52 protein-coding genes (1 of these 52 cut by a window edge) are annotated in these 56818 nt (G+C 67.8%); 18 read left to right on the top strand and 34 right to left on the bottom strand.

Annotation, left to right across the window (positions count from 1 at the left end; all coding sequences use genetic code 11):
• Positions 1-1467, top strand: partial view of a hypothetical protein gene (locus ACFTSF_RS36710; RefSeq protein WP_380159638.1) — the 3' portion only. It extends 381 nt beyond the left edge of the window; only the last 1467 of its 1848 coding nucleotides appear in the window; its start codon lies off the left edge, out of view; the stop codon is at positions 1465-1467.
• On the opposite strand, the gene ACFTSF_RS36705 is transcribed toward ACFTSF_RS36710, so the two are convergent.
• A complete protein-coding gene (locus tag ACFTSF_RS36705; RefSeq protein ID WP_380159636.1) occupies positions 1464-2618 on the bottom strand; it encodes an N-acetylglucosamine-6-phosphate deacetylase in 1155 nt (384 codons plus the stop codon). The two genes, ACFTSF_RS36710 and ACFTSF_RS36705, sit on opposite strands and share 4 nt — an antisense overlap.
• The gene (locus ACFTSF_RS36700) at positions 2615-3352 is read right to left on the bottom strand and encodes a 6-phosphogluconolactonase (protein WP_380159634.1); all 738 of its coding nucleotides are present in this window, start codon (positions 3350-3352) and stop codon (positions 2615-2617) included. The genes ACFTSF_RS36705 and ACFTSF_RS36700 overlap by 4 nt, the downstream gene beginning before the upstream one ends.
• Positions 3353-3398: 46 nt before the next feature.
• On the opposite strand from ACFTSF_RS36700, the gene ACFTSF_RS36695 reads away from it, so the two are divergent.
• The 4 genes from ACFTSF_RS36695 to ACFTSF_RS36680 are packed head-to-tail and all read left to right on the top strand — an operon-like array spanning position 3399 to position 6595.
• Positions 3399-4382, top strand: a complete 984-nt coding sequence (locus ACFTSF_RS36695) for a LacI family DNA-binding transcriptional regulator (protein WP_380159632.1) — start codon at positions 3399-3401, stop codon at positions 4380-4382.
• A 42-nt stretch (positions 4383-4424) separates the two neighbouring features.
• Positions 4425-5075: a DedA family protein gene (locus ACFTSF_RS36690; protein ID WP_380159631.1), complete on the top strand. Its 651-nt coding sequence runs from the start codon at positions 4425-4427 to the stop codon at positions 5073-5075.
• A 58-nt stretch (positions 5076-5133) separates the two neighbouring features.
• Entirely contained in the window at positions 5134-5748 is a 615-nt protein-coding gene (locus ACFTSF_RS36685; RefSeq protein WP_380159629.1) for an NADPH-dependent FMN reductase, read from the top strand.
• A gap of 55 nt (positions 5749-5803) precedes the next feature.
• The gene (locus tag ACFTSF_RS36680) at positions 5804-6595 is read left to right on the top strand and encodes a class I SAM-dependent methyltransferase (protein WP_380159627.1); all 792 of its coding nucleotides are present in this window, start codon (positions 5804-5806) and stop codon (positions 6593-6595) included.
• Positions 6596-6979: 384 nt separating this feature from the next.
• On the opposite strand, the gene ACFTSF_RS36675 is transcribed toward ACFTSF_RS36680, so the two are convergent.
• The 12 genes from ACFTSF_RS36675 to ACFTSF_RS36620 all read right to left on the bottom strand — a co-directional run bounded on the left by ACFTSF_RS36675 (position 6980) and on the right by ACFTSF_RS36620 (position 19965).
• Positions 6980-7936 (bottom strand): hypothetical protein, encoded by a 957-nt coding sequence (locus ACFTSF_RS36675; protein WP_380159625.1) that lies wholly within the window; start codon positions 7934-7936, stop codon positions 6980-6982.
• A gap of 52 nt (positions 7937-7988) precedes the next feature.
• Positions 7989-10466, bottom strand: a complete 2478-nt coding sequence (locus ACFTSF_RS36670; RefSeq protein ID WP_380159623.1) for an ABC transporter permease — start codon at positions 10464-10466, stop codon at positions 7989-7991.
• Complete coding sequence (locus tag ACFTSF_RS36665; RefSeq protein WP_344144028.1) at positions 10466-11245, bottom strand: ABC transporter ATP-binding protein; 780 nt, start codon at positions 11243-11245, stop codon at positions 10466-10468. The genes ACFTSF_RS36670 and ACFTSF_RS36665 overlap by 1 nt, the downstream gene beginning before the upstream one ends.
• Positions 11246-11320: 75 nt before the next feature.
• Positions 11321-12451: a condensation domain-containing protein gene (locus ACFTSF_RS36660; protein ID WP_380159621.1), complete on the bottom strand. Its 1131-nt coding sequence runs from the start codon at positions 12449-12451 to the stop codon at positions 11321-11323.
• A complete protein-coding gene (locus ACFTSF_RS36655; protein WP_380159619.1) occupies positions 12448-13473 on the bottom strand; it encodes a hypothetical protein in 1026 nt (341 codons plus the stop codon). Before ACFTSF_RS36655 ends, ACFTSF_RS36660 begins: the two co-directional genes overlap by 4 nt.
• Positions 13470-14369, bottom strand: coding sequence for a phosphotransferase family protein (locus ACFTSF_RS36650; RefSeq protein WP_380159617.1), 900 nt, complete (start codon positions 14367-14369; stop codon positions 13470-13472). The genes ACFTSF_RS36655 and ACFTSF_RS36650 overlap by 4 nt, the downstream gene beginning before the upstream one ends.
• On the bottom strand, positions 14366-15337 hold the full coding sequence (locus ACFTSF_RS36645; protein ID WP_380159615.1) for a Gfo/Idh/MocA family oxidoreductase: 972 nt from the start codon (positions 15335-15337) through the stop codon (positions 14366-14368). The genes ACFTSF_RS36650 and ACFTSF_RS36645 overlap by 4 nt, the downstream gene beginning before the upstream one ends.
• Positions 15327-16511 carry a hypothetical protein gene (locus ACFTSF_RS36640; protein WP_380159613.1) on the bottom strand — a complete coding sequence of 395 codons (1185 nt, stop codon included), beginning with the start codon at positions 16509-16511 and terminating at the stop codon, positions 15327-15329. The genes ACFTSF_RS36645 and ACFTSF_RS36640 overlap by 11 nt, the downstream gene beginning before the upstream one ends.
• Positions 16508-16762 carry an acyl carrier protein gene (locus ACFTSF_RS36635; protein ID WP_344144043.1) on the bottom strand — a complete coding sequence of 85 codons (255 nt, stop codon included), beginning with the start codon at positions 16760-16762 and terminating at the stop codon, positions 16508-16510. Before ACFTSF_RS36635 ends, ACFTSF_RS36640 begins: the two co-directional genes overlap by 4 nt.
• Before the next feature lies 1 nt (position 16763).
• On the bottom strand, positions 16764-17939 hold the full coding sequence (locus ACFTSF_RS36630) for a radical SAM protein (protein WP_380159611.1): 1176 nt from the start codon (positions 17937-17939) through the stop codon (positions 16764-16766).
• Entirely contained in the window at positions 17939-19174 is a 1236-nt protein-coding gene (locus ACFTSF_RS36625; RefSeq protein ID WP_380159609.1) for an MFS transporter, read from the bottom strand. The genes ACFTSF_RS36630 and ACFTSF_RS36625 overlap by 1 nt, the downstream gene beginning before the upstream one ends.
• A 197-nt stretch (positions 19175-19371) precedes the next feature.
• A complete protein-coding gene (locus ACFTSF_RS36620; protein ID WP_380159607.1) occupies positions 19372-19965 on the bottom strand; it encodes a TetR/AcrR family transcriptional regulator in 594 nt (197 codons plus the stop codon).
• 111 nt (positions 19966-20076) lie between these two features.
• On the opposite strand from ACFTSF_RS36620, the gene ACFTSF_RS36615 reads away from it, so the two are divergent.
• The 6 genes from ACFTSF_RS36615 to rfbB all read left to right on the top strand — a co-directional run bounded on the left by ACFTSF_RS36615 (position 20077) and on the right by rfbB (position 26661).
• The gene (locus ACFTSF_RS36615) at positions 20077-21072 is read left to right on the top strand and encodes a hypothetical protein (RefSeq protein ID WP_380159605.1); all 996 of its coding nucleotides are present in this window, start codon (positions 20077-20079) and stop codon (positions 21070-21072) included.
• A 182-nt stretch (positions 21073-21254) separates the two neighbouring features.
• Positions 21255-22646, top strand: a complete 1392-nt coding sequence (locus ACFTSF_RS36610; protein ID WP_344144055.1) for an extracellular solute-binding protein — start codon at positions 21255-21257, stop codon at positions 22644-22646.
• A gap of 24 nt (positions 22647-22670) precedes the next feature.
• Positions 22671-23597, top strand: a complete 927-nt coding sequence (locus tag ACFTSF_RS36605) for a sugar ABC transporter permease (RefSeq protein ID WP_344144057.1) — start codon at positions 22671-22673, stop codon at positions 23595-23597.
• The gene (locus ACFTSF_RS36600) at positions 23594-24421 is read left to right on the top strand and encodes a carbohydrate ABC transporter permease (RefSeq protein ID WP_344144058.1); all 828 of its coding nucleotides are present in this window, start codon (positions 23594-23596) and stop codon (positions 24419-24421) included. Before ACFTSF_RS36605 ends, ACFTSF_RS36600 begins: the two co-directional genes overlap by 4 nt.
• A gap of 356 nt (positions 24422-24777) precedes the next feature.
• Positions 24778-25650: a glucose-1-phosphate thymidylyltransferase RfbA gene (gene rfbA / locus ACFTSF_RS36595; protein WP_380159602.1), complete on the top strand. Its 873-nt coding sequence runs from the start codon at positions 24778-24780 to the stop codon at positions 25648-25650.
• On the top strand, positions 25651-26661 hold the full coding sequence (rfbB, locus tag ACFTSF_RS36590; protein ID WP_380159600.1) for a dTDP-glucose 4,6-dehydratase: 1011 nt from the start codon (positions 25651-25653) through the stop codon (positions 26659-26661).
• Positions 26662-26776: 115 nt separating this feature from the next.
• Here rfbB and ACFTSF_RS36585 read toward each other — a convergent pair whose 3' ends face one another.
• From ACFTSF_RS36585 to ACFTSF_RS36570, 4 genes are all read right to left on the bottom strand, one after another.
• Positions 26777-27469: a hypothetical protein gene (locus ACFTSF_RS36585; RefSeq protein WP_380159598.1), complete on the bottom strand. Its 693-nt coding sequence runs from the start codon at positions 27467-27469 to the stop codon at positions 26777-26779.
• Positions 27466-28695, bottom strand: coding sequence for an MFS transporter (locus ACFTSF_RS36580; protein ID WP_380159596.1), 1230 nt, complete (start codon positions 28693-28695; stop codon positions 27466-27468). Before ACFTSF_RS36580 ends, ACFTSF_RS36585 begins: the two co-directional genes overlap by 4 nt.
• Before the next feature lie 174 nt (positions 28696-28869).
• Positions 28870-29514: a response regulator transcription factor gene (locus ACFTSF_RS36575; protein ID WP_380159594.1), complete on the bottom strand. Its 645-nt coding sequence runs from the start codon at positions 29512-29514 to the stop codon at positions 28870-28872.
• Positions 29502-31415, bottom strand: coding sequence for an ATP-binding protein (locus tag ACFTSF_RS36570; RefSeq protein ID WP_380159592.1), 1914 nt, complete (start codon positions 31413-31415; stop codon positions 29502-29504). Before ACFTSF_RS36570 ends, ACFTSF_RS36575 begins: the two co-directional genes overlap by 13 nt.
• Before the next feature lie 130 nt (positions 31416-31545).
• Here ACFTSF_RS36570 and ACFTSF_RS36565 point away from each other — a divergent pair, with 130 nt between their 5' ends.
• From ACFTSF_RS36565 to ACFTSF_RS36555, 3 genes are all read left to right on the top strand, one after another.
• Positions 31546-32190, top strand: coding sequence for a DUF4386 family protein (locus ACFTSF_RS36565; RefSeq protein WP_380159590.1), 645 nt, complete (start codon positions 31546-31548; stop codon positions 32188-32190).
• A gap of 121 nt (positions 32191-32311) precedes the next feature.
• The gene (locus ACFTSF_RS36560; RefSeq protein WP_344144070.1) at positions 32312-32737 is read left to right on the top strand and encodes a CBS domain-containing protein; all 426 of its coding nucleotides are present in this window, start codon (positions 32312-32314) and stop codon (positions 32735-32737) included.
• Positions 32738-32793: 56 nt separating this feature from the next.
• Complete coding sequence (locus ACFTSF_RS36555) at positions 32794-33567, top strand: DUF4190 domain-containing protein (RefSeq protein ID WP_380159588.1); 774 nt, start codon at positions 32794-32796, stop codon at positions 33565-33567.
• A gap of 1 nt (position 33568) precedes the next feature.
• On the opposite strand, the gene ACFTSF_RS36550 is transcribed toward ACFTSF_RS36555, so the two are convergent.
• Genes ACFTSF_RS36550 through hisN form a run of 4 tightly spaced genes read right to left on the bottom strand, consistent with a single transcriptional unit; the run spans position 33569 to position 37347 of the window.
• On the bottom strand, positions 33569-33907 hold the full coding sequence (locus tag ACFTSF_RS36550) for a DUF4190 domain-containing protein (RefSeq protein ID WP_380159586.1): 339 nt from the start codon (positions 33905-33907) through the stop codon (positions 33569-33571).
• 10 nt (positions 33908-33917) lie between these two features.
• Positions 33918-35267, bottom strand: coding sequence for a M16 family metallopeptidase (locus ACFTSF_RS36545; protein WP_380159584.1), 1350 nt, complete (start codon positions 35265-35267; stop codon positions 33918-33920).
• Positions 35264-36550, bottom strand: a complete 1287-nt coding sequence (locus tag ACFTSF_RS36540; RefSeq protein WP_344144078.1) for a pitrilysin family protein — start codon at positions 36548-36550, stop codon at positions 35264-35266. The genes ACFTSF_RS36545 and ACFTSF_RS36540 overlap by 4 nt, the downstream gene beginning before the upstream one ends.
• 17 nt (positions 36551-36567) lie before the next feature.
• Positions 36568-37347, bottom strand: a complete 780-nt coding sequence (gene hisN / locus ACFTSF_RS36535) for a histidinol-phosphatase (protein ID WP_380159582.1) — start codon at positions 37345-37347, stop codon at positions 36568-36570.
• A 93-nt stretch (positions 37348-37440) separates the two neighbouring features.
• Here hisN and ACFTSF_RS36530 point away from each other — a divergent pair, with 93 nt between their 5' ends.
• Positions 37441-37932: a DUF2231 domain-containing protein gene (locus tag ACFTSF_RS36530; RefSeq protein WP_380159580.1), complete on the top strand. Its 492-nt coding sequence runs from the start codon at positions 37441-37443 to the stop codon at positions 37930-37932.
• Here the strand turns inward: ACFTSF_RS36530 and rsgA are convergent.
• Genes rsgA through ACFTSF_RS36505 form a run of 5 tightly spaced genes read right to left on the bottom strand, consistent with a single transcriptional unit; the run spans position 37925 to position 42850 of the window.
• The gene (gene rsgA, locus ACFTSF_RS36525) at positions 37925-38923 is read right to left on the bottom strand and encodes a ribosome small subunit-dependent GTPase A (protein ID WP_380159578.1); all 999 of its coding nucleotides are present in this window, start codon (positions 38921-38923) and stop codon (positions 37925-37927) included. The genes ACFTSF_RS36530 and rsgA overlap by 8 nt on opposite strands.
• Positions 38923-40194, bottom strand: a complete 1272-nt coding sequence (gene aroA, locus ACFTSF_RS36520) for a 3-phosphoshikimate 1-carboxyvinyltransferase (RefSeq protein ID WP_380159576.1) — start codon at positions 40192-40194, stop codon at positions 38923-38925. Before aroA ends, rsgA begins: the two co-directional genes overlap by 1 nt.
• Before the next feature lie 49 nt (positions 40195-40243).
• Positions 40244-41488 carry a hypothetical protein gene (locus ACFTSF_RS36515; protein WP_380159574.1) on the bottom strand — a complete coding sequence of 415 codons (1245 nt, stop codon included), beginning with the start codon at positions 41486-41488 and terminating at the stop codon, positions 40244-40246.
• A 26-nt stretch (positions 41489-41514) separates the two neighbouring features.
• Positions 41515-42093: a DoxX family protein gene (locus ACFTSF_RS36510; protein WP_344144091.1), complete on the bottom strand. Its 579-nt coding sequence runs from the start codon at positions 42091-42093 to the stop codon at positions 41515-41517.
• 52 nt (positions 42094-42145) lie between these two features.
• Complete coding sequence (locus tag ACFTSF_RS36505; RefSeq protein WP_380159572.1) at positions 42146-42850, bottom strand: DsbA family protein; 705 nt, start codon at positions 42848-42850, stop codon at positions 42146-42148.
• A 58-nt stretch (positions 42851-42908) separates the two neighbouring features.
• On the opposite strand from ACFTSF_RS36505, the gene ACFTSF_RS36500 reads away from it, so the two are divergent.
• The gene (locus ACFTSF_RS36500) at positions 42909-43772 is read left to right on the top strand and encodes an aminoglycoside phosphotransferase family protein (protein ID WP_380159570.1); all 864 of its coding nucleotides are present in this window, start codon (positions 42909-42911) and stop codon (positions 43770-43772) included.
• Between the two features lie 24 nt (positions 43773-43796).
• Here ACFTSF_RS36500 and ACFTSF_RS36495 read toward each other — a convergent pair whose 3' ends face one another.
• The 7 genes from ACFTSF_RS36495 to ACFTSF_RS36465 form a co-directional block, all read right to left on the bottom strand.
• Positions 43797-44576 carry an alpha/beta fold hydrolase gene (locus tag ACFTSF_RS36495; protein WP_380159568.1) on the bottom strand — a complete coding sequence of 260 codons (780 nt, stop codon included), beginning with the start codon at positions 44574-44576 and terminating at the stop codon, positions 43797-43799.
• Complete coding sequence (locus ACFTSF_RS36490; RefSeq protein ID WP_380159567.1) at positions 44576-45292, bottom strand: alpha/beta hydrolase; 717 nt, start codon at positions 45290-45292, stop codon at positions 44576-44578. Before ACFTSF_RS36490 ends, ACFTSF_RS36495 begins: the two co-directional genes overlap by 1 nt.
• A gap of 137 nt (positions 45293-45429) precedes the next feature.
• Positions 45430-48156 carry an ATP-binding protein gene (locus tag ACFTSF_RS36485; protein WP_380159565.1) on the bottom strand — a complete coding sequence of 909 codons (2727 nt, stop codon included), beginning with the start codon at positions 48154-48156 and terminating at the stop codon, positions 45430-45432.
• Positions 48157-48172: 16 nt separating this feature from the next.
• Complete coding sequence (locus ACFTSF_RS36480; protein WP_380159563.1) at positions 48173-49429, bottom strand: ArgE/DapE family deacylase; 1257 nt, start codon at positions 49427-49429, stop codon at positions 48173-48175.
• A 7-nt stretch (positions 49430-49436) separates the two neighbouring features.
• The gene (locus ACFTSF_RS36475) at positions 49437-50297 is read right to left on the bottom strand and encodes a phosphotransferase family protein (RefSeq protein ID WP_380159561.1); all 861 of its coding nucleotides are present in this window, start codon (positions 50295-50297) and stop codon (positions 49437-49439) included.
• Positions 50298-51587, bottom strand: a complete 1290-nt coding sequence (gene aspS / locus ACFTSF_RS36470) for an aspartate--tRNA(Asn) ligase (RefSeq protein WP_344144112.1) — start codon at positions 51585-51587, stop codon at positions 50298-50300. It abuts the gene before it with no gap.
• Between the two features lie 250 nt (positions 51588-51837).
• On the bottom strand, positions 51838-54057 hold the full coding sequence (locus ACFTSF_RS36465) for a sigma-70 family RNA polymerase sigma factor (RefSeq protein ID WP_380159559.1): 2220 nt from the start codon (positions 54055-54057) through the stop codon (positions 51838-51840).
• 519 nt (positions 54058-54576) lie between these two features.
• Between ACFTSF_RS36465 and ACFTSF_RS36460 the strand changes: the two genes are divergently transcribed.
• Both ACFTSF_RS36460 and ACFTSF_RS36455 read left to right on the top strand, forming a co-directional pair.
• On the top strand, positions 54577-55185 hold the full coding sequence (locus ACFTSF_RS36460; RefSeq protein WP_380159557.1) for a hypothetical protein: 609 nt from the start codon (positions 54577-54579) through the stop codon (positions 55183-55185).
• A 130-nt stretch (positions 55186-55315) separates the two neighbouring features.
• On the top strand, positions 55316-56107 hold the full coding sequence (locus tag ACFTSF_RS36455; RefSeq protein WP_344144120.1) for an SOS response-associated peptidase: 792 nt from the start codon (positions 55316-55318) through the stop codon (positions 56105-56107).
• The last annotated feature ends 711 nt before the right edge of the window (positions 56108-56818 follow it).

The following is a 56818-nucleotide window of genomic DNA, read 5'->3' as shown; positions in this document are numbered from 1 at the left end:
TGGCTCAAGTACCTGCGCAACCACCCGAACCTGCTGGTGCGTGGGTTCCGGAACGAGTACATCAAGAAGTACCCGATCGCGTTGCCGGATCCTGGCAAGGCCGCGGATGCGGCGCGGGTGGCGCACCCCGAGGTGTGGGCGCAGATGCAGGCGGTCGCCGGACGCGCGGTCGACGGCTACAAGCTGTATCGCTTCCTCAAGGGTGGCGGTAAGGCGTGGCAGAACATCGACGGCGTCACCTTCCTGACCAAGCCGGCATTGGAGACCCTCGGGAACGCCCTGATGGCGTGGTTCGACGAGCTCCTGGAGCAGCCGGTCGGGGTCGATGCGGCCCATCCGAACGGCAACAGTGCTTGGGATGCGGGGCGGCTGGAGCACAACTTCTCGATCGCGGCCCGGGCCGGCGGGACTGGCGAGAAGGTACTGACGGCACAGGAGTATCCGGGCGGCACCCTGGACTGGCATGCCTTCTCGGTCGACACCCGCGCGCCACTCGGCGGGACGGTGGACAAGGCCGGCCGTCGGATCCGGACCACGTTCCCGGCGCCGGTGCGGTTCTCCGGTATGCCGCTGCCGCGCTGGTGGGCGGTTGAGGACGGCAAGACGAACTTCGCCGCCGTCAAGCCGGACAGCACCGATCTGGCTCGGCTGATCTTCCTGGAGTACGCGCTGGTCTACAGCAACGACTGGTTCCAGGTGCCGTGCGAGTTGCCGGTCGGGACCATCGCTGACGTCGAAGGGCTGGTGGTGACCGATGTCTTCGGTACTCGCCAGTGGATCAGTGCCGCCGGCACCGGACGCGAGGAGAACTGGCAGCGCTGGTCGATGTACGGCATGGACACGATCGGCACGGCAGACGTTGCCGCCGACACCAGTCTGTTCCTACCAGCCAGCGTTCCGAAGATCGCCGAGGGTCCGCCGCTCGAGGATGTCCTGCTGATTCGCGACGAGATGGCCAACATGGTCTGGGGAATCGAGCAGACGATCCCGCTTGTCACCGGCAAGAGTCGCCGTGGTGCCGAGGTGGTCGCGGAAGAGCTCGCGTACCGCCAGAGCCTGCCTGCGACCACTCCGCCTGGCGTAGTCCGGAAGGCACCGGAGTACTACGAGGTGATGTCGAGCGTCCCGGAGAACTGGATCCCGTTCATCGCAGTCCGGGAGCCGGGGTCCGAACGGCGGATCCGCCTGCAACGCGCGAGCATGCCGAGCGTCGTCGACGGCTCACCGGTCAAGCCCCGCACCGACCTGCTGCGGGAGAACCTGGACGGTGTCGGCCCGAAGACCTACTTCATCGCCGAAGAGGAGGTCCCGGCGTCCGGTACCAGACTCACCGTCGCCTACAACCGGACGCGCTGGCGTAATGGCCGGGCCGTGACGTGGCTCAGCGCGAAACGCACCAGCGGCCGCGGCGAGGGGTCCAGCGGCCTGGCCTTCGATCACCTGGTCGATACGCCACCCGCGCCTTAGCCACGGTGGGTCCAGATGCCGGCTCGCATGGTGGCGCCGACCGTCAGATCGGGGGCCAGGACGGCCAGGTCGGCGTCGTACGACGGGGCCAGGCGGCCTTTGCGGTGGGCGAGGTTGAGGACTCGCGCGGGGCGGGTGCTGGTGGCGGCTACGGCTTCGGGGAGGGGCCAGTTGAGGGTGCGGTGCAGGTGGGCGAGCATGCCGTCCAGTGGGGTGGTGCTGCCACCGAAGGCGTCGGCGCCGACGACCATGCCGACGCCGGAGGCCACCTCGCAGTCGATGATGCCGAGGCGGTAGCGGTAGCCCTCGGGCATGCCGGCGCCGGCGGTGGCGTCGGAGACGGCGACCAGGCGGTCGCCTAGGCAGCGGCGGGCGATCTCGATCAGGGTGGGTGGGAGATGGTGGCCGTCGGCAATGATTTCGCCGATCAGGTGGTTCGAGGCGAGGGACTCTTCGAGTAGACCGGGGAGCCGCCAGGGGCCTTGGCGGATCAGGGTGGATTGGCAGCTCCAGAGGTGGGTCAGGTGGGTTAGACCGCTGTCGACTGCTGCTGCGAGTTCGGGGGCGCGGGCGTCGCTGTGGCCTGCGGCAACGACTACGCCGGCCGCGGTGAGGCGGCGGGTGAACTCCGGTACGCCGGGCAGTTCCGGGGCGACGGTGACCATCGTGATGAGGCCGTTGCGGGCGAGGAGGCGGTCGGCCTCGTCGGCGGTGGGCGAGCGGAGGGCGGTTGGGTCGTGCGCACCACATTGGGAGGTGGCGAGATACGGGCCCTCGAGATGTACGCCGTACAGCATGCTGTTGGTGGCTGTCGTCTCGGCGAGTGCGTCGAGTTGGCGGTCGAGATCAGCGGGGTGGGCGGAGACGAGCGAGGCCTGCATCGTGGTGACGCCATGTCGGGCGTGGAAGTCGAGCACCTGCTGGTGAGCGGCCGGGTCGGGGTCGTCGAAGGAGTGTCCGCCACCGCCGTGGACATGCAGGTCGATGAGGCCGGGAATGATCGTGCACCCGGACAGGTCGTGGACCTCGGCAGTCGCCGGTACGTCGGCCGCTGCGACGACCGCTTCGATCCGGCCCTCGTGGATGATCAGCGCTTGGTCGTCGACGAGGGTGTCGTCGACGACGAGGGTTGCTCCGGTGAGCGCGATCAACGGGGATCCGATTCCACGTCGAGGAAGAGACGGACTCGCGGGTGCGTGCGGAGCGCCGTACCGGGGTGGTCTGGGCCGATCGGGCGGGTGAGGGTGTCTTGGACGGCTTGGCGTTTGGGGGCGCCGGGGACGGAGGCGATTATGTCGCGGGTGTTGAGGAGGCGGGGGATGGTGACGGTGACGGCGTGCGTCGGTACGTCGGACAGTCGGGCGAAGTGGCCTTCGTCGACCTGCTGGCGGCGGCTGGTTTCGTCGAGCGTGACGACCTTGGCGGAACGTGGGTCATCGAGGTCGGCGGGCGGGTCGTTGAAGGCGAGGTGGCCGTTGACGCCGAGACCGAGCAGGACGACGTCGAACGGCTCATCACCCATCACCTGCTCGTAGTGCGTGGCGGCGGATTCGGGGTCGATCCGATGGAAGGTTGCCTGGGGCACCTTGTCGAGGAAGTTCTGGCGCAACCAGGTGCCGAACGCCTGGGGTGCTTCCGGCGCGAGACCGACGTACTCGTCCATGTGGAAGAATTCGACGCGGCTCCAGTCGAGGTCTGGTTCTGTCGCGAGGGCGGTCAGGGTTGCGGCCTGGCTGGGGGCGGCGGCCAGCATGACGCGTGCGTTGGACGTCCGCTCGATTGCCTGCCGGATCCGCTCCGCCGCGCAGGTCGCCGCCGCCTGCCCGAGGGCGGCGCGGGTCGGGTGGGTGCTGATCTGCGGGGCTTGGTCGATGCCGAGGGTCATGCAGGCCAGTGTGTCAAAGGTTTGCACTGGTAACCTCTCCGCCGACATGACACCAAGAACTAAGCCCGCAACTCTCAAAGACGTTGCCAAGGTCGCCGGAGTCTCGATCTCCACGGTCTCCCGGGTGTTCTCCAGCCCCGGCCGCATCTCGGCGGAAACGTCGGATCGGGTTCGTGAGGTCGCGCAGCGGCTGCGGTTCACGCCGAACGTGATGGCGCGTTCGTTGATCACCGGTACGTCGCCCAATATCGGGCTGGTCGTCCCGGACATCTCGAATCCGTACATGACCACCCTGCTGAAGGCCGCTCAGAAGGTGTCGCGCGGTCACCAGACCGGCATCTTCGTCGCGGACACCGACGACAACGCGGAGATCGAGCGGGAGGTGTGCGAGCAGTTCGCCCAGCAGAGCCGCGGGGTGATCCTGTGCGCGCCGCGGATGAGCGCCGTACACATCCGTGAGATCAGTGGGATCGTTCCGCTGGTTCTGGTCAACCGGATCGTCGAAGGCATCCCGAGCGTCTACACCGACTCCCGGTCGGCGCTGCGCGAGTTGCTGGACGAGCTGGTCGAGCAAGGGCATCGCCGTGTCGGATATCTGCCGGGACCGGCTGGGTCGTGGTCGAACAAGCAGCGTGCACGTACGGTGGCCGACCGGGCCCGGGCGCTCGACGTCGAGCTGGTGCGACTTGATCCGACCGACGGTACGTACGCGGACGGCGTACTGGCTGCGGATCAGGTGATCGAGCTGGGGATCACCGCGGTGATGGCGTTCGACGACGTACTGGCTGCTGGTTTGGTCGAGGGACTGCGTCGGCGGGGCAAGGCCGTGCCTGAGGACGTCAGTGTGACCGGGCACGACGACATCCTCTCCGAGCTCGTGCATCCCGGGCTCACCACTGTCACCGGGCAGAGCGCCCAGGTCGGTGAGCTGGCGATCTCACGGCTGCTCGACACCTCGGGGCCGGAATCCGTTGGTGTGAAGGCGACGGTCGTCCGCCGGCACTCGACCGCCGTACCGCGGGTGCGTTAAGAACGCAGACTCAGGGTTGTCCCTGATGGGTACCTTGGCCGCATGACTGCTCTCCAAGCGGCCGAGGAACCGACGGGTATCGCAGGCTGGGCCATCGATCTGATGGAGAAGCTGGGTGCGCCCGGTGCTGGTTTGGCGGTCGCCGCGGAGAACCTCTTTCCACCACTGCCCAGTGAAGTGATCCTGCCGCTGGCCGGGTTCGCGGCCAGCCGGGGCGACCTCGGATTGGTTGCCGCGATCATCTTCACCACGCTCGGTTCGGTGGTCGGCGCCCTCGCCCTGTACGGCGTCGGCGCGGGCCTCGGCCGTCATCGGACCCGCGCGCTCGCCGCGAAACTGCCGCTGGTGAAGGTGGACGACGTCGACAAGGCCGAGGAGTGGTTCAACCGGCACGGCGCGAAGGCGGTGCTGATCGGGCGATTGGTCCCGGTCGTGCGAAGCCTGATCTCGGTACCGGCCGGGGTGGAGCGGTTGTCGGTGCCGCTGTTCGTGCTGCTGACCACGATCGGGAGCGGGATCTGGAACACCTTGCTGATCGTGGCCGGGTACCAGCTGGGCGAGCGCTGGCACGTGGTGGAGTCGTCGATCGGAGTCTTTCAGTGGGTCGTGCTGGGCGGCGCGATCGCCGCGGTCGCCTGGTTCGTGATTGTCAAGCTGCGGGCCCGAAGCTCAGTATCTGAGAAAGTCAAGTAGCGGGCTGGACTTTGATTACGCTCGATCCATCACTGCCGATGGTCAGGAGCTGGGTCAGATGCCCTCAACCGCGTTCGAACCGAAGATCGTCCCGGATCCACCGGTCTGGCCGCAGTCCGTGGTCACCGTCGTCGGCAACCCCAAGGCCGGCTCCCGTACGGCGGCCGCCGCGGCCTCGGTCGCCGAACTACTCGCCTCCGAGCTAGGAACGCCGTACCGGATCGACGAGCTGGTCGACCTGGTCACGATCGCCCCGGCGATCTTCCAGGGCGAGACCGCGACCGAGGCGGATCGGACCGCCCTCGACAGCGCGATCGAGCTCGCCGCGTCGGCGTCGGTGCTCGTGATCGCGACGCCCGTCTACAAGGGGAGCTACACCGGGCTGCTGAAGAGCTTCCTGGACGTGCTCCCACCGCAGGCGCTCGCCGGAGCGGTCGTCGTACCGGTGACCGTGTCAGCCGCGCCCAGTCACAAGCTGCTCGCCGATCAGCATCTGCGCCCGGTCCTGGCTGAGCTTGGCGCGAGTGTGCCGGTGCCCGGCGTGATCCTGGAGGAGCGCGACCTCGAAGACCTCCAGGTCGTCCTCGCCAGCTGGCTCCGCACCAACGCCGGCATCATCCAAGCCACCACCATCGCCCTCCAACCCGTCGCCGAACCAACCCCGCTGCGCTGACCCTTTGGGGCAATTCCCGTCGCGCGCGGTGCCGGCGGGACCTAGCGTGGCCGGTATGGATGAGCGGGTGGAGGGGAACCGGGCCGGCTGGGACCTGCGGGCTCTTGCGCATGCTGGTGGCGCCAGCCTGTACGACGTGGACGGTTTCCGCGCCGGCGGGAGTTCGCTGCGACCGTTCGAACTGGAGGCGCTCGGCGACGTACGCGGTAAGCGGCTCCTGCATCTGATGTGCCACTTCGGTCTCGACACGTTGTCGTGGGCCCGACTCGGCGCTGAGGTGACCGGGTTGGACTTCTCGGCCGCCGCGATCTCGGCGGCTCGTGAGTTGGCGGACGAGGTCGGGTTGGCGGCGCGGTTTGTGCAGGCGGACGTGTACGACGCGGCCGACGTGCTGGAGGAGCAGTACGACATCGTGATCGCGACGTACGGCGTACTGATGTGGTTACCCGATCTACCGGAATGGGCGCGTGTGGTCGCGCGGTTGCTGCGCCCAGGCGGTGTGCTGTTCGTCGGCGAGTTCCACCCGCAACAGGGGCAGATCGACGACGACCTCCGCATCACGTCGTCGTACTTCCGCACCCAACCCCGAGAAGTCCAGGTCACCGCCAGCTACACCGGCCAAGAACTCCCCACCCACACCCAAACCACCTGGCCCTGGACCATCAGCGGTCTGCTTAACGCGCTCATCGACGCCGGCCTCCACATCAACCGCCTAGACGAACACCCAGTAGACCTCCGCCAACGCCGCCCCACCATGGTCCCCACTCCCGACGGCCTCTGGCACCTCCCCGGCGACCCCATCCCCCTGCTGCTAACCTGCCGCGCCACGCGCCCACTCGACCGCTAAAGCGGCCGACAAAGCAAGATGGCGGGCAGGTCTGTGGCTGAGCCGGATGGCGAGGTTGCGACCGACTTCCCCTCGCCTGGGCTTCCGGGCTGTGGCTGAGCCACAGGATGTAGCGCTAATCGGTAGATTTTCGGGTCGTGGCGCCGAAAATGTTCCGACTAACTGCGCTGCCCGGAGAGCAACCCAAGCCCGTCAGCCACAGGCAACGTCGCGCCTCGGTCGCGGCCTCGCCATCCAGCCCAGCCACCGGATCGCCCAGCCACCCTTTCCTTTTAGTCGGCCGGTGCGGCGAGCAACCACCCACGCACGTCGTCGGCCGAGTCCGTTGCCCGGCCAAGCCGTTGGTCGGAGCATTTTCGGGTCGTGGCGCCGAAAATGTTCCGACTAACGCACTGGGCAGCCGGGGGAGCACGGGCTGGCGGTGAGGGCGGGGTTTGTGCGGCGGAGGACGGCGAGGACTTGTACGGCGGCCGCGCATGGTCTGCTGGTGATGTCGAACCAGCCGTAGCGCAAGGTGGTTTCGGAGCGGAGGGTGGCGCGGTTGTCGCGGTCCAGGTCTCGCCAGCGCTGGTGCGGGACGAGGTGGAATCGGCCGTCTAGTTCTACGTCGAGGCCGAAGCCGGTGTAGTGGACGTCGGTGAACTCGCGGTCGATGGCGCGTTGGCGGTGGCCGGTGGGGAGCTTGTGACGGCGTTCGACGTCGCGGTGGTATCGGAGTTCGAGCAGGGAGTGTGAGCCGGCGGCGACGTCCGCGAGGATGGGGCGCAGGGAGCCGCCGTGGCGGAGGCGGCCTCGGGTGGTGAGTGCGGTGGCGATGTCGGTGGGGTGTACCCGGCCGCTTTGGCACGCTTCGGCGATGATCGCGGCTGCCTGGTCGAGGGTTCGGGTGATGCCGACGATGTCGAGGACTGCTTGGGCCGGGGTACGGCGGGGTGGGACGGCTCGCGCTAGCCGGTCGGCCCAGTGGACGTCGCGATGGATGAGGAGGCCGGGGCGTTGGTGCACCCGGCGGTGGTCGGGGATGGTGACGTAGACCGGTCGATCGGGAGAGGGCCTGAGGAGGCCGAGTTGTTCGGCTGCGGTGTAGTGGCTCCACGCGGCGTCCGGGCCGGCGTACAGGAGGGCGGCCAGCAGACGCTCGTCGTACCCGATGGGGCCGGTGTGGGTGGCGTAGACGCCGGGGTGGACGGTTTGCCACCGGTGGTTGCGGACCGGCTGGCGGATGCGGTCGGTTGACCAGCCGGCGGTGAGTAGCTGGAGTCGGGAGACGATCCGGTCTTGGGACCGGATCAGCTCCTGGATTCCTTCGTTGGCTAGTTGTTGGTGCCACCACCATTCCATCCACCCCAGCATGAGCCAGTTGGCGTACCTGTGCAGGACAGCCTGTGGATAACTAGTCGGCGTGGGTGGGTTGGGTGGGGGAGTGACGGAGGGAGGTGAGGGCGGGGACGAGGGTGGAGGTGAAGGTGAGGAGGGCGGCGGTGCCGATGATTACCAGGTAGATCCAGAGGGGGCCGGTGGGGAGGTCGTTGGCGACCTTGGCTGAGAAGGGGAGTAGGCAGGCCAGGGCAACGAGGGTGCCTAGGGTGATGCCGGAGAGGGTGATGAGCGTGCCTTCGGCGGTCAGCATGCGGAGGACTTGGGAGCGGGTGGAGCCGGTGAGGCGTTGGAGGGCGAACTCTCGGCGCCGGCGCAGGGTGGTGGAGACGAGGGTGTTGACTACCGAGACTGCGGTGTAGGCGATGAGCATGCCGACGAGCATGTAGTTCACCCAGGCTTGGGTTTTCTGGTCTTCGGCGTTGGCGCTGACCAGAGCCTCACGATCAGCGACCTGTACGCCGGGATGCGCGGCCGCGAGTTTTGTCAGGGCCGGGCGGGCGCCGGGGTCGGTGCGGACGAGGATCTGGCGGACGAGGCCGTCGGTGGTGTGGGCGGTGACGAGGGCTGCGGGGAGGACGATGCTTTCGTAGCCGCGTTCGGCGGCGAACGTCGCGACCACTCGGAGCTTCACGGAGGTGCCGTCGCCCATGGTCACAGTGATGGTCGATCCAACGCCCCGGTTGATCTTCTGCGCGACGTATTCGGGGAGAGCGACGGTTGAGCCGGTCAGGGCGGTGAGCGAGCCGGCGGTGAGGCGGACCGGGGCCGGGCCGTTCGCGTCTTGAGCGTCGACGCCGACGAGTGGGGCGCCGTCGTCGTCGAAGGGGGCGTTGCGGGGTTCGTCGATGACGCCGGTACTGCGGACGTACGCCGACGCACCGGAGACACCTGGTACGGCGCGGATCTGCTGCACGAGTTGCGGTGACATGCCGGTCGCCGAGGTGAGGACGACGTCGGCGTTGAGGTCGCGGGTGAAGGCTTTGGAGGCGGCGTCGACCTGGGTGGTCTGCATGTAGAGGTTGGCGGTCGAGATGCCGACGGCAAGCATCACCGGCATCACCGCGGCCGACATCGCGACCGAGCGGACCGAGACGTTGCGGATCGCCAGCCGGCCGTTGACCCGGCTGAACAGCTGAACCGGCCAACGCCAGAGCAGCAGCACGGCCTTGGTCCAGAACGGACCGAGCAGCGCAACACCGATCGCCCAGCACAACACCGACGGTCCAGCGGTCGCACCAGCCAGCGGACCAACCATCACGGTTGCGGTCACGATCAGTAGTGCGAGACCGCCGCCGAGGAACAGCAGTCCGGCGATCAATCGCACCCAGCTGAACCACTTGCGCTGCAGCGAAGACTCCATCAATGCCTGGACAGGCTTGATCTTGGCCGACTTGCGGGCCGCGATCAGCGCGGCACCGATGACGGCCAGGATCGCTCCACCGGCACCGGCCGCGAACGGAATCAGCCCTTGGTAGAACGAGATCACCGACGAGGCGACACCATGCTCAGCGAGCTGGTCGAACAGGAACCGGCCGAGCGCCATCCCGGGCAGGACGCCGACGACAACGGCCGGGAGGGCGACGAGCAGGCCTTCGCCGAGAATCATCCGCCGTACCTGACCGGGCGTCGTACCGATGCCGCGTAGCAGGGCGAACTCGCGCTCGCGGTGCTGGGCGGACAACGCCAGCGTGGACGCGACCACGAACATCATCGTCATCACCGCGATCCCGCCGAACGAACCGGCGATCGCGATCAGCGCCTCCCGCTGGCCGGTGGTTCCCGGGTGCTCGGCGAGACCGCGGTCGACACCGGACGATGCGGTCAGATTCCCGAGCGCCTCGATCCGGTCCTTGACCGCGTCGATATCGGTGCCGGGGGCAACCAGTACGCCGACGTCGGCGTACCGGTCGGGCATCCGGCTGAGCCGGGCGGCGTCGGTCTCGCTGAAGAACGTGTGACCGGCCGGCGCCGCGGCGATACCACTGACTGTGAAGCGCTCCGGCACGCCGTTCACCAGCACGCTCACTCGAGAACCCAAGCGGCCGGTCGTGCTGACAACCTCGCCGGCGCGAGGCGCGCGGCCGCTGACCAGCTTGTACGGCGCCAACGCAGCGCTCGCCCAGTTGTGGCCTTCGGCAACGACTGGCCCGGATGGCGTGACCAGCGGTGCGGTGAAGCTGCGGTCGCCGATCACTCCCGTGACCCCTTCGACCGCGCGCAGCTTGGTCATCAGGTCAACCGGCACACCGACCAGCTCGGTCAGTACGAACGCGTCGGTGTCCTCGTCGGCGCCCGGCGGTTTGTGTGACTGCTGGCCGGTGACCACGATCGGGGCCGCGGCCAGGCGCTGGGGTTCGACGTTCGAGCGGATCCCGGTCTCCATCAGACCGCCGCAGGCCATCACGATCGCCGTACCGAAGACGACCGCGATGAAGGTGGCGATGAACCCGCCCTTGCGGAAGCGCAAGGTGCGGATGGCGAGCCGCATCATCAGGCCACCGCCAGGTTCCCGCGCGCACCGAGGTGCGTCATCCGGTCGGCGACCTGCTCGGCGGTCGGGGCGATCAGGCTGCCGGCCAGGCGGCCGTCAGCGAGGAAGACGACCTGGTCGGCGTACGACGCGGCGACCGGATCGTGGGTGACCATCACGACGGTCTGGCCCTGGGTGCGAACCGGTTCGCGGAGCAGTTCGAGGACGTCGGCAGCGGTCTGGGTGTCGAGGGCGCCGGTCGGCTCGTCGGCGAAGATCACCGCCGGGCGGGCGACCAGGGCGCGGGCGATCGCCACGCGCTGCTGCTGACCACCGGACAGTTCGCCGGGCCGGTTCCGCTGCTTGTCGCTGAGGCCGACCCGCTCGAGCACCTCGCGCACCGCGGCCTTGTTCGGGCGACGACCGTCCAGCTCCTGCGGGAGGACGACGTTCTGCCAGACCGTCAGCGCCGGCAGCAGGTTGAACGACTGGAACACGAACCCGATCCGCTCGCGGCGCAGCTCCGTCAGCTGGTACTCCTTCATCCCAGCCAACGGCAGTCCGTCGATCAGGACCGAACCCGACGTCGGCCGGTCCAGACCGGCGGCGCAGTGCAGGAACGTGCTCTTACCGGATCCCGACGGCCCCATCACCGCGGTGAACGTGCCGCGACCGAATCCGATGCTGACCCCGTCGAGCGCGGTGACGGTATTGCCACCGCGGCCGTAGACCCGTCGTACGTCCTGGAGAACCACAGAGTGCTCGCTCGGGAGCACGGCATCCTGCCGCTTCTTCGTCATGCTCAGGACGCTACGGATCCGCCGCGCCCCGCCCCAGGGTGCTGAGCCGTGGTCGATGGTGGTGCAAACCCCACCTCAGGACAGCAAGTGGTTGCGCAGACCGGCGCAGACCTGGGACACCAGGGGCTCGGTCCAGTCGGTGCCGTCGCCGCTGAAGTGGCCGGTGAGGGTGTTGTCGGTGGTGGGGCGGAGGCGGATGCCGAGGATGTCGGCCAGGCCGGTGTCTTTGGGCCCGGCCACGGCGGCGACCGAGGCGTGGATGGGGCCGAAGTCGTAACCGGACGGCCAGTTCTGGGGCACGTATTCGAAGAAGGGGGACCGGGGCGGCACGTCGGCTTCGAGGATGGGGAAGCGGGCGTAGCGGCTGCAGCCGACGACAGCTTCGCGTACGGCGGCGATGTCGCCGTCGCGGGGGATTGCGAGGACCGACGGCACGATGCATGGGCCGAGAACGCGCTGCCACTGCGGACGGTCGCGTTTGCTGAACAGGGTGGCGAAGACGAGGGTCTCACCAGCTCCGACGTACGGCGTCATTCCGGCGGCCAGTGCGGCGAGCAGGGTGACGAGCGGCGTACTGCGTTGTTGCAGGGTCCGCTGGTCGATGGCGGCTAGCTCGGTCGTGGTGAGGAGCTGTTCGCGGTAGGCGAATGGCTTGGCTGGTTGGACTGGTGGTTGCGGGCACGGCTTGGCGTCGGTGATGCGGGTCTGCCACCAGTCAGTCGCTGGACCGCGTTGGCGGTCGACTAGTGCGGCCTCGTTGAGCGTGTAGTCGGCGTACTGCGCGGCAGGCTGCGGTACGGCGGCACCTGTCAGCTGGGCGGAGTAGAGGGTCGCCAGCTCGTCCAAGGCGGTCCAGAGTGTCACCGGGTCGGCGACCATGTGGTGCAGGTGGAGTGCTAGCCGGTTTCCGGCCAACCGCAGCCGGACTGGTGCTGCGAGCGGTACCTCGGCGTGGGTCTCGACCGCATCCACCAGCTCCAGCTCGGCAGTTGGCGCGGAGTGGATCAGCTGGGTGTGGTCGACGATCTGGGTGCGCAGTACGTCGTGCCGGCGCTGAAGCTCGTCGAAGGCTGCTGCGAGGGCGCTGTGATCCAGTTCGCCGTCCAGCTCGAGTACGGCGTTCATGGTGAACCACGGTCCTCGGGCGAACCCCGGTCGCTTGTCGTCGAGATGCAGTGCGAACGTCTGCCACAGCGAGGTCTTCACAGCAGCTCCTCCGAGTAGTCAGACACCTCCGCCTTGAGCAGGGTCTCGTGGAGCTCTTGCAGTACGTCGACTGCGAAGTCCTTACGTGCCCAGTCCTCGAAGGAGATGCCGTAGCCGAGTGAGATCCACAGGTCGGCGTTGCGCTGTTCGTGGGCGCCGAAGGGTTCCAGGAGGACGAGTGGGGTTGCCGACCAGAGCGAGTCGAGCAGAGTGCCGCCGCCGGGCTTGCTCACGGTGGCCAAGGCCTGTCGGCACAGGTCGAACGAGCCATGGTGGCCAGTGCGCTGCTCGAACGCCTCACCGGCTAGTCCGAACGGCGGATAGCCGTCATCGAGCCAGGGATGCCAGTCCGGGTCGATCATGAAGTAGCGAACGCCGTCTGAGGTCAGGTCCTGCTTCTCGTAGGCGACCACGTCCAGGGCGAAACCCACGGCGCCTAGCTCGGCGGCGTACTCGCGGTAGGTGCCCATGCCCCAGCCACCGCCGTGTACCAGCAGCCGGTGGTCGCGGTCGGTCCAAGCGAGCGGTGCGTCGCGGCTGACCGGGATGCTGCAGGGAATCGTGCCTGCGTCCGCATCTGCGAGCTTGACGTGGCGGACTGGGTACGGCGGGGTGCCCACCTTCTGGAATGAGGGGGAGATGACGGAGTCCACATGGCAGATGTCTACGTCGACCCGACCGTGGTGTTCGAGGTAGTCGGTGAGGAGGGTGAGCCAGAAGCCGGAGAAGACGATGAACCGGGTCACTCCGTGGGACTGCCAGTCTTTGAAGAGCTTCTCGACAGCTGCAGGGTCTGCCGCGCGGGAGGCGTTGCCGGCGAGCTTCTGGCCGGCCATGGCGACTCGGAAGTCGCGGTGGAACGCTAGCTTGGACTGGGCTGTGGTTTCGAGGGTCTTGGCCGGCATGAGGCGTTCCAGGACCGAGACGGAGACTTGGCCGCCTTGTTCGCGGATGCGGTCGGCTAGCAGGAGACCTGGGACGTGGACTCCTAGCGCGACGCCGGAGGTGAGGATCTCGATCACAGCGCTGCCAGCTCTTTGGCGAGGTGCCGCTCTACCAGTTTGACCAGGCCTTCGTGGTCGGGGCCGGTGTAACCGCGCGGGGTGCCTTCAATGAGCATGATCAGGTAGAGGTAGACGCGGTAGAGCGACAGGCGTTCGCGGTTGATGTCGGCGCCGTACCCGGTGATGAGGTCAGTGTCCACGTCGCTGAAGAGGGTCAGCGAGACGAACTCCGCAACCGGGTCGCCCCAGAACGCACGCTCGCCGTCGATGAGGCCGCTGACGCGGCCGTCCTCGACCAGGATGTTGCCGTCCCAGAGGTCGAAGTGGATCAGCCTGGGGACTCGGACCGAGTCGAGCAGGGCGGTGCGGTCGGTGACGAGTTGGCGGGACACCTTGGGTGGGAGCGCGACGTCGTACCGGACGGCGTCGGCCAAGATGTCGTCGAACATGCCTAGGAACGCTTTGCTCCACGAGTCTTTGAGGCCGCGTTGCGGATAGCCGAAGCCGTCGGTGCCGGTGACTTCGTGGAGGGTGGAGACGATGCCGCCGAGTTCACGCCGGTACTGCGCTCGTTCGCCGGAGACGCTGTTGAGGGTGACGCCGGGGAGGGCGGTCATCAGCAGGAAGTCGGTTCCGGAGTGCACGACTTCGGGGACTGGTGCTTTGCCCTGTGCTGCTCGGTAGAAGATGGCCTCGGTCTGGATGAGGTCCTGCTCGTGCGTGAGCCCGGGGCCGGTTGGTGCGATCTTCAGCACGAGGTCACCGTCGGCATGGTTGAGCAGGTAGACGCTGTTGTAGGTGCCGTCGGCGAGCTCCGTGACCGCGGTGAGGGCCGCAGGGTTTCGGCCTGCATTGGTGAGCAAGGTGGTGACGTAGGCGGGGTCGAGAGGGCGCGGCGCGGGGCGGCGGCTCATGAGGTGGCCCTTCGGCGGGCGTCGTTGTAGATGGCGTCCATTAGTTCTATGCGGGGGATGGCTTCGGCCAGGTCTGAGGTGCCGTTGACGAAGTTGGTGAGTTGGCGTTCGTAGTAGGCGACGGGGGCGAAGCTGATGACTTCGCGGTTGCCGTTGGTGGGGGTGATGACCAGGTTGAGGGGGACAGCGCCTAGGACCGGGCGGAGGAAGTTGCGGAGTTTGACCGTGGCTTCCTCGAACTCGAAGAGGTGTTCGCTGAGGTGGTTGGGCCCGGTTTCGCAATGCAGGGTGGCGGTTGCGCCGTCGGGCCAGTGGAGGGAGGCGACGAAGGATCGGTCGACTCCGTTGGGGCCGTCGAACGCGGACTCGCCGGTTACCTCGACGGCGTCGGTTTCGGAATCGAGGCCGACGGTGGCTTGGATCGCTTGGAGCCAATAGCTGGCGCAGTCGTAGAAGATGCCGCCGCCGAGTTCGGGCTGATCGCGGTAGCCGCCGGGCACCGGTTCGGCGAACGTCATCCGCGTGCGGACGGAACGCAGTACGCCGTACCGGCTGTCGTCGATGAATGAGCGAACCACCTGCTGCCACTCGTGGTTGGCGGTCGCGACGGCTTCGGTCACCTGGACGGTGCCGTTGGCGGCGAACTCCAGCTCGGCGACCTGGTCGGCGGTGAGGCACAGCGGTTTCTCGACGATCACATGCTTGCCGGCGACGGCCGCGCGGACTGCCCAGCGGTGGTGTGCCGAGTTGTGCAGCGAGATATAGACGGCCTCGACAGCCGGGTCGGCGAGCAGGGCCGCGTAGTTCTCGTGCACGACCTCGATCCCGTGCTGATTGGCGAACTCCTTGGCCCGTACGGCGTCACTGGCGGCGACTGCCCGGACATGGGCGTTCGCGGTGGTGGCCGGTGCCAGCATGGTGCGGGCAGCGATCCCGGTGGCTCCGATCAGCCCGATCTCAAGCGGCATCGGTCATCCCTCGTGGTGTCAGGCCGGCGGCGTCGACCGCGGCCGTCAGGCGGTGTTGCCAGGAACCGAGCTCCTCGGTGTGGCAGAAGATCGCGAAGTAGACACGGCCACCGGGCGCGGCGAGGGTGCTGCCGTTCAGCACCAGTACGCCGGGCCGATCGCCGGTCGTGAGCAGACCGTCAAAGGCGGTCAGCACGTCGGTAATTCCCTTGCCTGGAGCAACATTCAGTTCGAGCTGCCACAGGTGGGCAGTCAGTTCGGTCCGCCGATCCAGATGCAGAGTGAGCAGACCGAGGGATTGCCGGGCGTTGATCTCGAGGACCGGTACGACGGTTCCGTCGGCGAGCAGCATCGCATCGACGCCGACCGGTCCCCAGTACCCCGCCTTCGCGAGTGCATCGGTGACACCGGCCAGCGATTCGGCGTACCAGCCCTCGTCCACCAGGGCCGGCGGCGGTCGGTGCGAGCCGAGATGGCGGAAGCCCTTGTTGGTCATCTGCTGCAGGCCGAGGAACTCCGCCGTACCGTCGCGATGCAGTTGGAAGTGGCCCGAGAAGTCATGCAGTTTGGGCAGCTTCTCCTGGACGAGCAGCTCGACCCGGCGGTCCTGTTTGCGCAGTACACGCTCGACCGCGCGCAGCACGCCGGGCGTGGAAATCTGGAGCAGCGCACGACCGGAAACGCCGTACGGGTCCTTCACCAAGGCTCGGAAGTCGAGCTCGGTGACGGCGGTGACGAGTTCCTCCGGTGAGCGGACGACGCGGCCCGCGCCGGGGAGGCCGAGCTCGATCACCAGGTCGTTGGACCAGGTCTTGGAGTTGACCAGGGCAACGACCTCGCTCGACGGCAGGCTCGCGCCGACCAGGCGGGCGGTATCCGGCAGGACGGCGTACGGCGCAACGTCGGCGCCGTGCACGAGCTCCGGATCGATGAACCGCTCGACCGGGCCGGGATCGGGGTCGGCCACTGACAGACTCCGCACCGAATGACCGGCCAGGACGTCCGGGTGGATCGGATACCGAGTGATCAGCAGGTCGTCCGGCGCGCAGAAGCCCAGCAGCAGCTCGTCCATCGCGCCGACGGCCGGATCGCCACCGCCGACCGACGGCAGCTCGGCCAGGTCAGGCGGCCGCCACCAGGTCTCGGCGTCGAAGGTCCCGAAGCGGACTGTCATTGCACGGGAGTCGCCAGCCGCTCCACGAAGGTGCTGAACTGCCGCACCGATCGCAGATCGTCAAGCTGCAGGTTGGGGTAGTCGAGCTCGAGGTCGAACTCGTCCTCGATCGCCAGCAGGAACGTGATCGTCTGCAGCGAGTCCAGACCGTACTCCTCGACCAGGTCGGCGCCGGAGCCGATCTCCTCGGCGGTCGTGCCGTTGTCGAGCACCTTGGCGAGCACCAGCTTCACGCGGTCTTCGATGGTCACCTCAGACTCCGTTCAGGTAGAGAAGGATGCACTTCGAGCAGACCGGCATCATTCCGTTCTCGGACATGATCCGGCGGACCTCACGGAACGACTGGCTCTGCCAGAGGTCGTTGACCGACTGGTCGTAGAGGTTGCCGACGACGAACTCCGGGAAGAACTTGCAGGAGCTCACTGCGCCGTCGGCGTGCACCTCCATCCGGTTCGAGACGGCGAGGCACTTGCTGCGGTGCTGCGCCGGGCGCGACGTACCGAGGATGAAGTCGGTGACCTCGTCGTCCTCGAGCTGCGGCTGGTAGCGCAGCCGCACGTTCCAGGCGCGGGACGCCAGACGGGCCATCGACTCGCGCAGCGCGGGCAGCTCTTCTTCCGGCAGCTGGTACGTGTACGAGTGCCAGGTGGGCTTCTTGGTACCGGTGTTCGGCTGCAGCCAGGCGAACGACTGCTCGTAGAGCCGGTCCATTGCCTCAGCCACAGACGGGCTGATGTACCACGGGAACTGGAAGTACACCGTGTTGACGCCCAGCTCCTCGGCCCACTCCATGAACTCGTACATCTTGTGCACGGTGACGTGGGAGACCATGCAGGACAGCGAAAGCTCGCCGTCCCACTTTCCCTCGCGTTTGAGGTCCAGCATCATCTGGATGTTCTCCATGGTCCGCTTGAACGTGCCGCGGCCACGCAGTGCCTCGTGGTCCTCGCCCAGACCGTCCAGGCTGACCAGGAGGTTGAGGTTCTCACCGATCCGGAGCAGGTCGTCGACCTTGCGCTTGAACAGCAGTCCGTTGGTGCACATGTTCACGGTCCGCGGGTACTGCTCCAGCAGCTTCGCCACCTCGTCGAACTTCGTGTGCATCAACGGTTCGCCGCCCCACAGGAACAGCTTGGACCGTACGTCGGCCGTCGTACGGAGCACGTCCTCGATGACGGACAGGTCCAGCTCGGTGCGCTGACGCTCGGAGCTGAAGTCGCGGAAGAACCCCTGCTCGTTCCACTGGTAGCAGTGGGTGCAGCGCAGGTTGCAGCGGTAGGTCAGTTGCAGACTGACCTCCTGCGGCAGCGGAGCGGCGTACTCGGGGTCGGTCAGCAGGTTCTTGCGAGCCTTGGACCGGATCGAGACGGTGTGCAGGATGTCGGCGAACTCTTTGGTGTTCAGGGTGCGGGTCGTGGTGGGGCGCATCAGACCTCCCGTGGTTCGGTGGCAACGAGTAGGGCACTGCTTCCGGCGATCACACCTCCCGTCGCCAGGACGAGGACGAGACCGGTCGCGGCCCCGAGGTGAGAGCTCAGTACGCCGCCGGCGAAGCCGCCGGTGAGCGCCCCGAGCGGAACGGTCGACGAGGTGAGCGTGCGGGCGGTTGCGTGCACTGTGCTCTGCAGTGCGGCCGGAGTGACCTGCTGACGGACGCTGGTCGTCACGACGTTCCACACCGGCAGCCAACCGCCCGCGAGTACGCGGATCAGCACCAGGGCGATCGCAGGTGTTGTCACGAGGCAGAGTGGAATCGCCAACCAGCACAGGGCTTCCATACTCGTCAGCACTAGCACTCGGCGGGTACCGAGCTTGCTGGCGAGACGGTTGGCCACGAAAGCGCCGAGTAGGCCGCCGACCGAGCCTGCGGCGATCAGCAGGCCGCCAGCGAGGCTGGAGAGCCCGAGAACGCGGTACGCGAACAGGAGCAGTACGGCGTCGACCATGCCGGAGCCAAAGCTTCGAACCGCGGCTGCTCCGACCTGTCGACGCAGTACCGGGTGGTGTCGCACGAACGCGAAGCCGGTCCGGATCCGTTGCAGGAAAGGCTCCGTGGCGGGTTCGACCGGCTGCTCGACCGCAGTGATCCGGGTCCGGCCGTACGCCGAGGCGAGGAACGGCAACGCGCTCAGGAACAGACCAACCGTCGTACCGGTGGTGCGCAGGAGCAGACCGGCCAGTGCGGGACCGACGAGCTTGGAGGCGCTGTCCGAGCTCTGCAGCTTGGCGTTGACTCCGACTAGCTGGTCTGCCGAGACGAGTGCGGGCAGGTAGGACTGGCTGGCGACGTCGACGAACACCATCGCGATACCCGCGACCGCGACCACCACGAAGAGCTGGCCCATCCCGGCTCCACCGAGCGCTGCGGCCAACGGGATCGTCGCGAACGCGGCGAACCGGATGACCTCGCCGGTGATCATCACGCGGCGGCGCGGCACGTGGGGGAGGGCAGCTCCGGCCACCAGCCCGAACGCGGGGTAGGCGAACCAGCCCAGCGCGGACAGTACGCCGACCTCGGCGCTGGACGCGTTCAGCGTCAGGATCGCGATACTGGGAACGGCGAAACCGGTCAGCCGGTCACCGACGAAGCTCGCCGTCTGGCTGCTCCAGTACCACGCCAGATCAGCATCCGGCCGTGTCTGTGTGATCGTTCGTCCGCGCACCCGTCGACTCCCCAGCGGTCGGTTGGCTGTCTCCGGCCGAGCTCGCCTTTCTTCAGGTCCTGAATGAAGTGCTCGGACAACTTAACCGGGTAGGTCGCGCGACTCAAGACCTCCTTCATGAATTCGTCGCTGCGCGGGGCAAGTGGGACGGACTCTCAGTTTTGGGAGGTCTGATGACTTGAGCAGACTCGACTCAGCTAGCGCAGAATCGCGCGGAGTCCGGCGGTGTAGGTCTCGGGGGACACGTCGCCGATGATCAGGCGCTGCAGGATAAAGCCGGGCACGAAGCCGAACAGGACCTGGGCGACGTGCTCGGGGTCGACTCCTGCGTCGATGGTGCCGTCGGACTGGGCGCGACGGGCGACCTCGGTGAAGCGGGTGCGCAGCATCCGGTACTTGCCGCCGGCAATCTCCATCACGACCGGGTTGCGCAGCGCCTCGGCCCAGGCCTGCACCCCGATCCGGGTGACGTCGCCGCCGGGCCGGTCGGCGATCTCGGCGATGTGATTCAGGACGCGCTCGAGCACCATCGCCGGATGCACCGGCCCATCGGTGACCAGGACCTTCTCGAACAGCTCGTCGACGGCGCTGAGGGCCTCCTCGGCGATCGCCGCGACGATCTCTTCCTTGCTCTTGAAGTAGCCGTAGACGGCGCCGGCGGACAGCTCGGAGGCCGCGATCACGTCGGCCATCGTCGTCTTGTGGAAACCCTGCTCGAGAACGCAGGACCGCGCGGCCGCCACGATCTGGGCGCGGCGGGCGATGCGATGTTCCTCGGTCACCTTCGGCATACCGCGAAACTTAAAACGAATGTCCGTTCTTGACAAGCGAGCCATCCTGCGCCAGGCTCGGAATCAATAAAGAACGGTCATTCGGTTTTAGTTCGAGAAGGAGTCCCGCTCATGACTGCTGAGGCGCCGGCCGAGCACCGCCAGCCGCCCCTGGTTGCCATCGTTCTGCTGCTCACCGCCGTGCTCACCGTGCTGCTGATCGCGTTCGCGTGGCCGGCTGCCCGGTCCGCGCCGCGCGACGTACCGATCGCAGTGGCCGGTCCGAGCCAGGCCATCGGTCAGGTCCAGGCCGGGCTGGAGCAGGCGATGCCGGGCGGGTTCGAGATCACCCAGGTGGCCGACCGGGCCGCCGCTGCGCAGAAGATCGAGGACCGCGAGGTGTACGGCGCGATCGTGCTCGACCCGGCGCAGCCCGAGGTGCTGACCGCCTCGGCCGGTGGGCCGGTGGTCGCCCAGCTACTCGCTCAGTTGGCCACTCGGTTGTCGCCGGAACACCCGGCCAAGGTGACCGACGTCGTACCGCTCCCCACCGATGACCCGCGAGGTGCTGGTCTGGCTGCCGGTGCGCTTCCGCTGGTGATCGGCGGCATCATGACCGCGGCCGTGCTGACCATGCGGGTGTCGGGCGGCAGCCGCCGGATGATCGGGGCCGTCGGCCTGGCCATCACGGGCGGGCTCGCACTGACCGCCGTACTGCAGTTCTGGCTCGGATCCTTCGAAGGTAACTACCTCGCGAACTCCAGCGTGATCGCGCTATCGATCGCCGCGATCAGTCTGACGCTGCTCGGACTGGAATGGCTCTTCGGACTGGCCGGTCTCGGAGTCGGGGCCGCGGTGATGATGCTGCTCGGCAATCCGCTGTCCGGACTGACGAGTGCGCCGGAGATGCTGCCCGATGGGTGGGGCACGCTCGGTCAGCTGCTACCACCGGGAGCCGCCGGTACGGCGTTGCGCTCCGTGAGCTTCTTCGACGGCGCAGGCTCCGGTACGGCGTTCGTCGTACTGGGCGCGTGGCTCGCCCTCGGCCTGGCGCTCTGTGGTCTGGGCGCGATGCGGTCGCAACGTTTCGTCCATGGTCGTCACGAGGCTTCGCCCGTTACCGTCTGAACGATGTTTCGGCGCGGTGACCTGATTGTTATGACAAGGTCACCGCGTTACCGCTTGGCAGCTCGGACAACGTTGTCTGTCACCCATTGACTTCACGGCCGTCAGCCTCCTAAGTTCGCCAAAAGCCCCCTCTGTTTGGGTCGTGGTACCGGGATGACAACGATTGCCCGAAGGTGGACCTGATGGTGACAAGAAAGCGTTTCAAGGCGGCCGGTGCACTGGTCGCATCCGCGCTGCTGCTGGCGGTGTCGGCCTGTAGTCAGGGGTCGACCACCAAGCAGCCGGAATCCGGTGGTCAGAGCAGTGGCCCGGCGAACATCAAGATCGCCTACCAGCAATGGGGCCCGGGCACGACCATGAAGACCTTCCTGGCCGGAGTGAAGACCGAGTACGAGGCGGCCAACCCCGGTTCGACGGTCGAGATCCTCCCCATCGTGGCGAGTGAGAACGACTACTACACCAAGCTGCAGCTGATGATGCGGTCGCCGAACACCGCACCGGATGTCGTCTACGAAGACACCTTCCTGATCAACTCGGACATCACGGCGGGCTACCTGCGGCCGCTCGACGAGTACATCTCGAAGTGGGACCAGTGGAGCCAGTTCGAGGACACCGCCAAGGGCGCGGCGAAGGCGCTGGACGGCAAGACGTACGGCGTACCGGACGGCACCGACACGCGTGCGCTCTGGTACAACAAGCAGATCTTCGCCAAGGCCGGGTTGCCGGCCGACTGGCAGCCGAAGACGTGGGACGACGTACTGAGTGCGGCCCGGACGATCAAGGCCAAGGTGCCCGGTGTCACCCCGCTGAACGTCTACTCCGGCAAGCCGATGGGTGAGGCCTCGGCCATGCAGGGCTTCGAGATGCTCCTGTACGGCACGAAGGACACCCTCTACAACAATGACCAGCAGAAGTGGGTCGTTGGCAGCAAGGGCTTCAAGGACTCGCTGAACTTCATCAAGACCGTCTTCACCGAGGGCATCGGCCCGTCGCCGAAGCAGGCGCTGGACCCGAACATGGGCAGCAAGGTCGGTACCGAACTGCTCCCTGAGGGCAAGCTCGGGATCGCGCTCGACGGCTCCTGGATCTACGGCAACTGGCAGAAGACCGGCGCCAAGCCGTGGCCGCAGTGGACCGAGGTGATGGGCCAGACCGCGATGCCGACCCAGGACGGTGGCGGTAAGGGCAAGGTCAGCCTCTCCGGTGGCTGGACCTGGGCGATCCCGGCCAAGTCGAAGAACCCCGACGCGGCCTGGAACCTGATCAAGACCCTGCAGACCCAGAAGAACGCGGCCAAGTACGCGACCGACGGCGCACAGATCGCCGTACGGAAGGATGTCGCCGCGGACGAGGGCTACAAGAGCTCGTCGAAGAGCACGCAGTTCTTCACCGACCTGGTGTCGGTCACGGTCTACCGGCCGGCGTACGCGGAGTACCCGAAGGTCTCGAACGAGATCATCACCGCGATGGAGGCGGTGATGACCGGGCAGTCCTCGGTGGACGAAGCCGCGAAGAACTACGACGAAGCGGTCGAAGGCATTGTCGGTAAGGACAAGACGACCTCCGGTCAGTAGCCCCTCGGCGAAGGAATCTCCCCTGTGACGACGACTGTCGCCCCGACTCCCGCTGCGCCCAAGCCTGGGCGCAGCGGGAAACCGCGGGCCGCGAACCTGATCAAGATGCTGCCGCTCTCGCCGGCCATCGGACTGATGCTGGTGTTCCTGGCCGGCCCCATCCTGTACTGCATCTACGCCGCGTTCACGAACATGGCGCTCACCGGTACCGGTGCGGCGAACGTGACGTTCGTCGGATTGGACAACTTCCGCAAGGCGTTCGGTAGTGGTGCGTTCAGTAACGCGATCTGGCTGACTCTGGTGTTCACGTTGATCTCCGCGATCATCGGGCAGAACACGCTCGGGCTCGGCCTGTCGTTGCTGATGCGCAAGGGCAACAAGGTGGTCCGGAACTTCGTCGGTACGGCGGTCATCGGTGCGTGGGTGCTGCCCGAGGTGGTGGCGGCGTACCTGCTGTCGGCGTTCTTCAACGACGAGGGCACGCTGAACGTGATGCTGCACGCGGTCGGCCTGCCCGGCCAGGACTGGTTGTACGCGGCACCGATCATCGCGGTCTCGCTGGCCAACATCTGGCGCGGTACGGCGTTCTCGATGCTGGTGTATTCCGCGGCGCTCAGCGAGATCCCCAAGGAGATCGAGGAGTCGGCCGAGATGGACGGCGCCGGCGGCTGGCGGCGACTCATCTTCGTGACGCTGCCGATGATCAGCCGGGCCATCCTCACCAACCTGATGCTGATCACGCTGCAGACGCTGAGCGTGTTCGGTCTGATCTACGCGATGACCCGCGGTGGTCCCGGGACCAAGTCCCAGACGCTGCCGCTGTACATGTACGAGCAGGCGTTCAGCTTCTCCCAGATCGGCTACGGGACCGCGATCGCCCTGGTGATGCTGGCGATCGGCGCAGTCTTCTCGCTGATCTACCTGCGTGGACTCAACTCGGAGGCAGCGTGATTGCGCGGGACCGGCTCAGCAAGCTGACCTCGAACTTGGTGCTGCTGGCGATCGGCATCTTGTTCGTGCTCCCCTTGCTGTGGGTGCTGTTCGCCTCGATCAACCGGACGGCGGGACTGCGGGTCGAGTTCCCGACGAGCCCGACGTTGGGGAACTTCAAGGCGGTGCTGAACACCGATACGACGTACCGGCCGGTGCTCAACGGCATCGTGCTGTGCGGCGGGTCGGCGTTGCTCACCATGGTGTGTGCGGTGCTGGCGGCGTACCCGCTGTCGCGGTTCAAGTCGCGCTTCAACCGGCCGTTCTTGTTGACGGTGTTGTTCTGTACTGGGTTGCCGATCACCGCGGTGATGGTGCCGGTGTACGGGTTGTTCGTTCAGCTGAACCTGGTGGACACGCTGGGTGGGACGATCATGTTCATGGCGACGAGCTCGTTGCCGTTCGCGATCTGGCTGACGAAGACGTTCATGGACGGCGTACCGATCTCGCTGGAAGAGGCGGCGTGGGTTGACGGCGCGAGCAACATGCGAGCCCTGAAAAGCATCGTGCTCCCACTGATGTGGCCGGGAATCGCCGTGGTGCTGATCTTCACCTTCATCGGCATGTGGGGAAACTTCTTCGTCCCCTTCATGCTGTTGCTCTCGCCCGAACGCCTCCCCGCCTCAGTCAGCATCTTCACCTTCTTCGGCCAATACGGCGAACCCAACTACGGCCAGCTGGCGGCCTACTCCCTCATCTACACCATGCCTGTCCTCCTGCTGTACCTCCTCCTCAGCAAGAAACTAGGCGGCGCCTTCGCCCTCGGCGGCGCCATCAAGGGCTAGGTCACACATCAGCCGCCGCGCACGGACACCGCTGCGCGGCGGCTCTTCCTTTGCCGCCTTCGGCGAGTGCGAAGCGTGGTGGGGATGGAAGGCGATTCGCGCCGAGCATGGGGATGAGTGGTGGGGAGTGGCGGCGCAAGGGGTTCTTCCCCGTGGCGGGCGCAGTCGCCTCCGGTAGTGTGCGGCGGCCGGCGATCTTCCGACGGACAGGACGTATATGTCTGCTGGGTGGAGTCTCCAGGCTCAGTGGGGGCGGGTTTGGGGCTGGATCGGCGTATACGTCCTGTCGTTGGGCGACTCGCCGGGGTGATTGCGGGGGGCAAGTAGCCGTCCTAGGGTGCGGGGGAGGAGGCTTGATGAAGGGGATTGTGCTCGCCGGTGGGTCGGGGACGCGGTTGTATCCGATGGCTCGAGGGATCTCGAAGCACCTGATGCCGATCTATGACAAGCCGATGATCTATTACCCGCTCTCCACGTTGATGAGTGCGGGGATCAGCGAGATCCTCATCATCACCACGCCGGAGGACAACGCGAGTTTTGTTCGTCTGCTGGGGGATGGGGCGCAATTCGGGTGCACCTTTAGTTATGCGGTGCAGGCTCGGCCCAACGGAATTGCCGAGGCGTTTCTGGTGGGGGAGGAGTTCATCGGGGACGATGGGGTGGCGCTGATTCTTGGCGACAACCTGTTCTACGGCGACCGGTTGACGGCCGGTGGGGATCCGGAGGGTGGGGTGGTTTTCGCTTATACGGTGGCGGATCCGCGGCGGTACGGGGTGGTGGAGTTCGATGCGGATCGGCGGGCGGTGGGGATCGAGGAGAAGCCGAGTGAGCCGCGGTCGAACTTCGCGGTGGTCGGGTTGTACTTCTACGACAACGACGTGGTGGAGATCGCGCGTTCGTTGCAGCCGAGTGCTCGGGGCGAGCTCGAGATCACCGATGTGAATCGGGAGTACCTGCGGCGCGGCAAACTGCACGTGCATCAGCTGGATCGCGGGTCGGTGTGGCTGGATACCGGGACGATCGAATCCTTGGCGGATGCTTCCGACTTCGTGCGGGTGCTGGAGAATCGCACCGGGCTGAAGGTCGGTTGTGTCGAGGAAGCCGCTTGGCGGCAGGGGTTCATCAGTGACGACGACCTTCGGTTGCTCGCCGAACCACTGCGCAATTCCGGGTACGGCGAATACCTGCTGGCGTTGCTGAAACAGCCGCAGAACAACCTGGTGCGATAGATGGACCGGATGCTGGTGACCGGGGGAGCCGGGTTCATCGGCGCCAACTTCGTGCAGAGCGCCATCTCGACGTACGGGCGCATCACTGTGCTGGACGCCCTCACGTACGCCGGGGATGTCCGCAACCTGGCGCCGGTGGCCGATCACGTCGAGTTCGTCGAAGGCGATATCGCCGACCCCTCGGTCGTGGATCGGCTCGTCGGGCAGGCGGATGTGGTCGTCCACTTCGCAGCCGAGTCGCATGTCGACAACTCGCTCGGTGATCCGGCGCCGTTCGTCCGGACGAACGTGGTCGGCACGTTCAACCTCCTCGAGGCAGTACGCCGGTACGACGTCCGCCTGCACCACATCTCGACCGACGAGGTGTTCGGCGCGCTGCCGCTCGACACCGGCACGCGGTTCACCGAGGAAACGCGGTACGACCCGTCGTCGCCGTACTCGGCCACCAAGGCGAGCTCTGATCACCTGGTCCGGGCGTGGACCCGTTCGTACGGGATCGCCGCCACGATCTCCAATTGCGCCAACAACTACGGCCCGTACCAGCATGTCGAGAAGCTCATCCCGCGGCACATCACCAGCGTGCTCACGGGAATCCGTCCGAAGGTTTACGGCGCCGGCGCGAACGTCCGCGAGTGGACCCACGTCGACGATCACAATGCCGCCGTACAGAAGATCCTGGCCAACGGCCGGCTCGGCGACACCTACCTGATCGGCTCCGGTCAGGAGCGTTCCAACAAACAGGTCACCGAGACGATCCTCCGCCTCCTCGGCCAACCCTCCGACGCCTACGACCTGGTCCCCGACCGCCCCGGCCACGACCTCCGCTACGCCACCGACTCCACCAAACTCCGCACCGAGCTCGGCTGGACCCCGCAGTACCAGGACTTCGAAGCAGGCCTAGCCCAAACCATCACCTGGTACCGCGACCACGAACCCTGGTGGCAAGCCGCGAAAATCGCCACCGAAGCCCGCTACGCCGACACCCCCGCCCGTCCACCCGACCCCGTTTGATGGGTGCACCCACCAAACGGGAGGTTCCCCCACCGGATTCCCGGGTGGGAACCCCACACTTGGTGGGTTCACCCACCAAATGCGTTGTGGCGGTGGCCCGGTTTCGGTACGGCGGTTAGGTGAGGTCCTCGTAGGTTTCTTGCCAGAACTCGAGTTTCTCGGCGAAGGTTTCGTCGACCTGGGGGTCGGGGGTGCCTTCGGCGAAGGCTTCGAGGGCGGTGGGGATGAGGGGAGCCGCTTCGGGGGCCTGGGTGAGGATGACGGCCAGGCGGACGGTGAAGGTGACCAGGCGGGTGAGTTTCGCGTGGTCGATGGGGATTTCGCGCGCCAGCGGGTCGGGGTGGCGTTCCTGGGACTTGAGTTGGTCGCGGATCGCCTTGAGGGTGCGAGCGGCTTCCTTGTGCTCGGAGCGGCCGGGCGTCGCGGAGACGGCGTCGGTGGGGAGGCCCAGCAGTTCGGCCAGGTCGGTGGACGGCGGTTCGGTCGGGGTGCTCTTGCCGAACAGGCCTGGCTTGATCGACTGGAGGTGCGTGTCGATCTGGTCGACGAGCTCGGTGAGCCCCTTGAGCAGGTCGGGGACGAAGTTGTCAGCCGTCTTGCGGCGGTTGGTGGTGAGCGCCGTGGTGCGTTCGTAGTCGGCTTCGACCGTTGCGCGCAGCGCGTCCGGCCACTCGTCGAGACCGCTCAGGCCGACGTGCTGAGGCGCGGACGGGTTCAGATCGCCCGCCGACAACGGCTTGGCGCCGGAACGGGCGGCGTCGATCTCTTGTTCGAGCTTCTTCTGCGGACCCGGCACGATTGAACTCACGCGGTCAGCTTAGTGTCCTGCTCCAGTCGCCGCAGGTTCCAGATCGACGGTACGACGAGGGTTGCGATGGTGATCAGGAGGTAGAGCGTCACGCCGTACAGCTCGACGGCCTTGATCGAGATGGCGGCGGCGACGTAGCCGACGGTCAGCTGACCGACGGGGTTCGCGATGAACGAGCCGAGCATGTCGTACGACGAGACCCGCGACAGCTTGTCGAGGGGGACGTGCTGACCGAGTGCGGTCTCCCAGCCGATCCCGAAGATCTCGAACCCGAGGCCCATCACGAACGCGGCGACGGCGACGGCGATCGCGTTCGGGTACAGGGCGAGGCAGAGCATGATCGGCGCCGCGAGCAACATTCCCGCCATCCCGGCCCGGAGGGGGTAACGCGGTTTGAGGCGGAGCATCAGCAGGCCGCCGATCACCAGGCCGGCGCCGAAACAGGCGCTCACCGCGCCCCAGCCGGCGCGGCCGAACGTGCGGTCGGCGATGACCGGGCCGAGGGTTTGGTAGCAGGCGGTGAACAGGACGTTGAGCAGACCGAACGCCAGTACGACGACCCACACCCATTGCCGGGAGGCGAATTCGCTCCAGCCTTCGCGGAGGTCGGTGATCATCGAGGAGACTCGCCGTACGACGGGTGGCAGTTTCAGCCGGGAGATCAGAGCCGCGGCGAGGAGGAAGGTCACGGCATCGACGGCCAGTCCGATTCCCGGGCCGGTCAGCCCGACGATGACACCGGCCACCGCGCCGCCGCCGATCATCGCCGACGACCGGGCGAAGCCGGAGATCGCGGTGGCCTGCGGGAGGTCGCCCTTGCTGACGATCGACGGGAGTATGCCGGTCATCGCCGGCATCACGAACGCGGACGCGGCGCCGTTGACCGCCTCGATCGCGGCCAGTTGCCAGATCGTCGCATGACCGGACAGCACCAGTACGGCGGCGAGCGCCTGGGTGAGCCCGCTGACCGTGTTGGCCACCAGGATGACGAGCCGGCGTGACAGCCGGTCCGAGATCACGCCGCCGACCAGCAGGAAGACGATGTTCGGGATGCTCCGAGCCGCGAGCACGAGGCCGACCGAGCTCGGTGACGGCGACACGTCCAGTACGGCGAACACGAGTGCGACCGGCGCGATCGTCGACCCGAGGATCGACACGAACCGGGATGTGACGAACAGGCGGACATCCCGGTGCCGCAGTACGGCGAGATCCTGCCGCCAGCTCATTGCTCTCCCTCGCTCGTCCCGGACCCCGGCGATCCTACGGGCGGATCGGCTGATCGGCCGACGGATTTAGCGGACCGCTAACACTGTCCAACTCGTCTGGCGGCGGGTTGCAGAGGCGGCGCTGAGCGTGAAGTGGGTGGCGCGGACGAGGTTGGTGAGTGGGGGCGGTCCGCTTCACGGGTTGAGGAAGGCGAGGACGGCGAGGACTCGGCGGTGGTCGTCGGACTGGGGTGGGAGGTCGAGTTTGGTGAGGATGCTGGTGATGTGACTCTCGATGGTTTTCGGGGTGAGCGTCAGTTGGCGGCAGATGGCTTGGTTGGAACGGCCTTGGGCCATCAGCTCGAGGACCTGGCGTTCGCGGTCGGACAGGACGGCGAGGCGATTGCGGGTGGTTTGGCGGCCGAGGAGATGGCTGACGACGTCGGGGTCGAGGACGGTACCGCCGGTGGAGACGCGGGTGATGGTGTCGACGAGGGTGGCGACGTCGACCACTCGGTCCTTGAGCAGGTACCCGAAGCCGCGCGGTGAGCGCCGGGCCAGGTCGGCGGCGTACTGGCTCTCGAGGGACTGGGAGAGCAGCAGGATGCCGAGGGCGGGGTCGCGTTCGCGCAGGCGGGTGGCGGCGCGGGCGCCTTCGTGGGTGTACGTCGGGGGCATGCGGATGTCGATCACGGCGACGTCGGGGGAGTGTTCGGCGACGGCTTGTTCGAGGGTTTCAGCGTCGCCGGTGAGGGCGCAGACCTCGATTCCGGCCTCGGCGAGTAGCCGCGCCAGACCCTCGCGGAGGAGGACGGAGTCGTCGGCGATCACGACTCGCATGGCAGCTCCCCGGTCACTCGGGTGCCGCCGCCCGGGCGGTCCTCGATGGTGAGGCGGCCGCCGGCGGCTTCGGCGCGGTCCGCTATGCCGCGTAGCCCGGTGCCTGTTGGGTCTGCGCCGCCGCGTCCGTCGTCCTCGATCTGTACGACGACGCTGTCGCCGTCGACGGCGACCGATACCGCGAGCCGGGTGGCGTCGGCGTGTTTGACGGCGTTGGTCAGCGCCTCGCAGATGATGAACCAGGCGGTCGCTTCGACGGCCGGGGTGAACCGGCGGTCGGTGATGGTGGTTGCTACTGGCAACGGTAGGCGGCCGGTGAGTTCGTCGACTGCTGGGGCTAGGCCGTTGTCGCCGACGGGGTAGAGGCCGTTCGCGAGGGCGCGTAGTTCGGCTACGGAGCCTTGGAGTTCGGCGATCGCGTCGTCGATCGCTGCGGGGAGGGCGGTGCCGTTGAGTTGGGCGGCGCGGAGGTTGAGTGCGAGGGCGAGTAGGCGTTGCTGGGCGCCGTCGTGCAGGTCGCGCTCGATCCGGCGGCGTTCGGTGAGTTGAGCGGTCGCGATCCGGGCGCGGGATTCGCGGACCTCAACGAGTTGCAGGCTGATCGCTGCGCGGAGGCCGGCGTTCTCGAGTTCGGAGAGGGCCTCGGTCGCGGCCGCACGGGCGATCTCGGGGTCGGTGCCTGGGCTGATGGTGATCCGAGCGACATCACGGTCAGACCGCCGAACCACGATGGAGGTGGGCTGGAGGGTGCCAGCGAGCGAGGTGGTGGTGGGAGAGGGGACGAGTGAAGGGGGAGGTGCTTGGGCGGGGGTGGTGGGCGAGGGTGGTGTGGGGCTGGTGGCGATGGGTTGGCCTGTGTGGGTTACCCATTGGGCTCGGTTGGGGATCCAGTAGGCGATGTGGAGGGTGGGGTCGTGGAGGGCGTTTTGGAGGACGGCTTCTACTGGTTGGGTGTTGGGGGTGTGGATGTAGGCGCGGACTATGGCTAGGGCGTCGTAGCGGCGGCGGTTGAAGCGGCGGTCTACCGCCTCTTGAAAGGCTCGGTAGAGGGGGCCCGCCAGGGCTACTGCGGCCAGGGTGGCGGCGATCGCGGGGATCTGGGAGGTACTGCGGCTGCCGGCTAGGCGGCCGGCGGTGAAGGCTACGGCGGCGAAGGTGAAGCCGAGGATGCCTGAGACGAGCAGGTAGGTGACAGCGCGGCTGAGGATGCGTTCGACGTCGTACAGGTGGTACTGCGCGATCGCCAGACCGGCTGCGATCGGGATCAGCACGATGAAACCGCTGGTGGCGATCGACAGCAGCACCGGGTGGTCATCCGAGGCGTAGAAGGCAACCACGACAAAGGCGGGCAGCGGTACGACGGCCACGGCCAGCCACAGCAGTTGTCGCCGTACCACCGCGTCGGCACGCCGGAAGCGCACGAGCAGCGAGAAGCCGGCGGCTACGAGCCCGACTGCAGTCAGTACGCCGGCCACGGTGCGCAGCGGTTGCAGATCGACCAGTGCGGTGACGAACCACGCCGTACCGACGCCGATCGTCGCAGGGAGGACCCAGCGCCACAGTGGTTGCCCGGTCGGCGTCAGATGCAGGATCGCGGCCAGCAGGACGAACCATGCGATGAACGTGACCTCAGCTAGCGGGTGCGCGTACGCCTCGAACAGCCCGGTCAGCGCGAAACTGCCGCCAAGTGCGAGAAACAGCCACCCAACCGGATGCCCCGGCCGGTGAAACGCCAGTACGGCGCCGACCGCCGTCGCACTGCCCAGTGCGACCAGGAACGGCAGATCGTCCAGCCCGAACAGGCGTGAGTCGGGCAGGTCGACCACGACCGCAGCCGCGACCACCGCAGCCACGAGCGTGCATGCGGTGGTCGCGAGCAAGCGACTCCGGAGTACCCCCACACGCCGATGGTGACACCGAAACCAGTCCAGGTCTTCGGGGCAGACCCTGAGCCGAAGTCCCGGGACCGCTCCGAAGCGCCAGGACGCCGTACGGCGGGAGAGTCGACGTACCTAATCAGGGGAGGAACTCATGAAGCTCTTCGTCACCTTGCTCAGTGCGCCGCTCGTCGCCGTGATCGCGCGGGCGCTGATGACACCGCAGTACCAGGACAAAGCCGACCAGCTCGACACCACGCGCTACCTGAACGCACTCGCGGACGCCAGTGCCCGCAACGACCTCGGCGCCCTGCTCGCCACAGCCAGCGCAGTCCTGTACGTCGCCACTGCGCTCAGCCTGGCCAGAATCGCGCGGAACCGCCTCGGAACCGTTGGTGCCGCACTGAGCGTGGTCGGCGCGTTCGGGATCTTCGCGGTGGCGGTGTTCGCCATGGTGGCCGGTCGGCTCGCCCAGGAGAGTGATCGGGCGGCAGCCGCCGCACTGCTCGAGCGGCTCAACAATGCGCCCGTTTTCGCGTCCTTCGTGCTCGCACTGCTGATCGGCGCGATCGGATCGGTCCTGCTGGGGATCGGGCTGTTCCGCAGCCGCAGGGTCCCGCGGGCGGCCGCACTGGTCGCAGGTATCGGTGGAGCCGGCCTGATGCTGACCGCGCCCGGACCGCTGGTGTCCTTCGTTGTCGGCGCTGCGATCCTCGCGCTGATCGGGCTGCTCTGGGTCGCGCTCGGGGCAACCCAGGAAACCGAACAGAGCGAGTCCGTTGCCGTCGGCACCTTGTGAAGACCTTCACAACACGGGGTGACATCGTCGTCACCCCGTGTTTCTGAGATGAGACCTGCCGCGTCAGTGGTCTTTTCGCTACCTTGGGGTATTGGTCCCCCCTCGATCTGCAGGAGGCTCCGTGAAGATCAACGACGTACTGCGCGGCAAGGGGCACAAGGTTGTCACCATCCCGCCGCAAGCCACCGTCACCGAACTCCTTGCCCTGCTGGCCGAACACAACATCGGCGCGGTGGTGGTGAGTGCTGACGGGTCATCGGTGGCCGGCATCGTCTCCGAGCGCGATGTGGTCCGCCTGCTGAACGGGACGCCGGAGGCCGGCGAGGTCCGGGTCAGCGCGATCATGACCGCCGAGGTCCACACCTGTACGCCGGACGACCTGATCGACAACCTGATGCGCTTGATGACCGACCGCCGGATCCGGCACGTCCCGGTCGTCGTGGACGGGGCACTGACCGGGCTGGTCAGCATCGGTGACGTGGTCAAGTCGCGGATCGGTGAGCTGGAGTTCGAGAAGGAACAGCTGTCCAACTACATCTCCAGTTAATACCGGTCAGGCCGTTATTCCGGACAGGTTCGGTCCGTGGGGCTTACAGTCCGATCATGAGTCAGACACCACCCCCGGCCGGGCCTCCCGGCGGCCAGCCGCCCTACCCCGGTCCGCAGCAGCCGGGACCACCGCAGTACGGGGGCCAACCGCCGTACGGGCAGCAAGCGCCGTACGGGCAGCAAGCGCCGTACGGGCAGCAGCCGTCGCCGTACGGCATGCCGCCGATCCAGGGCAACCCGTATCAGCAGGGGCCGCCGCAGGGCACCAACGGGCTGGCGATCGCGTCGCTGATCCTCGGCATCGTCAGCATGGTGCTGTTCAGCGTCATCCTGGGCATCATCGCGCTGCGCCAGATCAAGGAGCGCAACCAGAACGGCCGCGGCCTCGCGATCGCCGGTATCGCGATCTCGGGCGCCTGGGTGCTGCTGTTCGGCATCGGGATCGCGGTCGCGCTGACGACCGACAGCGAGCCGGACCGGGACGCCTCGGGGCAGGTGACCACGACGACGAACGTGCAGCCGACCAAGCTGAAGGTGGGCGACTGCGTCGAGAGCCTCCAGGAGGCCACGGAGGTCCGGGGCCTGAAGCTGGTGCCGTGCAGCGGTCCGAACGGCGGTGAGGTCTACGCGATCTTCCAGTTGCCGGCCGGGAAGTGGCCGGGGCTGACTGCCGTGCAGACCGCGGCCGAGACGGGCTGCAGCAGCCGCTGGGACGCCCTGAAGCGGAACGAGACCAAGCCGTCGGACATCTTCTACCTGCACCCCATCGAGAGCGGCTGGCGGCTCGGTGACCGCGGGACTACCTGTCTGGTCGTACCGAGCAAGTAACTCAGATGGCCACGAAGGTGGTCAGCATGAGGACGAAGAAGAGCAGGCCGGCGGCCATCAGCGCCGTACCGATGATGCCGAGGATGCGGCCGGCCTGCGCCATCCCGCGGTTGTTGTAGACGCCGGGCGCCGCGTCGATCTCGGCCAGCGACTGGCTGCCGAGCCACCAGGCGACCGGCGACAGGAAGATCAGGCCGGTGCAGAGGGCGATCACTCCCAGGACGACCGCGACGGTCGCCTGGGAGTTGTCCTGGAGGATGCCGTACGCCGGCTGGTGCGGCGAACCGGGCTGGACCGGGTAGAACGTGTGCGTCCGGTCGGTGGCGTCGGTGTACGACATCCTGTGCTCCTCAGGTCAGTTCGATCAGGTCCCCCAGTCCGAGCTCGGTGAGCTGCGGCCTGACGTCCTTGGCTTCCCCTACGACGACAACGAGTAGCCCGTTGGTTCCCACGTACTCCCGGTACGCCGCGGTGGCCTGCTCGGCGGTGGTGGCGGCGATCCGCTGCATGTAGGTGTCGGCGAAGTCGATCGGTACGCCGTTCGCGATGTTGCTGGCCACCTGCTGGATGATCGAGTCCGCCTGCTCGTAGCGCAGCGGTGCGGTCAGCGTGAGGCTGTCCTTGGCCTCCTGGACCTCCTGCTCGGTCAGCCCGTCCCGTGCGTCACGGAGGATCCGCAGTGCGTCACCGATCGCCGCACCGGTCACCTCGGTGCGGACTGCGCCGCCCAGCGTGAACGTGCCGCCCTTGCGAGGCGCTGCGAAGCTGCTGCGCGTGCCGTACGTGTAGCCCTTCTCCTCGCGTAGCACGGTGTCCACGCGGGAGGTGATGGTTCCACCGACCACGTGATTCGCCACGGCGGCCGGGCCCCAGGCAGCGCTACGACGGTCCGGACCGGCGCAGCCGATCACCAGCTGGCTCTGCACCGAGCCCGGCCGGTCCACCAGCACCACGCGGTCACCCGACAGGTACAGCGGCTCGGGAGTCTCCAGTGCGGGCCCGACCTCGGCCCGCCAGTCGCCGAACGCGTCATCGAGGATCGCAGCCACGTCCACACCGGTCGCGTCACCCGCGAACAGGATCTGCGCGCGCGCCGGACCGATGTTGTTCCGGTAGAACTCGGCCACCTGCACGTTGGTCAGCGGGCGGATCGTGTCCGGCGTCCCTGCGGTCGGCCGGGAGCGCCGGGTTGACGCGTCGAACAGGTAGGCGGCGAAGGCCTCGCGGGCCCGGTAGCCGGCGTTCGCCTTCTCCTGGTTGATCTCACCGAGCCGGATCGTCACGTGCCGCCCGACATCGGCGACGTTGAACGCCGGCCGGGTGACCGCCTCGGCCAGCAGCTTCACGGCCGGAGCCAGGTGCGACACCGGGACCGAGATCTCCACGTGCAACGCGTCCGAACTGACATCGACGCCGTACGCCGCTCCGTGCCGCTCAAGGGCCGCTGCGAAGTCGTTCGCCGAGTGCAGCTCAGTGCCCTCGTCGAGGGTGCGGGACATGATCGTCGCGACCCCTTCGAGCTCCCGCGGCTCCGCGAACAGCGGCATCGCCACGGTCACCCGGACAGTGGCGACGTACTGGCCAGGGCGGTCGAAGATGTGCACCGGCGTACCGGCGCTGGTGGTCGTGGTGGTCGACTCCGGGAACTTCCACGGGCCGGGCGGGCTGACCGGTGGCGGAGTGGTCAGGCTCTGGCTCATGCTTCCGCTCCATCGTCTTCGGTACGGCGGTAGGTCACCTGGGCACGACCGGATGCGCGGATCCACTCCCGGGCCGCGGCCTGGACCTGCTCGGCCGTCACGGCGCGGACCTGGTCGATCCGGGTGTTGATCCGGTTCGGGTCGCCGAACAGGAGCGCGTGGTGCGAGATCTCGTCAGCGCGGCCCGCACAGGTCGACAGCTGCTCCAGCCAGTCCCGCTCGGCCTGTGCCTGGACGGTGGCCAGCTCGTCGGCGGTGATACCGCTCTCGGCGAGCTTCTCGACCTCCTCGAGCAGTGCGTCCTCCACCTTCTGCAGGTCGATACCGTCCGAGGCGATCCCGGTCAGGGTGCCGAAGGACACCCCACCGATCAGCGGGAGCGCCCCACCGGAGACGGACTGGGCGATCTGCTCGTCGCGGACCAGGCGCCGGTTCAGCCGGCCGCTCTGACCGGCAGCCAGTACGTCGAGCGCCAGCCCGGCCGCATCCAGCTCCGGCGTCCCGTCCGGCGGCAGCCGGAACATCATGGTGATCAGATCGGACGGTACGTCGTCCGTCACGTCGTCGCGCAGCACCTCTGTGAGCGGCCCGATCGTGCCGTCCGGAGCGGGCGGCGGCGTCGGGATCGCCGGGAGATGGCCGAAGTACCGCTTGGCGGCGTCGAACGCGTCCTCGACCGACACGTCACCGACGATCGTCAGAACGGCGTTGTTCGGGCCGTAGTAGGTGCGGAAGAACGCGTGCACGTCCTCCAGCGAGGCCGCGTCCAGGTCGGCCATCGAGCCGATCGTCATGTGCGCGTAGGGGTGGTTCTCGGGGAACAGCAGCCGGACCAGCCGCTCGTACGAGTCGCCGTACGGCCGGTTGTCGTAGCTCTGCCGCTTCTCCTCCTTCACCACGTCGCGCTGGTTGTCCAGGTTCTCCTGGTTGAGCGCGTCGAGCAGATAGCCCATCCGGTCGGCCTCCAGCCACAGGGCCAGGTCCAGACCGCCGCTCGGCAGCGACTCGAAGTAGTTGGTGCGGTCGAAGAACGTGCTCGCGTTCAGACTGGCGCCCACAGTCTCCAGCAGGCTGAAGTGCTGACCGGACTGCACGTTGCGCGACCCCTGGAACATCAGGTGCTCGAACAGGTGCGCGAAACCGGTCAGACCGGGTGGCTCGTGACGCGAACCCACGTCGTACCAGAGGTTGACGGCGACGATGGGTACGGCGCGGTCCGAACTCACGACGACCCGCAGGCCGTTGTCGAGCGTCTGCTCCGCAAGGGGGTAGTTCAAGGGCATGCGGCCACCCTACGTGGTCACGCTAGGCGCTTGAGAACCTCGTCGTGCAGCCGGCCGTTGGTAGCCAGCGCGTTCGGACCGTTCGGACCGGGGGCCCCGTCGACCGAGGTGAACTTGCCACCGGCCTCCTCGACGATGATCGAAAGCGCGGCCATGTCCCAGAGGTTGAGCTCGGGCTCGGCGGCGATGTCGACCGCACCTTCGGCAACCAGCATGTAGGACCAGAAGTCGCCGTACGCCCGCGTCCGCCAGCAGTCGTCCATCAGACTGCTCCACTGCGTGGACTTGTCGAGTTTGTCCCAGCCCTTGAGGGAGGAGTACGACAGCGAGGCGTCCTCGACCCGGCTCACATCGCTGACCCGGCACGGCTGCGAGGAGTGCAGCGAACGACCGGTCCAGGCGCCATCGCCGTACGACGCCCACCAGCGCCGGCCGATCGCGGGAGCCGAGACCACGCCGACGACGACCTGGTCCTCGATCATCAGGCTGATCAGGGACGCCCACACCGGGACCCCACGGATGTAGTTCGCGGTGCCGTCGATCGGGTCGACCACCCAGCGCCGGGCGCCCCAGCCGGTCGTGCCCTCCTCCTCGCCGACGAACGCATCGCGCGGGCGCGCGCGGGAGAGCGTCTTGCGCATCACGTCCTCGACCTTGGTGTCGGCTTCGCTCACATGCGTCATGTCCGGCTTGGTGGCGACATGCAGGTCGAGCGCCTTGAAGCGGTCCATCGTGGTCGAGTCCGCATCGTCGGCCAGGATGTGGGCGAGCCGCAGGTCATCCGTGTGCGAGGGCATAGCCGGAAGGCTAGCTTGCGGCGAGGTTGAACCGAATAGGGGTTCAGATCGTGTGCACTGGTACGGGAACCACAAGACTGCCTGGAGGCGTCAATGTTCGAGCGCATCGGGGATCTGCCCATGCACGTACTGGTGATCCACGCCGCTGTGCTGGTACTGCCGGTGTCCGCGCTGACCGCGATCGTTTTCGCGCTCGTACCGCGCTGGCGGTGGCTGCTGCGCTGGCCGGTGCTGCTGCTCGGTGTGGGCTCGCTGGTGCTTGCGTACGTCGCCAAGGAGAGCGGCGAGGCGTTTGTCGCAGCGGTGCCGACGCTGCAGAAGGCGGTCCAGGTGCACCAGGAGCGTGGGGACCTGCTCTTCTGGTTCTGCCTCATCTTCGCTGTGGCGGCCGTGGCCGCGTTCCTGCTCCTGGGCGGGCCGTCGGCCCTGGCCAGCGGTAAGGGGGCCAAGGAAGGCCGCGGCCGGCCGCTCGAGCTGGTGACTAGCGCTGCTGTGATCGTGATCGGCGTACTGGTGATCTACCAGACCATTCGCACCGGTGACGCCGGGGCGAAGGCGGTGTGGGACGGGCAGCTGCCTAAGTAGTCGGTTCGGCGTCCTTCTGCTCGCGGCCCTCGCGACTGGCGAGGAGGCGGCGGAAGGACGTCACCCGATCGGCGTCGGCCCGGCCTGCCGCTACTGCTTCATCGAGCGCGCAGTCGGGCGCCAGCTCGGTGTGGGTGCAGCCCCGCGGGCAGTCCACGGTGATATCGGCCAGGTCGGGGAAGGCGTTGATGAGCTTGTTGGGCTCGACATGCGCCAGGCCGAACGAGCGGATGCCCGGGGTGTCGATGATCCAGCCGCCTTCGGGCAGCCGCAGTACGACGGTGTTCGTGGAGGTGTGCCGACCACGGCCGGTGACGTCGTTGACCACACCGATGGCCCGGTTCGCGCCCTCGATGAGCCCGTTGACCAGAGTGGACTTGCCGACACCGGAGTGACCGACCAGAACGCTGGTGCGGTCGTCCAACTGCTCGCGGAGCGCGTCCAGGTCGCCGCCCTGCTGCGTAGCGACGGACTCCACGCCTAGCGGACGGTAGATGTCCAGGAGCGGTGTCGGGTCGGCCAGGTCGGTTTTGGTGAGACACAGCAGCGGCCGCATCCCTGCGTCGTACGCAGCGACCAGGAAGCGGTCGATGAGACCGGTGCGCGGTTCCGGGTTCGCTACGGCGACCACGATGACCAGCTGGTCCGCATTGGCGACCAGCGGGCGCTCCACCGGGTCGTCATCATCGGCAGAACGGCGCAGGAGCGTCGTACGGGGGACTACCTCGACGATGCGGGCCAGGGTGCCTTCGTCGCCAGTGGCGTTGCCGTCGAGCTTCACCTGGTCGCCGACGATCACTCCGGTGCGGCCGAGCTGCCGGGCCTTCATGGCGGTCACCTGACGGTCGCCGACCCAGCAGGTGTAGCGACCGCGGTCCCGGGTGGTCACGAAGCCGATGACGGCGTCGTCGTACGACGGGCGGTCCTTGGTCCGCGGCCGGGTCCGGCGCTTGGGCCGGTCGTACTTGGCCTCCTCGTCGTACCGCGACATCAGCCGGCGAGCCCCGACCAGAGCTCGGGGAACTCGGGCAGTGTCTTCGCCGTGGTCCCGATGTTCTCGATCAGCAGGCCGTCGACGAGCAGCCCGACCACTGCGGCCGCGTGAGCCATCCGGTGGTCGTGGTACGTCGCGAACAGTCCACCCTGCAAGGGCTTCGGGCGAATCTCCAGCCCGTCCGCCGTCTGCGTCACGTCACCGCCCAGTGCGTTGAACTCGCGCTCCAGTGCGGCCAGCCGGTCCGTCTCGTGGTTGCGCAGGTGCGCGATACCGCGCAGGTACGACGGTCCGTCCGCGAAGGCAGCCACTGCCGCGATGACCGGGCTGAGTTCGCCGACCTGGCTCAGGTCGAGGTCTGCGCCGGTGACTCGGCCGGTACCGCGCACAGTCAGCCCGTCCTCCGACCAACTGGCCTCGGCGCCGAAGCGGCTGAAGATCTCAGGCAGCTGACCACCGGGCTGCGTGGTGTGCTCCGGCCAGCCGGTCACCGTCACCTCGCCACCGGTCAGCACCGCTGCGGCCAGGAAGGGGGCAGCATTCGACAGGTCGGGCTCGATGGCGCTGTCCAGGGCCCGAATGGGGCCAGGGGCAACCACCCAGCGGTTCGGCTCGGAGTCGTCGACCTGGACGCCGCGCTCGCGCAGCATCGCCACCGACATGTCCAGGTGCGGCTGCGACGGCACCGGCTTGCCGTCATGGCGGATGTCGACACCCTCGTCGTACCGGGCGCCGGCCAGCAGTAGTGCGGAGACGAACTGGCTCGACCCGGACGCGTCCAGCGTGACCGTGCCGCCACGGACCGCTCCGGTGCCGGACACCGAGTACGGCATCCGTCCGGTGCCACCGTCCTCGATCTGTACGCCGAGTGTCCGCAGCGCATCCAGGATCACACCCATCGGGCGCTCCCGGGCGTACTCGTCGCCGTCGAACTCGACCACACCGTCAGCCAGCGCGGCCACCGGCGGCACGAACCGCATCACGGTGCCGGCCAGACCGCAGTCCACACTCGCCGGGCCTTTGAGCGAGCCCGGGGTGACGGTGACGGTGGAGCCATTGTCGGTGATGCCCACGCCGAGTGAGGTCAGCGCCTGCCGCATCAGCGTGGTGTCACGAGCGGCGAGCAGACCCGTCAGGTGTGACGGGCCGTCCGCGATCGCCGCGAGGATGAGTGCACGGTTGCTGATCGACTTCGACCCGGGCACCGTGATCCGGCCGCTGACCGGCCCCTCGGCCCGCGGTGCCGCCCAGCCCTGCTCCTGACTCATCCCACTCCCTAAGCCCGTTTCTGCCTTGCCTTGAGCCTAGGCCATCCCGCTACGGGACCTTCCAGCCTTCCGGCAGCGTGATGGTCAGCGTGTTCGGGGAGTTGCCGAACTTCGGCACCGGGAGCGCCGTGGGGTAGGTGTAGTTGACCACCTGGATCGTGTCCCGCTTGACCGCCGGTTCGCCGTTCTGGGCGGGGGTGTCGATACCGCTCTGGAAGGCAGCCACCGGCAGCAGGGTCTTCGTGTCGAGGTAGTAGACCATGTGGATGCCCTCCGTGAGGTTGAACGGGTTCGACCACTTCCACTCGGACGGGTCGATGCCGATCTCGCGCAGTCCCCACATCAGGATCGCGGAGCCCCAGTAGTTGTTGTCGGACAGCGTGATCGGCTTGAAGTCGACCACCTGCTTGACGTACGTCTTCCCACCGGCAGTCAGCAGCGTCGGCTGGGCCGGGTTCACGAAGCCCTTGTTGGTGCGGAAGTAGGCGATCACCTTGTCCGCCTGCTCAGCGTTCAGCCCGGTGGAGACGATGGAGTCGCTACCGCCCTGGTACGGCATCTTCTGGCAGGCCATGTCGTCGAACCTGCTGCGCTCCCAACGCTTGCTGTAGTCCGACCAGAGCATCGGCTTCGGATCGCCGTCGGTGCAGACCTGGTTCGTCGGGTCCTTGTCCACACGGCCCTGCAGGATGCTCTGGGCGTAGTAGTACTTGTTGCTCTGGCGGTCGACAGCCATGTCGGTGATCGACCAGATCGGCTGCCCGGTGGCGAACTTCTGCGGGTCCAGGACCGTGGTCTTCAGCCGGGCGATCGGAGTGGCCATCTGACGCTTCATGACGCTCTCGTGGAACGCCTGCGGGTTCACCTCGCTCAGAGCCTGCTCGGTGACCGGCTGGCCGGGCTCGATGATCTTGGCGTCCTTGGGCGGCGCACCGGCCGAGGTGCCGCCACCGCCGTCGGACGACGTCTTCTTCCACAGCACGACACCGCCGACGCTGAGCACCAGGACCAGTGCGACAGCGCCGGCAACGATCAGCGGGAGTGTGCGGCTCTTCTTCGGCGGCTGCTGCTGCGGTTGGTAGAACCCCTGCTGCGGGTACGGCGGCTGTCCGCCGCCGTACTGCGGTTGCTGCGGCTGCTGGGGCGGGTACGGCTGCTGCTGACCCGGGTACTGCTGCGGGGGAGCGGCGTACTGCTGCTGCTGACCGCCGTACGGCTGCTGCTGTTGCTGGGTGACGGGTTGCCATGCGCGGCCGTCCCACCACCACTGCCCATCGTCACTGTAAGTAGGCACGACCTACAGATTAGGGCAGCGCCAGGTCAGCCGAGGTGCAACTCAGCCTTCGCGAGTCGGGCCGCGGCCTTCGCCTCGTGAGCAAGCTGCCGCGCCTCGCGCTTGGCTGCCTTGGCGCCGCGCTTGGTCTCCCGCTTGGCCGCCTTCGCACCATGGCTCGCCCGCCAGACCACACCCGGCTTGCCCTCGGTGTCGACGGCCGCGAGCAGCAGACCGCCCAGCAGACCCAGGTTCTTCATGAACTGGTACCGCTGCAGAGCCTTGGCTTCCTTGTCGTCCTCCTGCCAGAACGCGTGCGCGGCCAGGGTCGTCGGCACCAGCGAAGCCGCCAGCACCGTCGCACCGAGCCGGCGGCCCTTGCCGCTGGCGAGTGCGAGCCCGCCGAGCACCTGGGCGGCACCGTTCAGCCGGATCAAGTTGGCTGTCGATTCAGGAATGCGGTCGCCGACCTGTGCCGGGACGGCCTTCTTCACCAGCGGGACCAACCGGTCGGTCACGGGCTGCGCCTTCGGCACCAGCGGCTCGGGGTTGCGAAGGGAGCTCACGCCCTGGGCGACGAAAATGACGGACAGCAACGGCCTGGCCAGTGCACGCACGACAGTCATGCCTCCTTCATACACCACGTGTTGAGGCGTTCCCGGTACCCAGGCCCAACCGTCAGATGGGGCACCCGTCCGGACCGCAGGTGGCGTCGGTCGCGCTCGGCGAGCTGATCAGCGTCACCGGCTTGCGGTCGGCGTTCGCGCGGCGCAGCGCCTCGCTGAACACCTCCGCCGGCTGGGCGCCACTCACGCCGTACTTCTCGTCGATGACGAAGAACGGTACGCCGTTCGCCCCGTAAGCGAGGGCCTGTGCCTGGTCGGCGGCCACCTCGTCGGCGTACTCGGTTCCGGCCAGCACCTCGGCCACTCGGTCCGCCGGGAGACCTACCTCAGCGGCCAGCGCGGCCAGTGTGGCGTGGTCGCCGACCGGGAGACCGTCTGTGAAGTATGCCTTCAGCAACCGTTCCTTGAGCCGGCCCTGCGTCTCCGTGCCGGACTCGAGAGCCAGGTGCAGCAACCGGTGGGCGTCCACCGTGTTGACCGCCTTGGCCTGGTCCAGGTGGTACTCCAGGCCGAGCTCCGCGGCCACCTCGGTCACGTGCTGGTTCGCCTGCACGCCCCACGCCCGGTCGCGGCCGTACTTCTCGCCGAGCCGCGTCGGCAGGTCCCGCGGGTCGTCGTTCGTGGACGACGGGTCCAGCTGGAAGCTGTGCCAGACGATCTCGGCGGTGTCACCACTCTCGGCCAGCGCCTCTTCAAGGCGCCGCTTCCCGATGTAGCACCACGGACAGACGACATCGGACCAGACATCAATACGCATGTTCAGGACAACCGGTGCGCGTCCGAACCCATTCCGGGTGTGACGCGTCTGACGCCACATGGACATCACCGAAGCCCTCGTCCGAAACCTGCTCCGCGACCAGTACCCCGACCTGGCCGACCTGGAGCTGCGGGAAGTCATCGGCGGCTGGGGCAACCAGATGTGGCGGCTGGGCGACGAACTGGCGGTCCGGATGCCCCGCCAAGCCGGTGCGCCGCAGCAACTCGAACTCGAGTACCGATGGCTCCCGGCCATGGCTGACCGGCTCCCGCTACCAGTGCCGACACCGGTACGGCGTGGGGCGCCCTCGGAGCGGTTCCCGTACCCGTGGCTGATCACCCAGTGGGTGCACGGTGAGCCGGCGGACCGTGAGTTCGTCACTGCGGACGAATCCGGTACGACGCTGGGGGAGTTCCTGCGCGCATTGCATGTGCCCGCACCGGCCGACGTACCGCCGACTCCGCGCACCGGCATGCTCCAGCTGGGCCACATCGACCACTTCTTCGACAACGTGGAGCCAGGGGACGTCGTACGCGAGATCTGGGCGGACGCTGTCGCCGCACCGGCTTGGGATGGCGCACCGCTGCTCGTGCACACGGATCTGCATCCTGCGAACCTCGTGGTCGCAGATGGCCGACTGGCCGGGGTCATCGACTTCGGCGACCTGGGCAGCGGCGACCCTGCTATCGACATCTCCGCAGCGTGGACCCTGCTGCCGGATGGTGCGGCGAAACGGTTCTTCGAGAGCTATCCGGTCGACGATGCGACCTTCCGGCGCGCCCGCGGTCATGCGGTGCAGAAGGCGCTGTTCGTGCTGGCCATGGCGAACAACGGGGACAAGGGGCTGCCAGGTGGGAAGCCGACTTGGCGGGCGGCGGGGGAGCTGGCCCTGGAACGCGGCGTCGGCCGGTCCACCCGGTGAGGGTGGCCCGGCCGACAGGGGACTTCAGCGTGCGGCCTGCTCGATGGTGCGGGTGACCAGGCTCGGCTCCGAGAGCATGACCAGGTGCGAGGCGCCGGGTGCGTCGACGATCGTGGCGTGCGCCCGCTCGGCCATGAAGCGCTCACCAGCCGGGGGGATCGCACGGTCCTTGCCGGGGATCACGGCGTACTTGGGGAGGCCGGCCGGGGCGCTGGCCTTGATCTCCTCGGTGAAGACCGAGGCGGAGACCGGACGCTGCGACGAGGCGAGTACGGCGGCCTGGCGGCTGGGCAGGTCGGCGGCGAAGACCCACCGGAACGCATCCGGCTTCATCACCAGGTCCGCCCCACCTGGGTAGCTGATGACGTTCGTGGTGTCCGGTCCGATCTCGCTACCGGGGTACTGAGCGTTCAGAGCGCCGATCGTCTCACCGGCCTGCGGGATGAACGCCGCCACGTAGACCAGCGACTTCACCTCGGCCGCCCCGGCGAGCTCGGTGATCACAGCGCCGCCGTACGAGTGTCCGACGAGGACCTTCGGCCCGGGGATGCCGGCCAGGACTCCGTTCAGGTACTCGGTGTCAGTCGCGACGCTTCGGAGCGGTACGGCCGGGGAGACGACCGTGTAGCCGTCCCGCTGGAGCTTCTTGGTCACCTCCGACCAGCTACCGCCGTCGGCGAACGCGCCGTGGACCAGGACGATGGTGGGCTTGGGCTTCGGCTTGTGAGTCGCGGCAGCGGTGGTGGCTCCGGTGACTGTCAGCAGGGCTGTTGCGACGGCGGCGGTGAGGCGAAGGAGCTTCATCAGTTCGCACCACCCTCGACTGCGGTCGCGATGAAGTCGGCCACGGCCTTGGGCTGCGAGACGGCGACTGCGTGCGAGCCGTCGACCTCGATCGTGGTGGCCTTGGCGCGGGCCGCCATGGTCCGCTGGCCCTCAGGGTGGATGGCCTGGTCGCCGGTGGCGATCAGCTGGTAGACGGGCAGCCGGGTCCAGCTGGCCGGGCCGGACTTCTCCGCGAACGCCGCGGCGGCGATCGGACGCTGCGTCCGGCCGAGCAGCTCGGCGTCTGCGACATCGGCCGCGAACAGGTCGTGGAACTTGGCCTGGTCGATGCTCAGGAAGGTCTCCTCGGCACCGTCACCGGTCGGCAGCTGGTGGGGAACCAGTCCGGCGGCGAAGTCGTTGGCGGGGAAGCTGCCGAGCAGGTCCTGCAGGCTCTCGCCCTCGTCCGGGACGAAGGCGGCGACGTACACGAGGGCGGTCACGTTGTCGGCGGCGTTCGCCACGTTGGTGATCACCGCTCCGCCGTACGAGTGCCCGACCAGGACGACCGGGCCGTCGATCTCCCGAACCTGGGCGGCGATCCGGCCGGCGTCGTACGCGACGCCGTGCAGCTCGTTGGACAGTGCCACCGCCGGGATGCCGCGGCTGGTGAGCTCGGCGATCACGCCGGTCCAGGACGCGTTCTCGGCGAACGCTCCGTGCACCAGGACGACGGTGGGAGTCTTGTCGGTCATCTGTCTCGCACTCCTTCAGGAAGTTCAGTAGGTGATGACCTGAAGATTGCCGCGGACCGCCGCTCCGCCGGATCGACCGATCAACTGAACTTCTGGGGAGTGCATGAGGCCTGCTGGGGTGCCGGTGCACCCAAAACTCATGCGTTCGGGGGAGGGGCGAACCTCTCCAGCACCAGGCGGGTCAGCTGGACCCTGGAATTCACCTCGAGCTTGCCGAAGACCGACCGCAGATGCGTACCGACGGTGCTGGCCGAGATGACCAGCTCCTCGGCCGCTGACCGGTTGGTGTGCCCCTCCGCGACCAGGAGTGCGACTCGGCGCTCCATCGGCGTGAGCGCCTCCCACCCGGCCTCGGCCCGAGCCGGTACGGCGGCCCACCGACGACGCCGTACGCCGGCCGCCTGTAGCACCGCCTGGATCCGCCCTGCCGGTGCGGAGGCACCCAGCTTGGTGAGTGCGTCCAGGGCCTCTTCCAGCGTGGCAACCCCGGTTGCGCGGTCACCGCTCTCCAGCTCGGCCCGGCCGTAGCGGTCCGCGGCCAGTGCTCGCAGTAGCGGTCTCCCTGTGGTTCGAAGCTGCTCTGTGGCCGCAGCGAGCCGCTTCAGGTCGTTGCCTGCAGCGACAAGCTCGTGTGCGCCCAGCGCGGCAACTGACGGGCTGGTGGCGACCTGAGCAGCCAAGAGGTCCTCTGCGTCAGCACGCACCAGTACGTCGATCCGCTCCGGAAACTCATGCGGTACGTCGCGCAGCCGGGTGACCGCCTTGTCGTCGCCATCGGCGAGCGCCAGCAGCGCGTTGATGGTGCTGTCGGTTCCGGCGAGCTCACGCGCTTTGGTGGGCTGGTTCCGCAGCAGTGCGATCAGAGCGAGCACTTGATGGGAGGCCGGGACCAGTGCGGTGTCGTGGAGGTCCTTCATCCACCAGAGACCGGCCTTGGCCTCCTTCTCGGCGAGGTCGAGGTTGCCTGCCGCGAACTCGAGGCGGGCGTGCAGAACACTCAGGTGTGCCGCGGTCTGCCAATCACCGGCGGTCATCAGCTCACGACTGCGCTGCAGCGCTGCAGGGAGTTCGTCGGCCTCGGCGCGGCAGTAGAGCTCACCGACCTCGAGGACAGTGTCCGGGAGACTGCCCAGGTCTGACGCTGTCTCGCGAGCCTTGATGTAGTAGTCGCGAGCGGTGGCGTAACGGCCCGCTGCCCTCGCAGCTTCGGCTGCGGCTGTGTGGACGATCGCGCGGGCTACCGGGTCGGTCAGGCGGGGGAGCAATTCCGTCGGTGCCACCTCATCCGGTGCGAGCAAAGTGCGGTAGGCGGTGAGGCGCTCGGTCAAGTGCGGTGCTGCACCCGGGGCGAAGAGGTCTTGCCGCTGCAGACGGCCGGTGACCCACTGGCGTGGTGCCAGGTGCAGCCGGACGGTCGCGCGCAGATCCGGGGTCACCGGTCCGTGGTAGAGCGCCGTACCGCTGAGCAGGTCGTCGGCGAAGGCCGTGGCTCGGTCGTACTGGTAGGCGGCGAGCAGGACGGCGATGACGTCGACACCGACTTCGGCGCGCAGCGGGTCGTCAACCGCGGTCAGCTCGAACGCGTGCTGGATCACTTCGGCTGCTGTGGTGGACATGGTCGCGATCAGCTCCTGCGCGGCCTGCCGCAATGTGCTGACCGCTGCGGTGTCACCGGGCTGCGCGACTGCCAGGACGTGTGGCGCCGCGACGGCCGCGCCACGGCCGGCTGCGATCAGCTGGGTGGCGATAGCACCGTGCAGAGCCCGCTGCGCAGACGGCGGTACGTCGGCCAGGGTCGCCGAGCGCAGTAGCTCGTGCTGGAACCGCAGTGCCGAACCGGCGTCGGTCAGCAGGCCAGCGTGGATCGCCTCATCGAGCGCGGTCGCCAACTTGGCCACCGGCTCGGACATCAGCGCAGCAACATCCTCAAGCCGGAACTCGCTGCCGAACACGGCTGCCGTCCGGACCAGCGTCCGAGCATTCTCAGAGAGCCCCGTGCTGCGGCGCCGAACACCTTCAACCAGCCCGGGTGGCAGCGGACCGGTCGGGGCAGGAGCCGTGAGGAGCGGACCCACCGGCGTAACGCTCGCCGGGGTGCCTGCTGCGGCGCTGTCGAGGCTCGAAGCGGCTGGCGCTGTGTGCTCAAAGCCGGGAGCGTCTGGCGTGGTGTTGCCGAGGTAGAGGCCGGCGATCAGTTGCTCGGCCAGGAACGGGCTGCCCTGGACCCCAGCGAGCTGGAGGGCGAGGCCTGACTCGACGGGACGGTTGAGCCGGTCCTTCGCGATGTCCTGGATCGCCTCTGCACTGAGCGGACCTAGCTCGATGGTGTGCACGGGGACCTGAGTCTGAACCGCATTGACCAGCTGGTCGGCCACACCGCCAGGAGCCGGTCGGGTGGCGATCAGCCACAGCAGTTGGTGGCTGGCGAGCCGGGCGATGAGAACGCGCAGGGAGAAGGCCGTCAGCGGGTCAGACCACTGGGCGTCGTCCAGAACGACGAGCGCCTTGACCCCGTCCAACCGGCGACCGACGAAGGCGGCCAACCGCTCAGCCAGCCAGAGGGGTTGCGTGTTGAGCGCCGCCAGTTCCATGAAGTGCTCGGTGTCGATGAGCGGCTCGCGGCCAGCCCGCAGCGCCGGGGCGAGAGAGGAGAGCGGGCTGATGTCATCCGTCTGCTGCGCAGTCGCTTGCGCAACCAGAAACCCCTGCCGCTCCGCCTGCTCAACCGCCGCAGCCAGCAACGCCGACTTCCCGAGCCCCGGCTCCCCGCTCACAACCGCCAGCGACGCCGTACCGTGCTCAGCCTCTCGCAGAGCCTCGAGCAGTCGCCCAAGCTCCTCCGAACGCCCGCGCAACGGCTGCATGGTGCGTTTCTACCATTCAGGCGCAACGACGGAGGGCGAGGAGGGCGTAGGCACGTGCGGTGTGGAGCACTTCGGAGAGGCGGACGTGCTCATCCGCGGCGTGGGCGTAGCGCACGTCGCCCGGACCGTACTGGAGCGTGGGGATGCCGGCCGCCGCGTACTGGCGGAGGTCTGAGCCGTACGGCGCACCGTTGACGGGCGGCGTCGTACCGCCGGCGTCGATGGCTGCTTGGACGGTCTCGGGGAGCAGGGGGTCGTTGTCGGGGAGCAGACCGGAGGCGAATTCGCCGCCGGGCCAGGTGACCGTCACCGGGTGGTCGCGCAGCCAGTCGTCCTTGGCGCAGGACTCCGCGATCGCCGCCTCGAACGCCGCTCGGGCGGACTCGACGGACTCGCCCAGGCGGACGCCGTACCGGCCCTCTGCGATGAGTAGGTCGGGCACGGTGCTGGCCCAGTCACCGGCCTGGATGGTGCCGACCGACAATGGGTTCGCCAGGTCGAGGTGGGCGAGCAGCGGGTGCGGGTCGCGGTTCCGCTCCGCCTCCAGCGCCTGCAACGCGCTCTGCAGCACGGTGAACTTCTCAATCGCACTGACACCACGCGAGCGAGTCGAGCCGTGGGTCGCGAGCCCTGGAACCTCCAGCCGGAAGGTGAGCGAGCCAGCATTGGCCGGGATCACCGCACCGGCCGTCGGCTCAGCAATCAGACACGCCTCACCGGTGTGCCCCCGCTGCAGCGTCGCGAACGCGCCCGCGCCACCGTCCTCCTCACCGAACACGGTGTGGACGGCCAGTGGCTTCCGCAACTTCACCCCGGCCGCAACAATCGCCGCCACCGCACCAAGGAAGGCCGCGACCCCACCCTTCATGTCACAGGTCCCACGGCCCCACATCACCCCGTCCTCAACCCGCGCCGAGAACGGATCTCGGTCCGGCCACTGCGCGAGGTCACCCGGCGGTACGACATCCACATGCCCGTTGAAGATCAGACCCGGCGTACCCTCCCCGCCCAGCACGCCCACACAACCCCACGCGCGCTCCCGCTCAACCTCCCAGCCCGGAAACGCCGGGTCAGCAGTCAGAGCCGGCAGATCGATCTCCCAGTGATCGACAGCCAGACCCAGTGCCCGCAGCCGCTCCGCACACCACGACTGGATCTCACCCTCAGCCGGAGTCCCGTCCACACTAGGAATCCGCACCAACTCCCGCAGCTCCGCAACCACCCGCTCGTCGTCGACAGCCGCCAGGACCCTCTGCTCAACCTCACTCAGCATGCGCCCATCATGCATCGACCAACTCGAGCACGCGCCGCGCCCCGGCAGCCACCAGCTCCTCCATCACCGCCGACCGCCCGTGGGCGAACTCAGCAACACTCGCGTAGATCGATGCCGCACACACCGCCACCGCTGCCCGCCCACCTGCGCGTAGCGCGGCTTCCACGAACAACTCGTCGATCCCGTCCGGCGCACCGTCGCGCGCAGCCGACGCCGCCAGCGAGACGAGGTCGTACGCCCGTGATCCCGACCCCGCGGCCTCGAAGTCGATGATGCCGGTCAGCAGTCCGTCCGCGACCAGCAGATTGCCGATGTTGAGATCGCCGTGCACCAGGTCATCGGCGGGCAGCGGATGATCCCGGTACGGATGGCACAGCACGCCGTACCGTTCGATCAGGTCGGCCGGCTCACCGCCGTACTCGTGCACCCGCTCCCACACGCCGTCCCAGCCCTCGAAGACCACGCCATGCACGTAGCCCGACCAGTTCACCACGTCCTCGGGCACCAGGTCGCGCTGGAGCTCACAGGCCGCGATCAGCTGCCGCGCGATCGACTCGTCGACCAGAGCCCCGTCGCGGACCGGCGTACCGGTGACGAACGCCTGCAGCTGGTACGGCGAGCCGGCCGCGGTAGTGCCGACCGCCAGCCACTCCGGTGTCGGGTAGCCGACGGCGCGGGCCCGACGGACCAGGTCGGCCGCACGGTGGACGCGTGGCGCCCAGTCCGGATTGTCGGTCCACTTGAGGACCGCGCCGTCGGTCAGCTCGAAGGCGCCCGACTGGAGACCACCGGTCAGTCGCCGCACCAGCTGATAATCGGTGCCCAGGGCAACGTTTAGTTCGGCGACGACTGACTCGGTGGTGTCCATCTACGGTGTCAGCCGGTGGAGGTCGCGGGGGAACAGCGTGACCTGGCGGATGTTCTCGGCTCCGGTCAGGCGCGCGACGAAGCGCTCGAGACCGATGGCGAAACCGCCGTGGGGCGGCATACCGTGTTTGAACGCCTGCAGGTACGAGCTGTACGCCGGTGCGTCCGCCGACTCACCACGAGCTGCCAGTGCGGCCTCGTAGTCGCTGTAGCGGTGTAGGCGTTGGCCTCCGGTGACCAGCTCGACGCCACGGAACAGCAGGTCGAAGGAGTTCGACCAGCGTGGGTCAGACGGCTGTGAGTGGGTATAGAACGGCCGCTTCACCATCGGATAGCCCTCCACAGCAACGAAAGCGCTGCCGTGTTCCCGCAGTGCCCACTCACCGATTGCACGCTCGTCGGCCGGTGCGAGGTCCGGCTCGTCCGGGTTCGCACCGGCCAGCTTGAGTGCTTCGGAGAAATGCAGGACCGGGACCTCCGAAGGGATCTCCGGTAGCTCGACTCCGAGGCGCTCCAGCGCGGCCGACGCCCGCTCGCCCACCGACGACAGCATGGTGGACAGGACAGAGCGCAGTACGGCGAGAACGTCGCGGTGGTCCTGGATGAACCCGAACTCCGCGTCGAGCGACACGTACTCGGCCAGGTGCCGCACAGTGTCGTGTGGCTCGGCCCGGAAGACCGGTCCGACCTCGTAGACGCGTTCGAACACCCCCACCATCGTCTGCTTGTAGAACTGCGGTGACTGCGCCAGATACGCCGGTCCGCCGAAGTAGTCCAGCGCAAACACGTTGGCTCCGGACTCGGTCGCCGTACCGACGATCTTCGGTGTCTGGATCTCCGTGAAGCCCTGACTGTCCAGAGCGCTCCGGAAACCGTGCAGCGCCGCTGCCGCGATCTCCCAGCCCGCCCGCACCGCAGGGTGCCGTAGCGCCACCGGTGCGTTGTCCAGTACGACGGGCAGTCCGGCTCCGACTGTGGGTCGCCACAGCTCGATCGGCGGAGTCACGGCCGGCTCGGTGAGCGGCTCGATCACCGGGTCGACCAGCTCCGCACCACCGGGTGCCTGTGGGTTCGCGGCGACCGTACCGGTCACCTGAACCACGGTCTCCTCGCCGAGTTCGTCCAGCTGGGCTTGGGTTTCCGCCTCCTTCACGACAATCTGGCTGAGGCCGGACCGGTCGCGCAGGATCAGGAAACTGACGGCCGCCAGCCGTCGTCTTCGGTGCACCCAGCCGGCCACCGTCACGGTCTGGCCTACTGCTGAGGGGATCTCTTGGTTGAGAATTCGCATCACTGTTTCACCTCCAGGTCTGTGCTCGAACCCCGGAGGTGTGGGCGAAGGGGAATCTCGCGGTGCCACCACACCTTCACCAGAGCTGACGCTCTGGCCTCTTGCCGTGCATTCGCTCGGGAGTGTCTTCGCGACCGCTCCACGTGCCGCCTTCACAGCTACCGGCGACTCTCTCGGACGTGGCGTACGGCGCTACTTGGTTCCGTCAGCGCGAACAACAACCAGGATAGGCCAACAGGGCAATCAGTTTTCAGCGGCTGCCGCTTGCCGGCGGGATCTGCACGGAGTCGGTGTCCTCGCGGCCGCCGACCCGGGCGTGCACGGTGACGGTGTTCGCCGTGCCCATGCCGGGCCAGGCACTCCACTCCGAGTTGAACGCCTTGCGGTAGTTGTCGGTCCAGCAGGTCGCACGCCGTACGTCGGTCGACCGGGAGCACGTCCAGCCGTGGTCCAGCGCACTCAGGAACGACAGGTTGCGGCCCCAGGAGATGTCCAGGATCACCCGGCGGTCGGTGACGCCGTTCACCTTCAGGAACCGGTTGTAGACGAACGGGTTCGGGTCGTCGTGCGGTGACGGCGTGAGGATCTGCAGCAGCGATTCGTCGTTCCGAATCCCCGGGAGGGTCTCGGAATCGACGTCACTGACCAGTCCGGCCGTGGCGCTCACCGTGTACGTCCGGGCGCTCGCCGAACCGCCTTCGGGCACGTTGAAGACGGCACGCAGCGGCACGGGCTTGAGCGGAGTGAGCGACGTACAGGTCTTGGTGCTGGCGGAGCACTTCCAGCCGAGCGGGTTCTTGGCGATCGGCCACTGCAGGCTCGAGCCATAGCTGATCTTCAGCGTCACAGACGGACGGTCGTGGCCCGGAGCCACCGTCAGCACCCGGTGGTGCACATCTACGTCGTTCGGACCCTTGGTGATCTTCAGCAGGTTCTCGTCGGTGCGCGGCGGGGCTTCCAGAGTCCGCGAGTCGTCGTCGTAGAACCGGCCTGTCTTGGCGGACACCGTGAAGGTGCGGTCCGCGACCGAACCACCGGTCGGCGTCGCGAACGACACGGTCATCGGCTCCGGCTTGGCGGAGTTGGTCGCCGTACAGTCGCCCGTGGCCTTGTTGCAGGTCCAGCCGCGCGGGTTGCCAGTGAGGGGCCAGGACAGGGCCTTGCCGTACTTGAGGCCGATCACCACCGGCTCCTTGTTAGCCGCCGGCGCCTTGATCGTGATGATGAAGGTCATGCCGCCGGCCGCCTCAGCTGGCGCGCTACCTCCGTTACGCGGCGTCGGCGGCATGGTGATCGTCAGCAGGCCCTCGTCGAGCACAGGTGTCGTCGGTATGGGCGGAGTCGGCGTCGGCGTGGTTGGCGTCGGCGTCGTCGGCGCAGTGGTCGGGGCTGTCGTCGGAGCCGTCGTGGGAGCCGTGGTCGGCGCAGTCGTCGGCTTCACCGGCGGTGGCTGCGTCGGTGGCTTGGCCGGCGGAACAGTCGGCGGCTTCGCCGGGGGCTGCGTCGGCGCGGACACCGGCGGCTTGTTGATCGCGGCCGGGGGAGTGTCGTTGCCGGTCAGCGCCATGGCCGCGACGATCGCGGCCACTGCGACGACCACAACCGCACCGGCGCCGACTGCGGTCCGGGTGCTGTTCTCGGTGGCCTTGCGCCATGCGGTGACGAAGAAACCGACCAGTCCGATCTTCGTGCCGGACGCTGCGGCCAGGTAGCCGAGACCCGCCGTACCGAGCAGTGCAGGGGCGAGCAGTGCCGGCAGAGCGCTGTTGACCTCGACCAGCTCGAGGTAGACCGCGGTGCACTTGGCGCAATCGTCCAGGTGCTCGCGGACGTTGCGGTTCTCCCGCTTGGTCAGTCCGCCGCGCACATAGGCGCCCAGGCGCTCGGTGGTCCAGCGGCAACGGTCCCCGGCCACGTCCGCCAGGTGCTGCTGCAGATAGGCCTGCCGGAGACCCTCACGCGCCCGGTACGCCAGTGCGGACACGCCATTGGCGGTCAGCCCGAGCAGGGGAGCGATAGCGGCCGGCTTCTCACCCTCGACCTCGGTGTGCCACAGCACTGCCTGCCAACGCTCCGGCAGGCTGGCGAACGCCTTGGCCGCCGCACCGCTCTCGAAACCGGTGACAGTCGGGTCGTCGAAGGTCTCCGGCTCCCGCTCGTACGCCGCGATGTCGTCGGTGGTCTGCACCTTCTTGCCGGACCGGATCCGGTCGACGTGCACCCGCCGTACCGTCGTGAGCAGGTAGGCGCGGAAAGAGATGTCCGGGCCACCGCCGCCGCGCAGCGCGTCCAGGACCTTGGCGAACGCGTCACTGGCCAGGTCGTCGGCGTCCCCGGCCGGTACCAGCTGCCGCGCCATCCGCTCGGCCGCATGGTGGTGCCGGCCGAACAGCTCGCCGTACGCCTCCAGGTCGCCGTTGCGGACGCGCGCTATCAGCTCGCCGTCGCTCGGCCCTTCCGGCGTCTCCATCGATCTCCCCCGTGCTCTGGTCTCACTCTACTGACTCACGTTGTCACCGTCTGTCACATCGTTGCCGGTGACAAGGCTCCCACGTGGGACGCCCGGGCGCACCTCTTCTGACGCGGAACTCTGCCCCTTTCCTGACGAGATGACCAGCGGAGAAGTTACGCGAAAAAAGTTTTGCGAATCCGCGTCATGAAGTTCCCGCCCGGCTGTCTCATCCCTGGAACGACGCTTCCGGCCACCCGGTCGGGAGACTGAAGGGACGCCTCGAGGAGGGCCATGTCACTGTTCGCGGACATCCGCCGACGGTTCGACCTGCGCCCGCCGAAGTCCCTCAACCTGGCGGGGTCGCCCGCCCGGAGTACGCCGGGAGCGTCGTCCCCTGATCTGGGGTCATCAGGTGCACCGCTCGGGAGGAGGGACCCGCACGGAGCGAAAAAGCACGGGGGGTATCACGGGGGTTCAGGTACCGACCACAGCGCCTATCTCGCGATTGCCGAGGCGTTGCACGACGGTGCCGATGTCGTGCCTGCGAGTGACGAGGTCGGACGCCGCCTGGCGGCCGACGGAGTCTCACTGCTCGAGGCACTTGATGGGCTGAGTGCGCTGTACCGCTCGATCGCCGGGGGCGAGCCGGCTTTCGCCGCGGTACGCGCACTCAGTTCCAGCTGGGCCGAGGCCTCGCTGATCTATCTCCACACGCTGTCCTGCGAGGACCCGCTGACCGGGCTGTCCAGCCTGGCGCACCTGCGGTCCCGGCTGGGAGAGCTCTACCGAGAGGCGGAGTTCCGTGGAACTTCCGTACCGCAGACCCACGCACTGGTGGTTGTCGAGCCGCTCAATCCCCCGGGCACCTCGCCGTTCGAGCGCGAACTCCGCCTCGTCGACGTCGCGGAGTGCCTGCGGATCGTGTTCTGCGGCGGTGACGTACTGGGCCGCGTCGGCTCACGCCGCGCGGCGGCGCTCGTCGGCCGCGACAAGAACCTGCCGGACCAGGTCGAGACGGTACGAGCCCTGATCACCCAGTGGAGGCTGGACACCGACGTACCGCAGCTGGCCCGCGTCTGGATCGAGGGACTCCCCGGTTCGGAAGCCATGGCCGAGCGAGTACTCGACGAACTGGCCCGCCCATAGGACTCGCGTCCGGGCGCCAACAGGGGGGCGCCCGGGCGCATCAGGCCGGCGGCGGATCGCTCATCACGGGGTGAGCGATCCGCCGTCGCTTGTTCAGTCTTTTGTCGGTGGCACTGTCTAGGCTGTTCCTATGTGCGGTAGGTATGCGTCCAGCCGGAACCCGTCCGATCTCGTCGAGGAGTTCGAGATCGAGGTGGGCAACGTGCGCGAATCGGTCCAGGAGGCCGAGCCGAACTACAACGTCGCCCCGACCAACGAGGTGATCGCGGTCGTCGAGCGGAAGAACCGCGAGGTCCCCGACGAGACGATCCGCAAGCTCACCACGGTCAAGTGGGGCCTGGTGCCGTCCTGGGCGAAGGACACCTCGATCGCCTCCCGGCTGATCAACGCCCGGATGGAGACGGTCGCCGAGAAGCCCGCCTTCAAGAAGGCCTTCGCCACCCGCCGCTGCATCCTCCCCGCCGACGGCTACTACGAGTGGTACACGGCCGAGGAGAAGAAGGACGGCAAACCCGTCAAGCAGCCCTACTTCATCCACCCCGCCGACGGCGGCATCCTCGCCATGGCAGGCCTCTACGAGATCTGGCGCGACAAATCGGTCGCCGACGCCGAGTCCGACGAAGCCTGGCTCTGGACCTGCACAGTCCTCACCACCTCCGCCACCGACGACCTAGGCCGCATCCACGACCGCATGCCCCTACTCGTCGAGCGCGACCGGTACGACGCCTGGCTGGACCCGCTGTCCTCCGACCCCGACGACCTCCTCGGCCTACTCGTCCCAGCCGCCCCCGGCCGTCTAGAGGCCTACGCCGTCTCCACCGCCGTCGGCTCCGTCCGCAACAACGGCCCCCACCTCCTAGACCCCCTCCCACCAGACGGCTCACCCCCAGTCGGCGGCGAAGACGGCACAACGCTCTTCTGACCGCCGGGTGCCCGCGTCATACCGGCTCCCGCGCGGTCTCGCCGCACTCCCAAATCGAAGCCCCGGGCACCCACGACCGCGCCGTACGAGCTCCCCCCGGTCATCGGGGTCGCGCCCACCCGCTTCTGAACCCCGCTGCCCCACCACCGCGCCGTACCGGCTCCCACGTGGTACCGGCTCCCGCATGGTCTCGCCGCACTCCCAAATCGAGCCCGGGGCGCGCACCACCGCGCCGTACGAGCTCACCCCATCATCGGGGTCGCGCCCGCCCGCTTCTCAACCCCGCTGCCCACCAGCGGATGGGTCCACCCATCAGATGGCGGCGGGTGAATCCTGTGGTGTCAGTACGCCGATGGTCGGCCTGTCGGGAGCGCGGCTCGGCCGGCGGTTGCCCGCTGCACGGTGATCCCACTCGCGGCGCCCACCACTTTGTGCGCCGTTCGACCACGATTCGCCTCCGGGAATGGTTGATCCGTGCTCAAGGTCTTCGAAAGGAGTCGCCTTGGGCTCGCATCGACCACGGTGGCCGCCTGCGGATGGTTGATCGGATGCTCCTATAGCTGTCAAGTGGTGGTTTGTGGTTGGAGTGCTTGGCGGATGTGGGGTAGGAGTTCGCGGGCGATGTAGCGTTTGAGGCAGCGGATGGTTTGGGTTTTGCTGCGGCCTTTGGTGGTGCTGCGGTGGGCGTAGTCGCGGGTGGTTGGGTGGTGG

Origin of the sequence: Kribbella sp. NPDC056951 (assembly GCF_042674205.1) — a bacterium.
GTDB classification, from domain to species: Bacteria; Actinomycetota; Actinomycetes; order Propionibacteriales; family Kribbellaceae; genus Kribbella; species Kribbella yunnanensis.
This window is presented reverse-complemented; position numbering and strand designations above follow the sequence as displayed.

Coding starts and splice junctions, on each gene's coding strand:
- ACFTSF_RS36700 (WP_380159634.1), bottom strand. CDS start 3,352: ATGACCCTCGGCATCGACCAAGCCCCGCAGATCAGCACCCACCCGACC.
- ACFTSF_RS36695 (WP_380159632.1), top strand. CDS start 3,399: ATGACACCAAGAACTAAGCCCGCAACTCTCAAAGACGTTGCCAAGGTC.
- ACFTSF_RS36690 (WP_380159631.1), top strand. CDS start 4,425: ATGACTGCTCTCCAAGCGGCCGAGGAACCGACGGGTATCGCAGGCTGG.
- ACFTSF_RS36685 (WP_380159629.1), top strand. CDS start 5,134: ATGCCCTCAACCGCGTTCGAACCGAAGATCGTCCCGGATCCACCGGTC.
- ACFTSF_RS36680 (WP_380159627.1), top strand. CDS start 5,804: ATGGATGAGCGGGTGGAGGGGAACCGGGCCGGCTGGGACCTGCGGGCT.
- ACFTSF_RS36675 (WP_380159625.1), bottom strand. CDS start 7,936: ATGGAATGGTGGTGGCACCAACAACTAGCCAACGAAGGAATCCAGGAG.
- ACFTSF_RS36670 (WP_380159623.1), bottom strand. CDS start 10,466: ATGATGCGGCTCGCCATCCGCACCTTGCGCTTCCGCAAGGGCGGGTTC.
- ACFTSF_RS36665 (WP_344144028.1), bottom strand. CDS start 11,245: ATGACGAAGAAGCGGCAGGATGCCGTGCTCCCGAGCGAGCACTCTGTG.
- ACFTSF_RS36650 (WP_380159617.1), bottom strand. CDS start 14,369: ATGAGCCGCCGCCCCGCGCCGCGCCCTCTCGACCCCGCCTACGTCACC.
- ACFTSF_RS36645 (WP_380159615.1), bottom strand. CDS start 15,337: ATGCCGCTTGAGATCGGGCTGATCGGAGCCACCGGGATCGCTGCCCGC.
- ACFTSF_RS36640 (WP_380159613.1), bottom strand. CDS start 16,511: ATGACAGTCCGCTTCGGGACCTTCGACGCCGAGACCTGGTGGCGGCCG.
- ACFTSF_RS36630 (WP_380159611.1), bottom strand. CDS start 17,939: ATGCGCCCCACCACGACCCGCACCCTGAACACCAAAGAGTTCGCCGAC.
- ACFTSF_RS36620 (WP_380159607.1), bottom strand. CDS start 19,965: ATGCCGAAGGTGACCGAGGAACATCGCATCGCCCGCCGCGCCCAGATC.
- ACFTSF_RS36615 (WP_380159605.1), top strand. CDS start 20,077: ATGACTGCTGAGGCGCCGGCCGAGCACCGCCAGCCGCCCCTGGTTGCC.
- ACFTSF_RS36610 (WP_344144055.1), top strand. CDS start 21,255: ATGGTGACAAGAAAGCGTTTCAAGGCGGCCGGTGCACTGGTCGCATCC.
- rfbA (WP_380159602.1), top strand. CDS start 24,778: ATGAAGGGGATTGTGCTCGCCGGTGGGTCGGGGACGCGGTTGTATCCG.
- rfbB (WP_380159600.1), top strand. CDS start 25,651: ATGGACCGGATGCTGGTGACCGGGGGAGCCGGGTTCATCGGCGCCAAC.
- ACFTSF_RS36580 (WP_380159596.1), bottom strand. CDS start 28,695: ATGAGCTGGCGGCAGGATCTCGCCGTACTGCGGCACCGGGATGTCCGC.
- ACFTSF_RS36575 (WP_380159594.1), bottom strand. CDS start 29,514: ATGCGAGTCGTGATCGCCGACGACTCCGTCCTCCTCCGCGAGGGTCTG.
- ACFTSF_RS36565 (WP_380159590.1), top strand. CDS start 31,546: ATGAAGCTCTTCGTCACCTTGCTCAGTGCGCCGCTCGTCGCCGTGATC.
- ACFTSF_RS36555 (WP_380159588.1), top strand. CDS start 32,794: ATGAGTCAGACACCACCCCCGGCCGGGCCTCCCGGCGGCCAGCCGCCC.
- ACFTSF_RS36550 (WP_380159586.1), bottom strand. CDS start 33,907: ATGTCGTACACCGACGCCACCGACCGGACGCACACGTTCTACCCGGTC.
- ACFTSF_RS36545 (WP_380159584.1), bottom strand. CDS start 35,267: ATGAGCCAGAGCCTGACCACTCCGCCACCGGTCAGCCCGCCCGGCCCG.
- ACFTSF_RS36540 (WP_344144078.1), bottom strand. CDS start 36,550: ATGCCCTTGAACTACCCCCTTGCGGAGCAGACGCTCGACAACGGCCTG.
- hisN (WP_380159582.1), bottom strand. CDS start 37,347: ATGCCCTCGCACACGGATGACCTGCGGCTCGCCCACATCCTGGCCGAC.
- ACFTSF_RS36530 (WP_380159580.1), top strand. CDS start 37,441: ATGTTCGAGCGCATCGGGGATCTGCCCATGCACGTACTGGTGATCCAC.
- rsgA (WP_380159578.1), bottom strand. CDS start 38,923: ATGTCGCGGTACGACGAGGAGGCCAAGTACGACCGGCCCAAGCGCCGG.
- aroA (WP_380159576.1), bottom strand. CDS start 40,194: ATGAGTCAGGAGCAGGGCTGGGCGGCACCGCGGGCCGAGGGGCCGGTC.
- ACFTSF_RS36510 (WP_344144091.1), bottom strand. CDS start 42,093: ATGACTGTCGTGCGTGCACTGGCCAGGCCGTTGCTGTCCGTCATTTTC.
- ACFTSF_RS36505 (WP_380159572.1), bottom strand. CDS start 42,850: ATGCGTATTGATGTCTGGTCCGATGTCGTCTGTCCGTGGTGCTACATC.
- ACFTSF_RS36500 (WP_380159570.1), top strand. CDS start 42,909: ATGGACATCACCGAAGCCCTCGTCCGAAACCTGCTCCGCGACCAGTAC.
- ACFTSF_RS36495 (WP_380159568.1), bottom strand. CDS start 44,576: ATGAAGCTCCTTCGCCTCACCGCCGCCGTCGCAACAGCCCTGCTGACA.
- ACFTSF_RS36490 (WP_380159567.1), bottom strand. CDS start 45,292: ATGACCGACAAGACTCCCACCGTCGTCCTGGTGCACGGAGCGTTCGCC.
- ACFTSF_RS36485 (WP_380159565.1), bottom strand. CDS start 48,156: ATGCAGCCGTTGCGCGGGCGTTCGGAGGAGCTTGGGCGACTGCTCGAG.
- ACFTSF_RS36480 (WP_380159563.1), bottom strand. CDS start 49,429: ATGCTGAGTGAGGTTGAGCAGAGGGTCCTGGCGGCTGTCGACGACGAG.
- ACFTSF_RS36475 (WP_380159561.1), bottom strand. CDS start 50,297: ATGGACACCACCGAGTCAGTCGTCGCCGAACTAAACGTTGCCCTGGGC.
- aspS (WP_344144112.1), bottom strand. CDS start 51,587: ATGCGAATTCTCAACCAAGAGATCCCCTCAGCAGTAGGCCAGACCGTG.
- ACFTSF_RS36465 (WP_380159559.1), bottom strand. CDS start 54,057: ATGGAGACGCCGGAAGGGCCGAGCGACGGCGAGCTGATAGCGCGCGTC.
- ACFTSF_RS36455 (WP_344144120.1), top strand. CDS start 55,316: ATGTGCGGTAGGTATGCGTCCAGCCGGAACCCGTCCGATCTCGTCGAG.